General features: G+C 43.6%; 30 protein-coding genes. 18 read left to right on the top strand and 12 right to left on the bottom strand.

Going from position 1 to position 41,128, the window contains the following annotated elements; all coding sequences use genetic code 11:
* The first annotated feature begins 107 nt into the window (after positions 1-107).
* The 7 genes from F6K52_RS06075 to F6K52_RS06105 all read left to right on the top strand — a co-directional run bounded on the left by F6K52_RS06075 (position 108) and on the right by F6K52_RS06105 (position 9,898).
* Positions 108-875 (top strand): YebC/PmpR family DNA-binding transcriptional regulator, encoded by a 768-nt coding sequence (locus F6K52_RS06075; RefSeq protein WP_293075378.1) that lies wholly within the window; start codon positions 108-110, stop codon positions 873-875.
* Positions 876-966: 91 nt separating this feature from the next.
* A complete protein-coding gene (locus tag F6K52_RS06080; RefSeq protein WP_293075380.1) occupies positions 967-1,872 on the top strand; it encodes a hypothetical protein in 906 nt (301 codons plus the stop codon).
* A gap of 17 nt (positions 1,873-1,889) precedes the next feature.
* Positions 1,890-2,963 carry a DUF4231 domain-containing protein gene (locus F6K52_RS06085; RefSeq protein WP_293075382.1) on the top strand — a complete coding sequence of 358 codons (1,074 nt, stop codon included), beginning with the start codon at positions 1,890-1,892 and terminating at the stop codon, positions 2,961-2,963.
* 160 nt (positions 2,964-3,123) lie between these two features.
* Entirely contained in the window at positions 3,124-7,284 is a 4,161-nt protein-coding gene (locus tag F6K52_RS06090) for a TIR domain-containing protein (protein WP_293075384.1), read from the top strand.
* A 97-nt stretch (positions 7,285-7,381) separates the two neighbouring features.
* Positions 7,382-7,822 (top strand): DUF29 domain-containing protein, encoded by a 441-nt coding sequence (locus F6K52_RS06095; protein WP_293075386.1) that lies wholly within the window; start codon positions 7,382-7,384, stop codon positions 7,820-7,822.
* A 163-nt stretch (positions 7,823-7,985) separates the two neighbouring features.
* Complete coding sequence (locus F6K52_RS06100) at positions 7,986-8,561, top strand: Uma2 family endonuclease (RefSeq protein ID WP_293075388.1); 576 nt, start codon at positions 7,986-7,988, stop codon at positions 8,559-8,561.
* Positions 8,562-8,653: 92 nt separating this feature from the next.
* Complete coding sequence (locus tag F6K52_RS06105) at positions 8,654-9,898, top strand: FAD-dependent hydroxylase (protein ID WP_293075390.1); 1,245 nt, start codon at positions 8,654-8,656, stop codon at positions 9,896-9,898.
* A gap of 17 nt (positions 9,899-9,915) precedes the next feature.
* Here F6K52_RS06105 and F6K52_RS06110 read toward each other — a convergent pair whose 3' ends face one another.
* Entirely contained in the window at positions 9,916-10,539 is a 624-nt protein-coding gene (locus F6K52_RS06110; protein ID WP_293075392.1) for a hypothetical protein, read from the bottom strand.
* A 454-nt stretch (positions 10,540-10,993) separates the two neighbouring features.
* On the opposite strand from F6K52_RS06110, the gene F6K52_RS06115 reads away from it, so the two are divergent.
* Positions 10,994-12,472: a leucyl aminopeptidase gene (locus tag F6K52_RS06115; protein ID WP_293075394.1), complete on the top strand. Its 1,479-nt coding sequence runs from the start codon at positions 10,994-10,996 to the stop codon at positions 12,470-12,472.
* 519 nt (positions 12,473-12,991) lie between these two features.
* On the opposite strand, the gene F6K52_RS06120 is transcribed toward F6K52_RS06115, so the two are convergent.
* The 3 genes from F6K52_RS06120 to F6K52_RS06130 form a co-directional block, all read right to left on the bottom strand.
* Positions 12,992-13,393 carry a transcriptional regulator gene (locus F6K52_RS06120; RefSeq protein WP_293075396.1) on the bottom strand — a complete coding sequence of 134 codons (402 nt, stop codon included), beginning with the start codon at positions 13,391-13,393 and terminating at the stop codon, positions 12,992-12,994.
* Positions 13,377-13,676 (bottom strand): type II toxin-antitoxin system HigB family toxin, encoded by a 300-nt coding sequence (locus F6K52_RS06125; protein ID WP_008189566.1) that lies wholly within the window; start codon positions 13,674-13,676, stop codon positions 13,377-13,379. The genes F6K52_RS06120 and F6K52_RS06125 overlap by 17 nt, the downstream gene beginning before the upstream one ends.
* Before the next feature lie 365 nt (positions 13,677-14,041).
* Positions 14,042-14,332: a hypothetical protein gene (locus F6K52_RS06130; RefSeq protein WP_293075398.1), complete on the bottom strand. Its 291-nt coding sequence runs from the start codon at positions 14,330-14,332 to the stop codon at positions 14,042-14,044.
* On the opposite strand from F6K52_RS06130, the gene F6K52_RS06135 reads away from it, so the two are divergent.
* Both F6K52_RS06135 and F6K52_RS06140 read left to right on the top strand, forming a co-directional pair.
* Positions 14,333-16,057: an ABC transporter ATP-binding protein gene (locus F6K52_RS06135; RefSeq protein WP_293075400.1), complete on the top strand. Its 1,725-nt coding sequence runs from the start codon at positions 14,333-14,335 to the stop codon at positions 16,055-16,057.
* 370 nt (positions 16,058-16,427) lie between these two features.
* Positions 16,428-16,565, top strand: a complete 138-nt coding sequence (locus F6K52_RS06140; RefSeq protein WP_293075402.1) for an ATP-binding cassette domain-containing protein — start codon at positions 16,428-16,430, stop codon at positions 16,563-16,565.
* A gap of 180 nt (positions 16,566-16,745) precedes the next feature.
* Here F6K52_RS06140 and F6K52_RS06145 read toward each other — a convergent pair whose 3' ends face one another.
* On the bottom strand, positions 16,746-17,120 hold the full coding sequence (locus F6K52_RS06145) for a cytochrome c (protein ID WP_293075404.1): 375 nt from the start codon (positions 17,118-17,120) through the stop codon (positions 16,746-16,748).
* 456 nt (positions 17,121-17,576) lie between these two features.
* Here F6K52_RS06145 and petG point away from each other — a divergent pair, with 456 nt between their 5' ends.
* The gene (petG, locus tag F6K52_RS06150; RefSeq protein ID WP_070395274.1) at positions 17,577-17,690 is read left to right on the top strand and encodes a cytochrome b6-f complex subunit V; all 114 of its coding nucleotides are present in this window, start codon (positions 17,577-17,579) and stop codon (positions 17,688-17,690) included.
* 51 nt (positions 17,691-17,741) lie between these two features.
* On the opposite strand, the gene rsmD is transcribed toward petG, so the two are convergent.
* Positions 17,742-18,281 carry a 16S rRNA (guanine(966)-N(2))-methyltransferase RsmD gene (gene rsmD / locus F6K52_RS06155; protein WP_293075405.1) on the bottom strand — a complete coding sequence of 180 codons (540 nt, stop codon included), beginning with the start codon at positions 18,279-18,281 and terminating at the stop codon, positions 17,742-17,744.
* A 73-nt stretch (positions 18,282-18,354) separates the two neighbouring features.
* Positions 18,355-19,011 (bottom strand): imidazole glycerol phosphate synthase subunit HisH, encoded by a 657-nt coding sequence (hisH, locus tag F6K52_RS06160; RefSeq protein WP_293075431.1) that lies wholly within the window; start codon positions 19,009-19,011, stop codon positions 18,355-18,357.
* Between the two features lie 113 nt (positions 19,012-19,124).
* Here hisH and F6K52_RS06165 point away from each other — a divergent pair, with 113 nt between their 5' ends.
* Entirely contained in the window at positions 19,125-19,634 is a 510-nt protein-coding gene (locus F6K52_RS06165) for a peptidase C15 (RefSeq protein WP_293075407.1), read from the top strand.
* A 112-nt stretch (positions 19,635-19,746) separates the two neighbouring features.
* Here the strand turns inward: F6K52_RS06165 and F6K52_RS06170 are convergent, their stop codons facing one another.
* The 3 genes from F6K52_RS06170 to F6K52_RS06180 all read right to left on the bottom strand — a co-directional run bounded on the left by F6K52_RS06170 (position 19,747) and on the right by F6K52_RS06180 (position 21,874).
* Positions 19,747-19,872 (bottom strand): hypothetical protein, encoded by a 126-nt coding sequence (locus F6K52_RS06170; RefSeq protein WP_293075409.1) that lies wholly within the window; start codon positions 19,870-19,872, stop codon positions 19,747-19,749.
* A gap of 576 nt (positions 19,873-20,448) precedes the next feature.
* Positions 20,449-21,330, bottom strand: coding sequence for a ribosome biogenesis GTPase YlqF (gene ylqF, locus F6K52_RS06175; RefSeq protein ID WP_293075411.1), 882 nt, complete (start codon positions 21,328-21,330; stop codon positions 20,449-20,451).
* A 127-nt stretch (positions 21,331-21,457) separates the two neighbouring features.
* Positions 21,458-21,874: a universal stress protein gene (locus F6K52_RS06180; RefSeq protein WP_293075413.1), complete on the bottom strand. Its 417-nt coding sequence runs from the start codon at positions 21,872-21,874 to the stop codon at positions 21,458-21,460.
* 190 nt (positions 21,875-22,064) lie between these two features.
* Here F6K52_RS06180 and F6K52_RS06185 point away from each other — a divergent pair, with 190 nt between their 5' ends.
* Positions 22,065-23,270: a phosphoglycerate kinase gene (locus F6K52_RS06185; protein ID WP_293075415.1), complete on the top strand. Its 1,206-nt coding sequence runs from the start codon at positions 22,065-22,067 to the stop codon at positions 23,268-23,270.
* Between the two features lie 342 nt (positions 23,271-23,612).
* Here the strand turns inward: F6K52_RS06185 and F6K52_RS06190 are convergent, their stop codons facing one another.
* Complete coding sequence (locus F6K52_RS06190) at positions 23,613-27,701, bottom strand: DUF2157 domain-containing protein (RefSeq protein ID WP_293075417.1); 4,089 nt, start codon at positions 27,699-27,701, stop codon at positions 23,613-23,615.
* Positions 27,702-27,982: 281 nt separating this feature from the next.
* Between F6K52_RS06190 and F6K52_RS06195 the strand changes: the two genes are divergently transcribed.
* Complete coding sequence (locus tag F6K52_RS06195) at positions 27,983-29,281, top strand: MFS transporter (RefSeq protein ID WP_293075419.1); 1,299 nt, start codon at positions 27,983-27,985, stop codon at positions 29,279-29,281.
* Between the two features lie 354 nt (positions 29,282-29,635).
* Positions 29,636-31,645 carry a two-component system sensor histidine kinase NblS gene (nblS, locus tag F6K52_RS06200; RefSeq protein ID WP_293075421.1) on the top strand — a complete coding sequence of 670 codons (2,010 nt, stop codon included), beginning with the start codon at positions 29,636-29,638 and terminating at the stop codon, positions 31,643-31,645.
* A gap of 69 nt (positions 31,646-31,714) precedes the next feature.
* On the opposite strand, the gene F6K52_RS06205 is transcribed toward nblS, so the two are convergent.
* The gene (locus F6K52_RS06205) at positions 31,715-32,086 is read right to left on the bottom strand and encodes a zinc ribbon domain-containing protein (protein WP_293075423.1); all 372 of its coding nucleotides are present in this window, start codon (positions 32,084-32,086) and stop codon (positions 31,715-31,717) included.
* Between the two features lie 93 nt (positions 32,087-32,179).
* Here F6K52_RS06205 and F6K52_RS06210 point away from each other — a divergent pair, with 93 nt between their 5' ends.
* From F6K52_RS06210 to F6K52_RS06220, 3 genes are all read left to right on the top strand, one after another.
* Positions 32,180-32,728: a hypothetical protein gene (locus F6K52_RS06210; protein WP_293075425.1), complete on the top strand. Its 549-nt coding sequence runs from the start codon at positions 32,180-32,182 to the stop codon at positions 32,726-32,728.
* 35 nt (positions 32,729-32,763) lie between these two features.
* Positions 32,764-33,384 (top strand): class I SAM-dependent methyltransferase, encoded by a 621-nt coding sequence (locus F6K52_RS06215; protein WP_293075427.1) that lies wholly within the window; start codon positions 32,764-32,766, stop codon positions 33,382-33,384.
* Positions 33,385-33,839: 455 nt separating this feature from the next.
* The gene (locus F6K52_RS06220; protein WP_293075429.1) at positions 33,840-41,057 is read left to right on the top strand and encodes a non-ribosomal peptide synthetase; all 7,218 of its coding nucleotides are present in this window, start codon (positions 33,840-33,842) and stop codon (positions 41,055-41,057) included.
* Positions 41,058-41,128 lie beyond the last annotated feature (71 nt).

Raw genomic sequence — 41,128 nt, forward strand, 5'->3', positions numbered from 1 at the left:
CTAGGAGAGAGAATAATATATTTATTTTTAGCAGATGACTTGTAGGTTATATTTAAACCAAGAAGTGGAGGTATTTTGTTAGTTGGGTTGTAATCAACTTAACCGTTATGGCAGGACATAGTAAATGGGCAAATATTAAGCGTCAGAAAGCGAGGGTTGACGCAGTTAAAGGTAAGACCTTTGCTAAAATCTCTCGGGAGATTATAGTAGCTGCTCGCAATGGCATCCCGGATCCAGAGGGTAATTTTCAGCTGCGGCAAGCGGTGGAAAAGGCTAAGGCAGCAGGGATTCCCAATGACAACATTGAAAGAGCGATCGCAAAAGGAGGCGGTACCCTAGGCAATGAGAGTGACAATCTTGAAGAGATTCGCTATGAGGGGTATGGTCCAGGAGGCGTTGCGATCTTGATAGAAGCTTTTACTGATAATCGGAATCGGACAGCAGCTGACCTGCGCTCAGGATTTACTAAGAATGGTGGTAATCTGGGTGAAACAGGCTGTGTTAGCTGGATGTTTGAGCAAAAGGGTGTCGTTACGCTTACCGGTGATATCACAGAAGACCATTTGTTAGAAGCATCCCTGGAAGGGGGAGCTCAAACTTATGAGTTGAACGAGGATTCCGAAGGTGTAACGGCTGAGGTATTTACAGAAGTTAGCAACCTGGAAAACCTGAGTCAAATTTTGAAAAATCAGGGCTTTGAGGTCAGTGAGGCGCAGTTGCGCTGGATTCCTAATAATACGGTGGAAGTGACTGACTCAGATCTGGCGCGGACGCTTTTAAAATTAATGGATGCTCTGGAAGACTTGGAGGATGTACAAAATGTCACCGCCAATTTCGAGATGTCTGATCAGCTGATGTCCCTGAGCATGATCTAGCAGATAGAATATTATAAACCACTATAGGTGATTTTAAATGTTTCGATCTGCCAAGACAAAGCAAAAGCGAACAAATGACCAAAAGGTATTAATGGCTAGATGCGCAGGCATCACTTCCCCCCGATTGCGCAAGAGGAGGGTTTTAGCTAAGTCCGGTGCTTTGTCCCAGGATGGAAACAAGCGAAAGCATCTCCTCTTCAAGCAGTTCTTAGATAACCAGCCTCTCACACTCACCTTCAAGAATGGGCAAGCGGCTTGTGCTATTCAAGTGGATCATTCTGTGGACTTGTCTGCTGCCCTGAACCAAATCGGTCTTCACGGCTCCCGTCCCGTTCTAGTGGTAGTCGGGGGGGCAAGCAAGATGAGTGATCAGAGTATGGCTCGTCTGCGCTTGTTGTTTGTCAATGTACTAGCTCCCATTGCTGAAACCCTTGGAGCCTGTGTGGTGGATGGTGGTACTGATACTGGGGTGATGCAGATGATGGGGCAAGCTCGTGCTGAGATTGCTGGCACCTTTCCCTTAGTAGGTATTGCCCCAGTGGGCAAGATTGCGCTTCCTGATGCACCCCCCTCATCTTCTGATCAAGCATCACTGGAGCCAAATCATACTCATTTTGTGCTGATTCCTGGGTCTACCTGGGGTGATGAATCCCCCTGGTTGGCTCGTATAGCTACTACCCTGGCAGACGAAAAGCCATCTGTGACAGTAATGGCTAACGGTGGGGCGATTACCTTAGTAGATTTATTTGAAAACAAGAAAGCTGGACGACCGTTGGTAGTTCTTGGGGGCAGTGGTCGGTTGGCAGATGAAATTACGATGGCAGTACGGTATCCAGAACAAGAAGCACGAGAATCTGTTACGGAACTATTACAAGAAAATCACTTCCAACAAAATCATTTGACCTGTTACGACCTCTCACAACCATTCAGTGAATTGACTAAAATCATCATGGAGGGACTGACGAGACAGTCAATGTACACAGTAAAAAGTACATAGACTACACATAGACTGTCATGACGTCAGAAGTTGAGCCTACATACTCCCCTGGGCCAAACCCAACCCTCAAACGTGCTTGGGAACGTCAGCGTACCTATAGCAAAAATGCCACAGCGGCTCAGAAACGTTTCTTTCTGCTGCGGATCGGAATTCTGGTATTGAGTGTGTTGGCTACTTTGCTAGCTGTGCTCCACTCAGAGTTGGTAGACTTCCTTGGTGATTCACACCAGACGGTCAAAGTAATTCACTACATTCTTCTACTAGTGCCCATTGCTCTAAGTGTACTACTAGCAGGTGCAGTGAAGTTCGACAAAGGTGGCAATTGGATTCTGTTAAGGGGTAGTGCCGAGGCAATTAAAAGGGAAATTTACTGTTACCGTGCCCAAGTTGGGGAATACAGTGATAACACCTCGCGGGATGCTAAGCTCGCACGTAAGGTCAAGGTGATTAGTCAAAGGCTAAAGGGAACCACAGTTCACCACACTAGTTTTAGCCCCTATGAGGGGGAAGTTTCCCGGAGAAAACGCTCATCACTAAGCAAAGATAAGACAAGCAAGGACAAGAAACGTCAGGAAGCTCAACAGCATCATCAAGATGATAAGTTTTCTGACCTCACCCCCGAACACTACCTAGTCTGGCGAGTGGAAGACCAGTTTAAGTGGTACCGAAAGCGAACTAGGAAACTTGATATACAATTGCATGGCTACCAGTGGGGGGTATATATCTTGGGCGGTGTGGGTTCATTTCTGGTAGCGCTGGGTCAAGACACCTCGGTGGCGGTCACTACAGCCTTAGCTGCGGCATTTTCTAGTTTCCTGGAATTGAAACGGGTTGAGACAACGCTGATTGCTTACAACCAGGCAGCTGATGATTTGTACGATATAAGCACTTGGTGGCATGGTCTCTCAGACCAGGAAAAATCGGAGAAATTTGAGTTATTGGTGATTAGTACAGAGAGAACCATCCAAAGCGAAAATGTAGGGTGGGTGCAAGAGATGAATGATGCACTAGCAGAACTCTATGGTGAAACCGAGCAGTCGGAGGATAAGGGAACAAACCCGTCTCCGTCTAAGAAAGTGGATACTAAATGAGATGATTTGTTCACCTGTTACCCATCCGTTACCCATCCGTTACCCATCCGTTGCCCCTATTTCCTTGCTCTCACAAATCTTCAAGCTTGCTCGATTTACGAAATCCAGGGTGTTACAAGTGTAGTGTGAAGTAGATCTCCTCACTTAGACCCCTGGACAAATGACTACATTTTTCGATGCCTTCATCTCCTACGGACGTGCTGACAGCAAAGCCTTTGCTACTAAACTTGAAGCTAGATTAACACAATTTGGCTTAACGGTCTGGTTTGACCAGAAGGACATTCCCCCTGCTGTCGATTGGCAGCATCAGATTGATAATGGCATTGAAAGAACTCATAACTTCATTTTTATCATTTCCCCCCATTCCGTTAATTCAAAATACTGCCTCAAAGAAATTGAACTGGCTATTAAATACAATAAACGCATTATTCCTTTAGTGCATGTTAAATCCCCTCGGGACAAAATTCCTACGATTATCCGTAAACTTAACTGGATTGATTTCCAAGATAAAATCAACGATTTTGAAGCATCCTTTAAACAATTAATTAATTCCATCCGTAAGCATGCTGATTATGTAGAACAGCATACTCGGTTTTTAGTTAAAGCTCTGGAGTGGGACAGAAATCAACAACAAACTAACCACCTGTTAATCCAGTCAGAACGTATTCAAGCTGAATCTTGGTTAAAGGTGCGGTTTGAAAAAGAGCAGCCCCCTTGTGTGCCAACGGATTTACATTGTGATTTTATTTGTGAAAGCACTAAGAATGCCAATAACTTAATGACCCAAGTGTTTATCTCTTATTCTGATAAAGATCAAGATATAAAGGATAAACTTGGCAAAACCCTGATGCGGGAAGGAATCACAATCTGGAAACTTGAAACGGATATTAAAACCGGTATAGACTTCCAAGCGGCAATCAACCAAGGAATCGAGGAAGCTGATAATCTCATTTACTTAATTTCACGCAATTCGATTCAATCAAAATACTGTCAGCAAGAGCTTGAACACGCTTTTGCTCACAATAAACGGATTATCTCCGTACTGGTTGAATACACGGATATAGACCAAATACCACCAAAAATTAGTTCATTACAATTCCTGGATTTTACTAAGTCTAACCATGAAGCAAACTACCGCTTCATGGCTGCTCAATTATTAAAAGAATTAAATCAAGATGCTCTCTATTACGAAGAGCATAAGCTTTTGTTAGTCAAAGCGCTCAAATGGCTGACCCAAAACCGCAATTCTAGCATTTTATTGCGGGGTCACAATTTAAACTATTACGAAAACTGGCTGAACGTAAATCGGCAACGCCTAGAACATCCACCCCTAGGATTACATGAAGAATTTATTGCGGCTAGCACGAATCAACCGACGGAATCTTATCTAGACGTTTTTATTTCTTATTCCCGTACTGATTCCGATTTGGCTAGAAAGTTAAATGAGGCATTACAGTTACAGGGAAAAACGACTTGGTTTGACCAAGAAAGTATTCCTCCAGGGAGTGATTTTGAGCAGGAAATAGAACGGGGAATTGAACAGTCTGATAATTTCTTATTTATTATTTCCCCTGCTTCGGTAAATTCACCCTACTGTGCTGGGGAGGTAGACTATGCTCAGAGATTAAATAAACGGTTTGTGACTGTGCTTTCTATACAGGTACCAGCAAAAATGCTACATCCTGGATTAGCTAGCATCCAGTGGATTGATTTCAACAGGCATGGAGGAGATTTTTATCCCAATTTAAGTGAATTGGTCAGAACCCTTGATACTGACCGAGAGCATGTGCGCAGTCACACCAAATGGTTGCAGCGAGCTAGGGAATGGCAGCAGTCTAACCAAGATACAGATTTGCTGTTGCGTGGCAGCGAATTTTCTATTGCCCAACAATGGTTGCTTGATGCCGAGACCAATGATAAACAGCCGACTGCGACACCTTTACACAAGGACTATATTGCTAAAAGTGGGGATGCCATATCGATTTTGAGAAAACGGGAAAAGCGTCGATTAGTGATCTTACGGTTGTCCCTTACTTTGATGAGTGCAGCATTTGCAGCAGCTGTTGGCTTTGGCTTGGTTGCTTTGATGCAATGGAAACGAGCAGAAATGGTAAGCGTTGGTCACATTAATGCTCTGAGTCGATATTCACTGGCTCTGAGAAAATCACATCAGGAATTTGATGCTCTGATCGAAGCAATCAGGGCTGCACAGCAACTGCAAAAACAGATACGCAGTGTAAAACCTGAAACTGAGGCTCTGGTTAGGACAGCATTGCATGGAGCAGTGTCTTGGGTTAGAGAATACAACCGTTTGGTAGGCCATAACAGTTGGGTTACTAGTGTTAGTTTTAGCCCTGACGGTAATCTCATTGCCTCTGCTAGTAAAGACCATACTGTGAAACTTTGGAGCCGCAACGGTAAGGCACTCCAAACCTTGAAGGGACATAACGGTACCGTTTGGAATGTGAGTTTCAGCCCAGATGGCAAGACGATTGCTACAGCTAGTGAGGATAAGACGGTCAAACTGTGGAACTTAGAGGGAAAAAATCTCCAAACCTTTAAAGGACATCAGCGTGGAGTGCGCAGCGTCAGTTTCAGTCCCGATGGCAGGATGTTGGCTACAGCTAGTCAAGATAAGACGATCAAGCTGTGGAGCCTCAATGGCAACCAACTCCAAACGTTTGAGGGGATTGCGGCTGGATATCGCAGCATCAGCTTTAGTCCGGATGGCAAAATTCTGGCTTCTGCAGCAAGTAACAATACTATCAAACTCTGGCACCTGGATGGGACAAGTATGGCAACGTTCAAGGGGCATAAGGCTGAGGTTAATAGCATCAGTTTCTCACCCCAAGGCAAGATGATTGCTTCTGCTAGTGAGGATCAGACGATCAAACTCTGGAGCCTTGATGGTCGGGAACTGAAGACTTTTCCAAAGAAATTAGCTGGAGTCAGAAGCGTCAGGTTCAGCCCGGATGGCAAAACCCTTGCCTCTGCTAGTCGGGATAAAACCGTCAAACTCTGGAGCCTTGATGGCTCGGAACTCCAAACCTTCCGAGGGCATCAGGCTGGGGCTTATGACCTTAGCTTTAGCCCAGATGGCAAGACCCTGGCTAGTGCTAGTGAAGATAAAACCATTAAACTCTGGCGCTTAGATGCCAAAACACCTCGCACCTTCAAGGGTCATAGGAGTAATGTCTGGAGTGTGAGTTTCAGCCCAGATGGCAAGACTATTGCTACAGCTAGTGAGGATAAAACTGCTAAGCTATGGCATTTAGATTATACCTGTGGCAAGGAAGGATTAGGGGAGATAAGGTCTAGTAAAACTATCAATGTGGTGGATTTTTGTTTGACTCCAAACGTTCTAGAAAACCACAGGGATGCAGTTTTTAGTGTTAGTTTTAGCCCGGATGGTAAAACTATTGCTACGGGTAGCCGGGATAGTACGGTTAGACTTTGGAGTAAGGATGGTAAAAAAATCCAAACACTTCAGGGGCATCAGGCTCGAGTCTTTAGCGTTAGTTTCAGCCCTGACAGTCAGACGATTGTATCTGGCAGTTCGGATAAAGCTGTCAAGCTTTGGAGTTTTAAAGGAAGAGAACGCCAAAGGTTGAAAAAGCTTAGGGCTGCGGTTAGAAGTGTTAATTTTAGTCCGGATGGTCTGATGATTGCTGCTGGTAGTGATGATAATACTATCAAGCTTTGGAGTCGGGGAAATTTATGTAATGGTGAATTAAAACCAGCAAACTTAAAAGTAGGAAACTTAAAAGTAGGAAACTTAAAACCAGCAGTTGGATTAGACCATAACACAAATTTTTTGCCTTTTTGCTTAACTCCTACCATCCTTAAAGGTCATGATGATGTGATCTCGAGTGTTAGTTTTAGTCCCGACAGTCAGATGCTTGTCTCTGGTAGTGAGGACGAAACGGTTAAACTTTGGAGTAGAGACGGTAAAGAAATCCGAACTCTCAAAGGGCATGAAGGTAAGGTGTTTAGCGTCAGTTTCAGCCCAGATGGTAAGATGATTGCTTCGGCTAGTGGTGACAAAACGGTTAAACTCTGGAATTTGAAGGGGCAAGAAATTGAAACTCTGATTGGACATAATGATGGGGTTTTTAGCCTCAGTTTCAGTCCCGATGGCAAAATCCTCGCTTCATCTGACTACAGTGGCAATGTGATTATATGGGATATGGATATAAGTTTAGATTTCAATGACCTTCTGGGTCGGGCTTGTGATTGGGTAGGGGATTATCTCAAGCACAATTCTGCAATCGATGAAAGCGATCGCACTCTTTGTCATGGCATTAAACCCAAATCAAAATAGACTGGATTAAGGAAAGGCAAGAAGCAAGAGGCAAGAGGCAAGAGGCAATAGTTAATCAACTAAGAGATAAATTGGGGATATAAAGGGAGAGACAGTTGTGGAAAAAGCATACACAAAAGACTTTAATTATTGGACACAACAAACAGCACAGTTGTTGCGAGAAGGTCGTTGGCAAGAGATTGATTTAGAAAATCTGATTGAGGAGGTTGAAGACTTGGGCAAGAGTGAAAGGCGGGGAATTACTAGCCAATTGATTCGCCTGCTGTTACATTTGCTCAAGTGGCAATACCAAATTCAGCGTCGCTCCGATAGCTGGCTAGATTCGATTACTGACGCTAGGACTCAGATTGAGCTAGCTATTGAAGATAGTCCCAGTCTCAGGAGCTATCCAGCCCAGCAGCTGGAACAAAGCTATCAGCGGGCTCGCCGTCAGGCAGCCCAGCAAACAGGAATGCCTGTTTCGGTTTTCCCAGAGGTTTGCCCCTATTCTCTTGAATTGACCTTAGATCAGGATTGGTTACCAGAAGCTGAAAATTAAAGTATATTTTATGATAAAATAGGGAATATTAAATTAATTGATATTGGGGTGAGTAAACCCATAAATTTGACTGAAAAAATAAAGGCACTAGAGGCACGGGTTGATAAATTGGAAACGAATAATTGCTCATAAAATTAAGCTGTGTTTTTAACGTTAAGTTATCATGACCCTGATCAAAACTAAGCGCTTTAGCCTAGCTGACTATCATCGCTTGATTGATAATGGTTTTCTAACAGAAGATGACCGGGTGGAGTTGATTCGGGGAGAGTTAATACAAATGCTGGCGAAGGGTAAGTCCCACTCGGTTTGCAACACTAAGTTATGGCGAGAGTTGGACAGGCTAGTAGGCGACCGTGGGGTGGTACGGGGACAGGAACCAATCATCCTATCCAACGACAGTGAACCGGAACCGGATGTTGCGCTCGCATGGGGTCAGGCGGATGACTACTTGCCAAATCACCCTTATCCAAAGGATATATTGCTGGTGATTGAGGTGTCAGATTCAACCCTGGAGTATGACCAGACCGTAAAGCTATCCTTATATTCAGAAAACCAAATTCAGGATTACTGGATTGTTAACCTGGTGGCTGGTCAACTAGAGTGCTACACTCAGCCCTATCAAGATACTCGAAGAAATTTCGGCTATCGCGTCAAACGGGTGGTGTTGCCCAATGAAACGGTTAATATTCCTGGTCTTGGAGATCTGTCCCTAGAGTTAACTCGTGTGTTTCCAGCTTGAGCAAAATTGGATCAGTTGATGGGTTGATCTAAAAGCGTCACAATGAAAAAGAGTATATATTCCTATTTACCTAGACACTTACTACTACAATTATGGCGCTGGAACTGCTGATTCAAACTACCTCAGCAACCCATCAAAGTTTTGATTACGACCTAGCCATTGTTGGGGGTGGCATTACTGGTTCTACCCTGGCCTGTGCGTTGAAACATTCTGGGTTGAGCGTATTACTCATAGAAGCCAAACCCAAGTCAGTGGCAGTTGCCAGGGTACAAGCCTATGCTTTGTCTATCCTCTCAGGGCGTATTTTCGCAGGTATTGGGGTTTGGGATAAAATCCTGCCACAGATTAGCACATTTCGGCAGATCAGGCTTTCCGATGCTAACCATTCCGGTGTGGTGCATTTTTCCCCTTCAGATTTAGGGACCAATGCCCTAGGGTATGTGGGAGAACACCGTCCGGTGCTAACCTCGTTGCAAGAATTTTTGACAGATTGCCCCAACGTTGACTGGCTTTGTCCAGCAGAAGTAGTGGATGTAGACTATCAGGAGTCTGGGGTGGAGATTACTGTCAAGGAGGGTGATACTAAGCATCGAATTAGGACAAGGCTAGTGGTGGCGGCGGATGGAGCGCGATCGCAAATTCGGACTAGGGCTAAGATTACGACTCGTGGCTGGAAATACTGGCAATCTTGTGTGACTGCCCGGATTAAAACCGAAAAGCCCCACAATAATACGGCTTTTGAACGCTTCTGGCCTAGTGGTCCGATGGGGGTGCTGCCCTTGTCAGAGAATCGCTGCCAGGTGGTGTGGACAGCACCCCATGCTGAAGCAAAAGCCTTACAAGCACTAGATGAAGAAGAGTTTCTCGCTAAGCTGGAATACTACACTGGTGGTCTGTTGGGTCGCTTGGAGTTGGAATGCGATCGCTATTTGTTTCCAGTGCAATTAATGCAGAGCGATCGCTATATTCAGTCACGATTGGCACTAATTGGTGATGCTGCCCATTGTTGCCATCCTGTCGGTGGTCAAGGATTAAACCTTGGGATTCGCGATGCTGCTGCCCTTGCCCAAGTCTTGAGTGAAGCACACCAAGCAGGGGAAGATATTGGAGCTATAGAGGTTCTTAAGCACTATGAAAACTGGCGCAAGCAAGAGAATCTGGTCATCTTAGGGTTTACCGATACTCTGGATCGGATGTTTTCCAACAACTGGTTACCAATAGTGGGGATACGCCGTGTCGGGTTATGGATGCTGCGCCGGATTCGTCCGATGAAGATTTATGCCTTGAAGTTGATGACTGGTTTAAGGGGAAATATTCCTCAAGTTGCTCAACAATAGAGCAGTGGCTCTCTTGCTCAATTACTGCTAGAGAGCGCTGCGATCAGAATTCTGGTTAAGGGTTCTAAATCGGTTGGTACCCGGTAAAGAGTCAATTGTTGGGTGATTAATTTATCTTGACGGTGCAGAATACCAAACTGCCAGATTGTCCCGGTTGAAACTGCTCCGAATAGCTGTGGCTGTTGCTCAAACGATGGGCATTTCTCCCACTGATCAAGCGCTATCAGTTCCACTGCCATCTGAGTGAAACCATTGGTAAGATCCTCTTGCTTTGCCTCAACCACTAACAGATTAGTCGTTGTCCTGAGCAAATAGTCCAACGCGCCTTGAAGCTGATTGCTGACCTTGATTGAATACTCAATTCGCAATTGCGCCCTTGTGTAGTGAATTAAATCTGCCATCAGAGGTGCAATTAACATCTCCCGCCGGGATTGTTCGTTGGTCAGATCCAGGTAAGGTAAAATTTCTTCGAGGCGTGATTGGCGCTCCTGCAATCGATCTAACTCACCCTGATATTGCCGCAAATCCAATAAGGTACGTTCTAGTGAATAGCCATATTCTGCCAAGATTTCATCCGTGGGAGTTTTGAGTTTGGCTATTTCACTGAAGCTATAAGAACGGTTGGGGTCGAGCAGAGGCATAGGATGGAAACCAGAAATCAGCGATTAAGGGAAAATATTCCTCAAGTGGCTCAACAATAGAGCATCGGTTAAGTGATTAGAAAACTTCTTTCTACTTTGGCTTGCCTCGTGAAGCCAGTCAGACCTCGACAAAAATATGTACTTTCCTATAGCTTTGTCGAGGATTTAGTTTTTGTGTGTTAACTCACTCCATATTTTAAGCCATAAACGTCTCGATCCGGAACGAGTTTATGACTAATTTATCATAATAAACTTTGGTTTTAACACGGATGCCAGACTTTTTTGATTAATGGTTAGAGAATATTTAAAACATCCTTGTAGACATTAATTACCCACTACACCCCATCATTTCATTCCCCCATCTCCCCATCACCCCATACCCCATCACCAGTCGATATCTGTTATGGTATTGGTTTCAAAACTATTCATTGTAACTACCTAGACAGAGAAAAATATGGAAATTCGAGGAACCGATACACCACGGTTAGACTGGACTGGTGATGCTCTAGCCATTGGGTTATTTGAGGATGCTGTAGACCTGAGTGGTGATTTAGCCGAGTTGGATCAGAAACTGGCTGGTACGATCACAGAATTGATCGAGGAAACAGAATTTAAGGGTAGTACTAATAGTTCTGCTGTCACCCGTGTGGGATCCGGTAGCCCAATCCGTAAAATTATCCTGGTAGGATTGGGTAAAGCTGATGACCTGACCTTAGATACACTGCGCCGTGGCAGTGCCACAATTGCCCGGACTGCGAAACAGCAGAAGATTAAAACTCTTGGAATTAGCCTACCGGTGGTTAATGATGACTCTACAGCAACCGCACAAGGGATCACTGAGGGGATAATCCTGGCACTACACCAAGACAATCGCTTTAAGTCGGAATCGGAGGATAAGGGCGCAAAGCTCGAACAGATTGATTTACTGGGATTGCCTGGGCAAGAAGCGGGGATTGATAAGGCTCAAAAAATCTGCGAAGGAGTAATTTTGGCACGAGAGTTGGTGGCAGCACCAGCTAATGAAGTGACACCAATTAGTTTGGCTCAGACAGCAGAGGATCTGGCCTCAGAGTATGGTTTTTCCCTGGAAATCTTGGACAGGGAAGCCTGTGAAGAACTGGGAATGGGTGCTTTCCTTGGGGTTGCCAAAGCTTCAGATCTGCCCCCCAAGTTTATTCATATCACCTACAAACCTGATGGCACGCCAAAACGGAAATTAGCGATTGTGGGTAAGGGATTAACCTTTGACTCCGGTGGCTTGAATATTAAAGGTTCTGGTAGTGGCATCGAGACTATGAAAATCGATATGGGAGGTGCGGCGGCTACCTTGGGTACTGCTAAGGCAATTGGCCAGTTGAAGCCGGATGTCGAGGTTCACTTTATCAGTGCGGCCACGGAAAATATGATTAGTGGTCATGCCATGCACCCAGGGGATATTCTTACTGCTTCTAATGGTAAGACGATTGAGGTCAATAATACGGATGCTGAAGGAAGACTGACCCTAGCAGATGCTTTAGTGTTTGCGGAAAAATTAGAGGTGGATGCGATCGCAGATTTAGCGACCTTGACTGGTGCCTGTGTTGTAGCATTGGGAAATGATATTGCTGGTTTATGGACCACTGATAATACAATAGCGCAACAGTTTAAAGATGCAGCAGAAGCGGCTGGTGAAAAACTCTGGCAGATGCCTATGGAAGAGAAGTACTTTGAAGGATTAAAATCTAAAATTGCTGATTTCAAAAATACTGGGCCCCGTGCAGGTGGTTCGATTACAGCAGCCTTGTTCTTGAAGGAATTCGTTAAGGAAACGCCTTGGGTACATATCGATATTGCTGGAACAGTTTGGAGTGAAAAAGAAAATGGTTGTAATAATTCTGGTGCAACTGGCTTTCCAGTTCGTACTTTGGTGAATTGGGTATTGAGTGAGACTTAGGGTAATCGGTAAAATATAGAATGTAGAATGCAGAATGTAGAATGCAGAATGCAGAAGAAATAATTCTAAATTCTAAATTCTAAAATTAGGTAATAGGTAATCAGTAATCGGTAACTGATCCAACTACACTTAAGATCATTCCTTTGTTCAGCAACCCCCTAGTAAGGCACGGCGGAAATAAAGATACCTTTCAAAGCGATGCAGAGGTGCGACCCGTGGCGAATTTAATTCGCCTACGGAAAGCGCACCATTACGGTCTTGGGGGTTTCCCTCATGAGCGACTGCATCAAGAGAATAGCGAAACCCTTATCTAATAAGTATGCAATAATTTTGAATTTTGAATTTTAAATTCCGCCCACCATTACTAGCTATGGGTTTTCAAAAGAAGCAATTGGCTAAAGTAAATAATTTATTTATTAATTTTAGGTAATAGGGAATAGAAAAAAACTGTGTACCTCATAAGTATGGAAAATGGTATACATCGAACGAACTGAAGTGTTAGCAATTGGTCAGGGCTTTTCACATAAACAAACTGGAATCAACTTGAAAAAAAACTCCCAAGGTTTTCGCTTGATATTTGCTAATTTCTCGCTTTCCATTAACGATGTCATCAACGGTTTTTTGAGAGCCAATAATTCCCACTAAATCCGCTGGTTTTATCTCTTTTTGCTCCATTAAAAAAAGTAACATAGACTGAGGATGAGATCTCATCCCTGGTGAATAATAGTCTTGCTCAAATTTTTCAATTAATGTAATCAACAATTCATACATTTGATCTTCTTCTGGTGTTCGTTGAGGTCGGTGCATCAACTCTTCTACAAAAGCTAAAGCTTTTTCATTATCTTCTTCTGTTTTAATCATTTTAGGTTGATATTTAATTAATAATTTATTGTATTGATTTAGATTAAAAGTAAGGGTCATTCTTCCAGTTATTATAGTCGTATTCTGCGTGATTCAGAATATACTTGATGTAAATTAAATGCTTTTCATAATCTATACTTACAATTAAGCGGTACTTATTCCCCTTAATATTAAAAACTGTAAAATTACCTACTGCTTCAGCTTTTCTAAAAACCGATTGTACCTCAACTAAATTCGACCAAGTAGCCTGATTGGCAATCTTATACCAGTTATCGAGAGCATCATGGCAATCAGCGTGTTTTTCACTAAATTCCCGCAAACGTCGATAACTGATCACATGCATTTGATATCCTCTTTGGTCCCCTGCATCTATACACAACTCTCACTCCCTCTATTTTCAAACCAAAGAGAATAGAGCCATGGGATTTGATGTTAACTAGCCCAATCAACTTTTGCTTAAGCATCGGATTGCCTTGAATGGGACTGGTCTTGAACTGGGGGAATAAAATGATTGATAACGCCCAGATTTACTAAACCTGGGAAATCCATAGTCTCTGGTGTTAAATGCTTTTATGGTGTTGTGCAGTGGTTTAATCACATCCTGAGTTACCTGAGACTGAAATGCTTTTTGGGCCTTCAAGCTCTAAGACAGATAAAATTATTCTTCTTAACGCCACAGTAGTTTTTACTTTGAATACCAACCAATGATTAGCATATCACAATCAGGGCGTTTGGATCTCGGTTGTTAACACCAGTATTGCAGGAAAAGGCATGCATACAAGAGGAAAAATGCAAGAAGTCTGTAGGGTGGGCATTGTCTGGAAAAATCCCAAACCACTTCCAACGAAGCCTGGTCACCAATGCCCACCAACCAAGGTTTTTCATTCCCAACTGTTTCAGCCATGGTTTGAACCATCTCAGGCAAATCCGTGACTTATCACCATCAGCTAGCGCTAAGTGATAGGTTAAAACAGAAGCCATCATTCTCCCGATTGACACTTGAAACCCCACTCTAGTTACTGGCAACTGCGACCTTACCTTCGTTCCCAACGCTTAACTCTGGCTCAGACATTGGTTTGTACATTAGTATTCACGGTCTGCTGGCCCCTACTCCTTTGGCTATCTGAGCCCTTTTTTGATGTGGTCGGACAGGGAAAACTGGTCAGGAGTGTTCAGCTAGCTGGGTTAGCTGCTGTTGTGTTTCTGACCCAGAAAATAGCGCAGTACTGTTTGTATACCCTATCAGCAAAAGCTTCACTACAGATTGCCCTTCATTTACGCGAAAACGTTTTTAACCATTTGCAGCGCCTCAGTATTGGTTACTTTGAAGCTGCTAGAACTGGTGACCTTACCTACCGACTCACGGAAGACCTCGATCGGATTGGGGAGGTGATTTACAAAATTGTTCGTGATTTTATTCCTTGTGTCTTGCAACTGATTGTAGTACTAACTGCTGTCATCTATATTAATCCAGAACTGACCCTAGCCATAGTAATTATTGCACCATTGATGGGGTTGTTGATTGGTTGGTTCGGGGAACAGATCCGGAAATTCTCCCATCGCAGCCAAAATCGGATATCGGATTTGTCCGCAATGCTGACGGAAGTGTTTAGCGGGATTCGATTAATCCAAGCTTTTGCCGCAGAAGACTATACCCTGGAAAAATTTAGTCAAGAAGCAGAAAACAACCGCAAAGCCAAGTATGCTGCTGAACGCCTCAGAGCAATTCAGTTTCCAATAGTCGGTTTCCTCGAAGCGTTGTGCTTCTTGTTACTACTATTGTTGGGAGCATGGCAAATTGCTGAGGGTAACCTCACGGCTTCCAAGTTTGTCAGTTACGGTATCGGTGTTGCAATGTTGATTGATCCGATCAACATCCTAACCCAAAACTATAATGAGTTCAAACAGGGAGAAGCATCGATAGACCGCATCTTTGAACTATTTGCCCTTGAGCCAACGGTAATCGAAAAACCAAGCGCTATAGTTTTACCCCCAGCGACGGGTAAGGTAGAATACTGTAATGTCAGCTTTGCTTATCAACCTGGTGAGCCTGTACTAAGAAATTTGAATTTAGAAATTGCTCCAGGAGATGCGATCGCATTAGTAGGGGCTTCGGGTGCTGGTAAAACTACTTTAGTTAATCTCCTGCCCCGCTTCTATGATCCGCAATCTGGAGAAATCCTAATTGATGGGATTAATATCCAAGATATTACCCTCAATAGTCTACGGCGTCAGATCGGGATTGTTCCCCAGGATACCACTCTCTTTTCAGGTACTATTGCTCAGAATATTGCCTTTGGTCACTTAAAACCTGACTTTAAAGCTGTTCAGGAAGCGGCTAAGATTGCTAATGCTCACCAATTCATTATTAAACTCTCCCAAGGATATCACACTTGGGTAGGGGAGAGGGGAATTAATTTATCGGGAGGGCAACGACAACGGATTGCGATCGCACGAGCGGTATTGCTCGATCCTAGGATCTTGATTCTAGATGAAGCCACCTCCGCTTTAGACTCAGAATCAGAAGCCTTAGTACAAGAAGCCTTAGAAAGGATTATGGAAGACCGCACTGTTTTTATTATTGCTCACCGATTAGCAACAGTGCGCCGTGCTGACCGGATTCTGGTAGTAGAACAAGGACGAATTGTTGAATCCGGAAACCATGAAGGATTGTTAGAAAAAGGTGGTCGTTATGCTCGGTTTTATGCTCAGCAATTTAATTGATCTAGTAAATATAATCGGTAATCGGTAATCGGTAATTTTAGACAACAACTATCACAATTTATTGAGTATTTATATCTAGTAATTACTCTTGAAATAATTAGACATCTCCAGAAACTCGGTTTTGACCCAGGCAGTGCAAGGTTTTGAGGTTAATTTTTGGAGATGTCTATTAATAATAAAGTATAGCAATTGGCAATAATAAATAAATTAGTTTGAATGCTAAATACTTTATTCCCTGTTACAGGTTACCTAAAAACTTAGAAATATTTACTTAATAAAGTCGCCAACCGCTATATGAACAATGAACCTATTTTCCCAGTGCGTGAAGTGACTAAAACCGATTGGCCTTTAGGCCACGCTACGCGATCAGATGGGGGAGGTGAATGTTCAGGCACTAAAATCAGTTACTATTGACCTCTATGCAGGAGAATTTGTAGTATTGCTTGATCCGTCTGGAAGTGGCAAGTCCACTCTGGTGAATATTCTCGGAAGACTTGTTTTTCCCTAAACCGAACCCCAAAGGCGAACAACCTTGGCCTTTTGGCCTTTAGGCCACGCGTGCGCGTTCGGCCACGCGTGCGCGTTCAACCTATCCTACATGACGCCCTTGGCGAACAACTTTAAACCTTAAACCTTCAATCTTAACCCTTCAACTTTTAACCTTCAATCTTAAACTTTTAACCTTTAGTTACAATTGTTCCAGGTAACTCAACAGGTCTGCCATATCTCTAGTCTGAGGTTGAAACTTAGGCATTGGTGGTGTTCTACCACTGATCACTTGCTGAATCAGGCTGACGTCAGACTTTCTCTTAGAGATACTCAGTAGACTTGGTCCTACATTGCCATCCCCGTTGTCTCCATGACACCCAGCACAGTTGATTTGAAAAATAGCATTACCTCGGAGTGGATCACCGTTCAGGGACAAAACCTTTTGTACATAAGGATCGGAATCCTGCATCATGGTAATTCCGATCAGGCTAAGACTTATAGCAAGCAAAGCCACTAGTACTATCAAGGTGACTCGCCGCACTAGAACTCTAGGTTGGACAAGCTGGTTTTCCAATGGATCTCCTGTCAAGTTGACTATCGATAAAGCGCTTGTAATTTCGATAAAACTGAACCATTGATTAAGTTGTGTTAAGCAATGATAAGTAAATACTTAGACTAAGTATTATTTTTCTTTATAAACATAGCTTAAAATTTATGGAGTCATTAATCAAGATCTTGTGGTGTATTTGTATTATATGCTACACTATCTATTCGCAACATACCTGATACTAGCGGAATAGATCAAATTTATACATTTTAGTATATTAAGCTGGGATATAGGTAAAAGTATTCAACCCAAGTTAGCGCTTAGTTCATGACCTCAGAGCCCCCTGAGTGTGACGCCCGCAATGTCAACCCATGGAACTCACAATGCTTGATAAATAACTGTTTGAGCACCAGCAGCACCCTAAGGTTGATCAGACCTAGTAATATGAGAAACAGGTAAAAAAACTTAATTAGGAGACTTAGTGTGGTAGAACCGTTGCTTGTTGGGATTGTCCTTGGCTTAATACCTGTTACTCTATTGGGGTTATTTTTTGCTGCCTATATGCAATACCAACGGGGTAATCAACTTGGGGGTTAGTTTTTCCATCAAGAGAGCTGATCAACCCCTGACCATTACCAAACCCCTGACCTAAACCAATGGGCAATAGAAGGTCAAGGCAGTATTGCCATAGACTTTCTGGCGACAAATTTCTAAATTGGGGATTGGTTGTGGTTGCCAGTAGTTAGAGCTATGCTCAACAGCTAACTCACCATCGCTGTCGAGGAGCTGGTATTGAGCGATCGCATCTAACACTGGCTGGTACAAATCACTAGCGTAGGGTGGGTCAAAATAAATGTGGTCAAACTGCTGAGGAGCCAAGGTTTTCAATCGCCTGACCACATCCCCCTGCAACACCCGAAATTCTTGCTGCGGCTGAGCCATCTGTTGCCAGTTTTGACGAATAATTGAGCAAGCTTTTGCCCATTTGTCAATGCCTATGACCAAAGCAGCTCCCCGACATAGAGCCTCAGCACCCATTGAACCACTACCAGCACATAAATCCAGCCATCGGCAATTCTCTACACTGCCTTGCCAAATATTAAATACTGCCTCCCGCACCCGTGCTGGCGTCGGGCGGGTAATTTGTCCTGGCAAAGTTTTCAGTTGGCGATTGCCGTAAATTCTCATCCAAACACAGGACAGTGGGGAGGGTGCTGATTAAATCAGTAGTAGTAGCAGAATTTTCAAAGAAGAATAATTTTCAGGCTTTGGTGACAAGTGTACGATCATGGCAGTAACTTTTGACCTGAGCCACGAAATTAGACAAAATTTGCAGTCCTGTAGTAGAAGACTTTTCCGGGTGAAACTGTACTGCTACGACATTATTGTAAGCGATCGCAGCCGTCACGGTTTGACTCCCATGAGTAGTAGTTGCGGCTATAATCATAGGGTCAACTGGGTCCACATAATAAGAATGGACAAAATAGACTCGGGGATTGCCCGATAAATGCTGCCAAACGGGACAATCTGGTTGAGTAAACTCTAGCTGGTTCCAACCCATATGGGGAATCGTAATACTGGGTTCTCGACGAAAGCGCCGCACTGTGCCAGGCACAATCCCTAATCCAGGTTCTGTACCTTCTTCACTTGCCTCAAACAGAATTTGTAAACCTAGACAAATACCTAAAAAAGGTTTACCGCTGGCAATGGCTTGTTTAATCGGCTGCTCCAGGTTACGCGATCGCAAATGTTGTATGGCTGGGTCAAACGCCCCCACTCCCGGTAGTACCACCGCATCCGCCTGTTCTATATCTGCTGCTAAATCTGTCACTAAGGTAGTTGCACCAGCTTTCTGTAACCCTTTACAGGCAGAGTGCAGGTTCCCCATGTCGTAGTCTACAACCGCAATTACTGGCATTAACCTGCTTTCCCTTACATTGAAATAGCGATGCAGCGCGGTCTTGGGGGTTTCCCCCATGAGCGACTGCATCAAGACATTAAAGCTATTTTTATTTTAATTGGTGATCTTGGATGAACAAAAAAATCCTCCTGACATCCTTTCAAACCTGGCTACCGGATCAGGTATCTAACTCTTCTGATGATTTATTAGGAAAAATTGCTCAAACCCATGATTTATCTGCTTCCCTGACTTTTCTAAGACAGTTGCCCGTTGATATTGCCGAAGCTAGTGCTCAGGTAATTGCCAAAATTGATCAAATACAACCCGATCGGATTATTTGTTGTGGCATGGCTACTAAGCGGGAAAAATTAACCGTGGAATCCTGTGCTACTCGTGAAGATGCCTGCCTTGAAACCCCAGTGAACTTAGAGAAACTAGTAGCTGCCTTGAGTGGATGTGAGATTAGCCATGATGCTGGTAAATTTGTCTGCGAAGGACTCTATTACGAAGTGTTGAAGTATCTTGGAGAGCATCACCTCAATACTTCTTGTATCTTTGTTCATGTGCCTGTGCTGAATCGAGACAATTTGCCCAGTATCTTGGCTGATTTTAGGATAATTTTGGAACAAATGGCACAATAGAGCTAGCTGCTGTTGTTGGCAACTTCGGATCGGGGAACTTCCGAAAGGCCGTAGGCCACGCTGCGCGATTAGCCCAAACAGCTACGCTACGCGATTAGTCCAAACGGCTACGCTACGCGATCAGCAGACAATAATTAATAAAAACAGTATCAGAAAAGCCATGGGGCACAGATGCAGCGCGGTCTTGGGGGAAACCCCCATGAGCGACTGCCGTGGCTCCCCCAATTCGGCACGGCATCAAGACAGTACTTTTGCAATAGGTCTAATCAAGACAACCGTTAACCGTCAACAAATAAAAACTTTAGTTAAGAAATATTGATGCTTATAGCAGTATATATTCATACAGGTAAACAGAGCTTACGCAATTCAGCCATCGACACACTACCTGTAGGGGTTAAAGGGTAACTGTTAACACTACCTGTAGAGTTCTTGCGTAAGCCCTGCATCAGCTGTTTCGGTGCTCAATACTGATTATAGGACTGATTGAAAAACTTTTCCCTCGGCAATATTACTGAAGTTGATTACGCTAATTAGCTCAAGTCATCTGTCTCAAGTTAGGTTTAGCTCCTCAATTCGCTTCCTCGCTTAAGTTCTGGTATTTCTTTTTCAATAGATATTGACAATATTGCTTCAATAAGACTTAAATTCTTTCCTTTTATAGACAAACATATCCATAGGGAACTTAGGCCCCCTAGAAAGACTATCTAGAAAGACTCCCTAGTAATACTCCCTAGTAGGACGCTCACTAGCTAGTACTCACTAGTAGAATCGGGCTTGTAATTTTACTTGTGTAGATGCTGTAGATGCTAAGGAATTACATTGGTGGTACTAGTGGTAGTACTTCTGGTGGTACTTCCAATGCAATTGTTCCGAGTAAACCCTTACGAAAATCACCCAATAGTTGCCGCGCTGCACGTTCGATGTTTCCCTGATAGCGATAGTCGGCTAGACCATGTAAGTAATCTTCAGCGGTTAATGGGTTTGGGTCTAGTTGGTACCGCTTTTCTAAAGAAGACTTTAATAAAAGAGTGTACTCCTTCATATTATCTAAATCTTTCAGGAATGCAACCAGTGCTGTTGCTACCCGTTGGTTGTCGTAAGATGCTTCACCAATGTCATCACAGATAGCTAACTTGAGTGCCTGCTGCTGATTGTTTAACTTGGCAGGAATAACACCAGGAGCATCAAGTAGTTCAAGTTGCTCAGAAATACGTATCCAACGCAATTGGCGTGTCACACCGGGACGACGAGCACTCTCTACCACACGACGTCCCAAAAGTCTATTAATTAAAGCAGATTTACCAACATTGGGAAATCCAATTACCACAGCTCGGACAGGACGAGGTCGCATTCCCCGTGAGCGCCTACGTCGATTGATTTCCTCCCCAGCTGTCTGGGCTGCTTTAGCCACAGCTCGGATACCCTTACCCTGTTGAGCATTAGTGAAATAAGGGATATCCCCTTGCTGTTGAAACCACGATTCCCAAAGTTGGCGCATCCTTGGCTCAATCATATCCACCCGATTGATTACTAACACCCGAGTTTTATTACCCACCCACTGGTCGGTTTGAGGATGATGGGTAGAGAGGGGAATCCGAGCATCCCGCACCTCTAATACCACATCCACTCGCTTCAACTGTTCCTTGAGTTCTCGCTCGGCTTTGGCAATGTGTCCGGGATACCACTGGATTGTCATGAGTTATTAGCCATTAGTCATTAGTCATTGCTGATTAGTCATTGGTCATTAGTTAATTGAAAATCGACCATTGGCAATTGACAATTAGTAACCAAGGAATTTTATGGAACCAATGACTAATCACAAATTAGGGAACAATCAAAACTGGGCAAGGGGACAAATTAATCACTCGATCGGCCACGCTATTAGCTATACCTTCATCTGTCAAGCCTAGCCCCCGAGAGCCCATCACAATTAAATTTGCCCCAATTTCGTCAGCCACATCGCAGATCACGAAGGGAGGATTTCCTTCCCGCTCCAGGGTTTTGGCTTCAATGCCTTGCTCAGCAAACATTGCTTTGGCACCGTTAAGCAGTTGTGTTACTGCTTCAGGGGATGTCATTGCCTCGGGAGCAGCTGCTGTAGCTTGATCAGGGTCAGGTTTTTCAACCACTGACAGCAGATATAGATTGCTGCCGTACTTTTGCACTATGTTCCCAACAACCTCAGCAGCTTCACGGCTTTCTCGACTTGAGTCAATCGGAAATACAACGGTATTGAACATATCACAGATTTCCTCCAGGATCCGGACTCCGGTAAAATGTGAACGGTCTTAACAAAAGAATACCTTTTGTCCTGGTCATTCAGCTGGTGACTTACCAGTTAATGTACAGCGACTCTCTGAAGTAAAATCATCCGGCAAGACGGCTGATAGTCAGGGATTAGCAGGCAATAGCAATTAGGAGATTAATACTGTGTCCAAGAAAAGTGTAGCCAATTTAAGTGAATCAGATTTAGCCGGAAAAACGGTATTGGTCAGAGCAGACCTGAATGTACCCCTGGATGACAATGGCACCATCACCGATGATACTCGCATTCGTGCTGCTTTACCCACTGTTCAAGATTTACTTAAGAAAGGGGCAAAGGTAATCCTGTGTAGCCACTTGGGACGACCCAAGGGACAAGTCAAGGAAAGCTTGCGTCTAACCCCCGTTGCTAACCGTCTTTCGGAACTGCTGGGTCAACCAGTGACCATGTGTAAAGACTGTGTTGGAGACGAGGTTGCTGCCCAAGTTGGTGCTTTGGCAAATGGTCAGGTGGCTTTACTGGAAAATCTCCGCTTCCACGCTGGAGAGGAAAAGAATGACCCAGAATTCACCAAACAGTTGGCATCCCTTGCTGATTTGTATGTCAATGATGCCTTTGGAACAGCCCACCGGGCTCATGCCTCTACTGAGGGAGTCACCCATTACCTGAGTCCTTCTGTAGCTGGGTACTTGATTGAGAAGGAACTGCAGTATTTACAAAATGCTGTAGAAAATCCTGAAAAGCCTCTAGCTGCAATTATTGGCGGCTCTAAGGTGTCCAGTAAGATTGGGGTGATTGATACTCTACTGGAGAAGGTGGATAAACTGCTAATTGGCGGTGGAATGATTTTTACCTTCTACAAGGCCCGTGGTATGAGTGTGGGTAAGTCCCTGGTGGAAGACGATAAGCTGGATTTGGCGAAATCTTTAGAAGCTAAGGCAAAAGAGCGTGGTGTACAATTGCTGTTGCCCACTGATGTGGTGATTGCAGATAATTTTGCCCCTGATGCTAATTCCCAGACTGTCAGTATTGAAGCTATTCCCGATGGCTGGATGGGTTTGGATATTGGTCCAGATTCTGTGAAGGTGTTTCAGGATGCTTTAGCAGATTGCAAAACTGTGATCTGGAATGGTCCGATGGGAGTGTTTGAGTTTGATAAGTTCGCTAAGGGCACAGAAGCGATCGCAAACTCTATGGCTGAGCTGACCAAAACAGGTGCATCTACCATCATTGGTGGTGGTGACTCAGTAGCTGCCGTCGAAAAAGTTGGTGTTGCTGAGCAAATGAGCCACATTTCCACCGGTGGTGGTGCCAGCCTTGAGTTACTCGAAGGCAAGGTTCTACCTGGAATTGCTGCTTTAAATGATGCCTAACTAGTGTTTTTTAAACCATTGTTTTAAACCATTGTTTGAAATAGGGAGATAGCAATGCTTTCTCCCTATTTACCATTGTCTTGATTGTTAAATTTTTCGGTTTCCGATCAATCAGCATTGGTTTTTATGATCTATTTGGAAATCCAAGATTGGGACTAAGGGCGAAAAAGTCATAAAAAACCGACCATAGCGTAAACGTCACCATCAGTGATTTTGTCTTTGGTAAACCTCATCCAACCTTCAACTTTCAACTTTTAACCTTCAACTTTGAACTTTAAACTTTGAACTTTGAACTTTGAACTTTTAACTTTAAACTTTCAACCTTCAACCTTCAACCAAAAGTTATTCCCAACCTTGCAATTGATTCATCCAAGCTGTAATCTGATCACGGCGAGTTTCAAAGGTAGCGGCAATCCAGATAAAGCCAATTCCCACAAACAGCGCTACTACCCATTTAGAAAATGGATAATCAACGCTAAAAATAAGTAGTTGGTAGATCGCATTAATTAAAAATGTTCCAGTCCCGACATAAAGAAATGCTCTTACTTTCATCGCCAATCCAGCAAAAATTAGCACTACACTAATTACCCCAGTTAATAACCCAAGCCATTGAGCAGTCCAAAAGGAAACCAAACAAATCATACTAGTCCCGATTAACCGGAGATTGTGACGTATTTGTTTTTGGGGGGGTTGGCTTAGATAGGGATCGACTTGGGCAATATAGAGTAAGGATAAACTCAAGGGGAGAACATACCAAAGAGCAGCAGTTAAGTGTAGTTGTCCAAACCAACGGAGCAACATCCAGTCAATTACTACTACACTGATAAAGGTAAACCGAATTTGCTGATTAACAATAGCAAGAATAATATAGAAAGCTGCGATAATCAGCAAACTAGCAAAATTACCGCTATAGGGATTTTCGCCAATGGCAATCAGGGGGATTAAAAAAGCAGCAATTTGCCAAGGACGTTTCGACCAACCCCAATTTTCCCAAGGTAGGAAATACAAAAAGTAAGCGACTAAGGATGCGATCGCACCTTTCCAAGGCACTAATGGTCCCGATAACAGATGCGCCACAGGGGTATTTATCCAATACAGCCGCATCCCCCATGCTTCAGCAAAACCTAAATAAACCCAGATTTCTCCAAGCAGGCGATTGGACTGATTCCGTCCTTGAGAAATAGCATAGATAACTAAAAATGCGCCAGTACTAAATCCCAGCATCATAGCGGATTCAATCGGCTCAGTTGTTGCTGCTATCAACAAACAACTACTCCATACCCAATGGAGATGGGAAATAACCTTTAGTTCTTTGGGGGTAAAATGTAGATATCTTTTCAGCCAAGGAGACAATACCCGATAGGCGTACATAATACTAGTGCCAAGCACTGCCATTATAATCAATCCATCCCCTTTTGCTCCTCCTCCTAATTGGGATAATTGATAGAACAACAGTTGATAGGCAGAAACCGATATCCCAAATAGAGCAAGGTAAATTAGAGGTTTAAATTCTGCACGGCGACGCCCTACCCCAATGGCAATTATTGCTAGGGCAAAAGACAATAAACCTGTCCAATTGGTAAAGGTTCCCCAACTTAAGAGCGGTCCTAAGCTACCGTATAGCAGGGGAATAATATGCCAGCTACTAGGTATTTTGTCGAGATTAGATCGGCGTCGCCACCAATCTCCTAACAATTGAGCAATTAGTCCTAATATTATATTGGCAATGGCTAAATTGATCAGTGAATGCTCAAATAAGCCCAGCGCTTCTGTTAAGCCCAGCGTTTCTGTAGTTAACAGTTCCACACTCCAACCAATCCCATAAATAGCCCAGTTGGATGGATAAGGAAAACTGCGATAGGCGATCGCTCCTAAGGTCACTGCATTTACAATGAGCATAAACCATGTTGGTGACCCAAACCCAATGTAGACTATCAGAGAATAACAAGTCAGCAGAATTAGCTGAAAAATAAACAGTGCGATCGCCCACCCATCCATTGCTTGTGCATACAGTTTTGGGAGGGTTAAAGGTTGTTCACCTTTGGCGTTACCTTCGGGTAGGTTGGCTTGTTGATTTGAAGTTTTTAATTGTGATTGGTTATCCTGTATCTTGCTAACACGAAGTAACCAGCTTCGCGATAACCATAATGTGAAAATAGCGATCGCTCCCACAACAAACCAATCTTGTCCAGACAGTTGGGGAAACCCAAAGATGCCATCCCAAAGCAGGAATCCGACTAAGCTGATGCCGCATCCTACGGTAATTGCTGCTGATGTTAATTGCTTTAAATAGCGGGTATTAACCAACATCAGTGCTGTAGCGGATGCTAAACTGATTAACCTAATTCCTGGTATTCCTAGGATCAGCAATTGGGATAGGATTACAGCAACTACACTCAACCGGATCACAAACTTGTCTTGAGGGGGTTGCCAACTGCGATAACCACGTGATATCCCAGTCAGAGATAATGGAGTGATTAGCCACAACAGACCCCATGCTCTCTGGTAACTATCTGGGTTAACGTCGTAGGCACTATAGTTGACACACAATAATACATAACTCAGACCAGCTAAACTTAAACCCAAGTGCCAAGCACTCTCTCGCCAGATCTTGACATAGTCAGAAGTAGCGGGAATCTTTAAACTTAAGCTCCATTCTGCTACCATCAGGGCTAATAAAATTGCTGAAAAGCCGCCGAAATGTAGGTTGGGAAAGAGATAGTTAATGGCACTGATAACGGTTGCGATCGCAGTACTGTGGGTTAGGTAGACCCTTAAGCGCAGATGATGCTTAATCCCTAACCTATCCCGTCGCTGAGTCACAATCCCTAAAGTGATAGCAGAATTAATACCATTAATCGTGAGTAACAGGGGATTGGAAAAACACAGAGTAGTCAGATTAACTCCTATTCCTAGAGCAATGACTTCTGCAAATTCTGCCAGATCATGTTTTTTGCGCTGATATAACCAATCTGCTAACCCAACAATTAAAACCAGATAAGGAAACAGTACTAAACTCAACAATACATAGGGAGTTTCTTGGGAATCGGTTAACCTAGTCGCTGTTTCCAGTAGCCAGCTTTGTATTGATGGCGGAATCAATCGCCATGAAAGCCAAACCATCTGTAAGCCAATGGCTAACATGGCGGCTAAATCGGAACGTCGCCAAAATTTTAGTAAACGATTTACAAATAACCACACCCCTAGCCCACTGACAATCATGGCTTGCCAAGGAAACTCAGCTGCTACAGAAACTAGCCAACCGACCACCAGCAAGCTACCCCCTAACCAAGTCATAGGGAGACGGGGAGACGGGGAGACCGGGAGAGATGGTGCCTGAGGCTTTTGGTATAGCCAGTAGAGAAACCAACCACACATCCCGATAGCTAACCCCAGTTGTTCAATATCGACACCTATGACAAAAATGGCTCTAAATAGCAGGATGCCGATGCCATAAACTAAGATGGGGAAGCCAGCAACATCAAAAATAAACGCTGAATTTTTCTTTCTGGATTCTATATATAAGGTAGCGATGATGCTACCGATACCCAAATAGACTGCTCCTATGGGAAATCCTGGGATACCCCAAGCCCAATTTAGGTAACTCAGACCTAAATAATTAATAATGGGTAAGGGGGATGATTGTCGTTGTCGTAATCGTAAAAATCCTTTACCATAGCCGCGACCTAAGAGTATCGAACTTAGTACTATGGCACTTAGTACCACTGTCGCCACCGCTACCACTAGCCAATTTAAAGGATGACGCCACAAGCCAAAGCCATCCATTGCCCAAAAATTGACTGGGATCAGCAACAGAGTGACAACTCGCAAGGTTTGGGCTGTTAACGGTAAATTCCCTTGTTTGGTTGTCCAAGCACTAATCCCCCAAAAGCTCAAGGTATAGGCCAGCAATACTCCATACTGTCCAGCAGCTGGGAAATTGTCCCATTGACTAGCAGCCAGTACCCCAGAGGATACCACCACCATAAACATACCCAGGAATAGCAACCAGCGGACACTGAATTCTGCTTGAAGGGATTGCCACATTTGTGCAATCCCGTTGGCTTTGTTCGGTTTGGGTGTCTCCGGTGCAAAGTCATTATTAGCTAAAGGTGACACTAGTTGAGGTGCTGGTTTCGCGACTGATAAAGCAGAAACCTTTGGAGTTACACTAGGTTCTGGTAAAGCACAGGTGAGATGTTCTCGACACAACCGTTTAACAAAGGTTTCCTGGAGCAAACCCAAACGTAACCAAGCATCTAATCCCTCTAAAAGGGCGGGATGGGAAGCTTTAGTTTTAAATATGATGTCGATGCTAGTCTCAGAGAGTAAACCTAGCTCTTGCCATAAGGCTAAAGCTTCCAACAGTTTAGACTGAGAAGTATTGGTTTTGAGGGCAATAGTGATAGGACCCTGCCGTGGCGATGACATAGGCAATATTCCTAGTTAATTAGGAATGCAAGGGGGGCTGATTTAGGATACAGATACTTACTATTGTCCACTAAAAAGCGGGAACCTTGCTAGATACCACATTCCACCCCGTCAACTGTCACAATAGAATCTTTTGGTTGGCAGCTATGACCCTATTCAGCCTTGATGATCAGCACTATTGCACTTCTTGATCAATAGTCATTAGCATAATGCTTCCTCATTGATTATTGCGATTACCCTATACTATTTACTTATATGTAAATAATTGTAAATGCTGCTCAATGGCTCAACCCCTCAACCTTGTAACCTTACGGAAATTGCTCAATAAATTATTATCTTTTATCCCAGCATTAAGACGGGAGATTTGGATTCTGGCAACCGGTCGATTGTTATTGCATATCGGTCAAGGGTTTACTTTAGTTTATGCCTCGATTTTTTTTGTTAATCAGATTGGTTTATCCGCCACCCAAGTTGGAATTGCTCTAGGAAGTGCTTCAATTTCTGGAGTATTAGGACGCTTGATATCAGGGACTTTGGCTGATTCCAAGTTTTGGGGACGCAAGAAAACTTTGCTACTCTCGGCAGCCGTTTCTGCTCTAGCAAGCCTTTGTTTAGCGTTTACCTATAATTTTCCAACTCTGGTTATTGCTAACTTACTGATGGGTTTAGGGATTGGTCTATATTGGCCGCCTACTGAGGCAGTGGTCACGGATCTAACCACTCCTGTTCAGCGTAATGAAGCCTTTTCAGTGACTCGTTTAGCTGATAGCTTAGGACTAGGATTGGGAGTTATTGGGGCAGGGCAGTTAATTGCCACTTCTGGGAATTACCGTACTTTATTTGTGCTAAAAAGTATTTTTTATGTGATTTTCTTCGTTGTCATTTATTTAGCGATCGCAGAAACAAATAATGCTCAAGAGGTGCCTCAATCCCCTACCCAATCCTGGAAACAAGCACTAAGCGATCGCTTTTTGATGATTTGGTTACTAGGGAATACTCTCTTCACCACCTATGATGCTCAACTCAATAGCATTATGCCCCTCTATTTTGCCAATTTTGTGCCAGGAGGAGGAACAGAAACCGGATTAGCTCCAGAAACGATTAGTCTTATTTTCTTCTGGCATGTCGCCTTTAGTGCCATTTTCCAATTACCTGTTGCCCGCTTTCTCAACCATTTTCAACGCACCAATGTTCTGATGGTTTCTTTACTTCTGTGGTCTGGAGGATTTGTGTTAGTGTGGCTCACAGGAGTTGTTTCTAAGCTAGCAGTTATTCCAGCACTTTGTGCTTTATTACTATTAGCCTTGGCTAAGGTAATTTATCTCCCTTCTGCCTCTTCTTTGGTGGGGGATTTAGCTCCACAATCGTTGCGAGGAGTTTACTTTTCCCTTGAATCTCAGTGTTGGGCAGTAGGTTACTTGATTGGACCGTCTTTAGGAGGTTGGGCATTAGACCAATCTCCAGAATTTACCAGTGGTTTTTGGTTAGTGATTGCTAGCAGTGTGGGCTTAGGCCTTGGGATTTTGTCCTATCTGGGTAAGAAGAGTCATGACGTGATAGGTGTTAGGCCTCAGGCTTGAGGCTAATGGTGTTAAGTTTTATGTAGCATAATTGAGTGTTAAAGCATCATAATTAGGTGTTAAAGCATCAAAAAAGTTAAATTATGCTTTATTAATAAAGTTTAAAACTTTAATAGTGAAGCATTAAGCATCATAATATAGCTTGTTGAGGATTAGGCTTTATGTCCTAAAACCCGACACCTAACACCTAACACCTAACACTTAACACCTATAATCTTTATTTTCCACTCAAGAGCTAAGGTTTTCTGGCTTTATAATTGGAGGATAGCCAAAAGTACATGCTTTGATTGTGGCAAAGCATCTACCTTTGGAAGGAGTGTTGTTGTCTTCCCTGTTGAGAGAGTTGAACCCACCTTGCTAGCTTTGCTAAAAACCCTTATCGACATTATCAGGCGTTGGTGGTCGGAGTTTACCCTCCAGACCAAGCTAATGGCAGCAGCAACTCTGGTTGTCTCATTGCTCATGAGTGGCTTGACCTTCTGGGCGGTGAATACGATTCAGCAGGATGCTAGGATGAACGATACTCGCTTTGGTCGTGATCTCGGTCTCTTGCTGGCTGCCAACGTTGAACCTCATGTTGCGGCAAATAATTTCGACGAACTAGCTCGCTTGTCCAGCCGCTTCTACAGTAGTACCTCCAGTGTGCGTTACATTCTCTATGCTGACGAGGATGGGGAAATAATCTTTGGTATTCCTTTCTCCGCAGCAGAAGTAAAGAATTCTTTAACCATTAAGCGTCGGATTGAGCTACCCGAAGGCTACGCCAAAAACTCTGATGAGCCCATGGCACGGCAGCACCTGACTCCTGATGGTCAAGTCACTGATGTGTTTGTTCCCCTAATTGACGAAAACAAATACTTGGGGGTTTTGGCTGTCGGGATTAACCCTAACCCTACGGTGGTGGTTTCCTCCAATTTAACCAGAGATGTGACTATTGCTGTGTTTATCTCGATCTGGGTGATGGTGATTTTAGGTGCAGTGGGCAACGCCTTGAATATCACTAAGCCCATTAAAGAACTACTAGTAGGGGTGAGAAATATTGCTGCTGGTAATTTCAAGCAGCGGATTGAGATGCCTTCGGGAGTAGAACTGAGGGAATTGGTGTCTAGCTTCAATGACATGGCAGAGCGTTTAGAACGCTATGAAGAGCAAAATATTGAAGAACTTACCGCAGAAAAAGCTAAGTTAGAGACTCTAGTTTCCACAATTGCCGATGGTGCTGTACTGATTGATACTAATTTTCAGGTAATGTTAGTCAACCCGACAGCACGGCGGATTTTTGGCTGGGAGGAGGAAGACATTATCGGTAAAAATGTCTTATACCATTTGCCTGATGTGGTTGCAATGGAACTAACACGACCGCTTTATCAAATGGCTACAGCGGAGAAAGCGACAGAAACAGAACGGGAATCCCGCGAAGGTGAAGAGTTTCGTATTACTCTTAGCAAACCGGTCTCTCGCACAGTTCGGATTCTGCTAAGTAAGGTACTCAACCAATACCGGGAAAATATTAACGGAATTGCTATCACTGTTCAGGATATCACCCGTGAGGTGGAGCTTAATCAAGCAAAAAGCAATTTCATCAGCAATGTTTCCCACGAACTCAGAACACCTCTATTTAACATTAAATCATTTATCGAAACCCTCCACGACTACGGGGAAGAACTTAGTGAAGCTGAGCGCAAGGAATTTCTTGACACGGCTAATCGGGAAACTGACCGACTAACCCGTCTAGTTAACGATGTCCTAGATTTATCACGGCTGGAATCTTGTCGAATTTATCAACTTGAACCCTTTGACATTGTTCGACCTATAGAGCAAACCCTGCGCACTTATCAGCTCAACGCTCGTGACCAAACTATTGAACTGGCTCAGGAGATTCAACCAGATTTACCACCAGTTATGGGTCACTACGATTTGTTGCTCCAAGTCTTGGCTAATTTAGTGGGCAACTCCTTGAAATTCACTCAGCCTGGTGGACGAGTGGTAATTCGTGCTTATCAATTAGAACCAGAACTTAATCACCAAGAAGGAAAAGGCAGGGTGCGAATTGAAATCTCTGATACGGGAATTGGCATTGCTCCAGAAGACCAAAAGGCGATTTTTGACCGATTTTTCCGGGTAGAAAACCGAGTTCATACCCTGGAAGGGACGGGATTGGGGCTTTCAATTGTCAGAAACATTATCGAAAGACATCATAGCCGAGTAAACTTAGTTAGTGAAGTGGGAGTTGGGACAACATTCTGGTTTGATTTAGAGGTGCTTGAAGAAACAAAAATTACAGTTAAACAACAGTTAGAAGTAGACACCTCACATACAATACCAACCGACTCAGCCGCTACTAGTAATCTGTCAATTTCGTAGCGCCTAATACTATAATGTTTAGTCGATTCAATTTTGACGGAGTACTAGTTAAATTAAACTTAGTTTCATTTAACTATTTGCCATCAGGGCTAGGAAAAAGCTAGCAGCGATTAATACCAATAGACCTAGTAAGGCTGGGTTTCTTTGACACCAGAGCCTGAGGGATTCGAGTAAGCCACGCTGGGGATTATAAATCTGGTCAGGCTCTGAGGTACTTTCGGAACTATCCTCGTAAAGGGTACACTCCTTAGCATAGGGACGTTGGGGAAAGGTACAGGTATCATCAGCATGATAGGTACAGGTTTCACACAAGGGGGTATGTCCTGTGGTTTGGTGTAAGGTAATCCCCGGATGACCATAGGCTTTCAGGATTGCTCCACAATGGGGACAGGTAATTACCTTGCTATTGATAGGTTGATGGCATTTGGGACAATTGGTCATGAGTCATTAGTCATTTCTCAATAGTCATTTCTTAATCTTAACTGTCTTGCACATCCAGCTGATTTCCCTTCTTTGCCTCTTTAGCGTTTAATCATGTCCCCGTACTTAATTATCTGCCCCGGTATCCATGAGCCCCAACTGACTCAGGATTTTTTAGCAAGCTTGGAGCTATCAAGTCCCTGGACTGAGAAAGTCTTAATTTTTCCAGCTCAAGACTACCCAGCTTACTCAGCTATTCATATTTTAGAGTTCTTGCAACGTCACATTGGTTTGGTGAAAACTCCCATAGTCTTGATCAGCTTCAGTGCTGGGGTCGTGGGTGCGATCGCAGCAGCTTGGGGTTGGCAGCTACTGGGTGGAAACATCCAAGCATTGATCGCTATTGATGGCTGGGGTGTGCCTCTGTATGGCAATTTTCCCATCCACCGGATTAGTCACGATTATTTTACCCACTGGAGTTCAGCCCTATTGGGGGCAGGGGAAGACAGTTTCTATGCTTCACCACCAATAGGCCATTTGGACTTGTGGCGATCCCCTGGTCAGTGCCAAGGCTGGTGGGTTCAGGTGCCTAGAGGTGAGCAACCCTCACAACGAACTTATATCACTGCGGCTGAGTTTATGATCCAGTTATTAGCTAGATAGTAGAATTTGGTTGAGTATCACCAGGTTGAACTATTGTGGAAGATCATGAAAAACTAACAATTGCTGAGTATCAAGCAACAGCAGAATCTTTTCGGGAAGGCACCTGGAATCACGATGTGTCTCAAAATCGCAACGCCTTAGTGGATGCTATGCCCCGCAATCCAGGCAAGATTTTGGATTTAGGTTGTGGTCCTGGTAGAGACTTGGTTGCCTTTAAAGACCAGGGTCATCAAGTGATTGGTCTCGATGCTACACCAGCATTTGTGAAGATGGCGCAACAGCTTTCAGGATGCGAGGTTTGGCAGCAATCGTTTCTGAACCTCAAGCTGCCACCAAAGAGCTTTGATGGGATCTTTGCCAATGCATCCCTGATTCATATTCCTCGTGCTGCGATGGTTAGGGTACTTAAGGATATAAAGCGATCGCTTGTTACCAATGGTGCCATAGTTATGTCAATGATTCGTGGTGATCATGAGGGTTATAGTGTTCGTCCAACCGGCTATCGCTATGTTGTAGGTTGGGAATATAAAAGCTTGGCTCGCTGTGTTGAACAAGCAGGATTTGAGATTTTTGCTCATTACTACCGCCCACCTGGTTTACCCTGTGAGCAGCAATCTTGGTTAGTAATTGTGGCCCTTAACCGCGTGTCAGATTAGTCTAGATTACAGATTAGTCCATATTCAAGGAAGTGCTTGCCCTGCTGGAGAAGTTTCGTAGTTTGGGACTAGAGCTTACTACCTGATTATCGCATTTTGCAAAAGCTTGGACTACAAGAATCTGGACTTTTGGAGAACCCGATGATCAGTGTTGACCTTAAAACTATCTATAAATTCCTAGTATACAAAAAAAGATATGTGTACAGTTAAATGGAGCGCGTAGGTTTGTTTTAGTATATAACACCTCCTAAGGTAGTTTAGTACTTGTGATAACCTACACCGACTTCAGTATATAACACCGCTCAGTCAGCCTCATACTCATTCTGTTCTGAGTTTAATGCTTAGATTTATACATAAAAAAAATAATTTAATTTGGATTAAAATAAGTAATTATAGTCAAAATGAATAAAAATAGTAATTTAATAGTTAATTCAATTATCAGTTCTATATATCCTATGTCAGAGGAGCAAAAATGGTTATGGTTGCTCCACCAAATCGCCCCTGATAAGACTGCTTACAACGAGTATAATGCGGTAAAAATTAATTCACCTTTAGACATAAAAGCCTGGAAAGCAACATGGCAAAAAATCGTAGAACGCCATGCAATTTTACGAACCACTTATGGAACGGATAAAGAGGGCGAACCTGTGCAAATTGTTCATCCTACGATGAATGTTCCGATGCATGTTATTGATGCTAAAAATTGGAGTGGAGAACGGTTAAAGCAAGAAATTTTAGCCTGTGCAGATATTCTCTATGATTTAGAGAAAGACCCCATTATCCGATTATATTTGTTTCAGAGTTCCGCAACGGAATGGGTTCAACTGTTTACGATTCACCAGATTGCTAGTGATAGTTTTACCAAAGATTTATTTTTACAAGAATTCCAACAATTATATGGGGGGATTCCACTTAAAGAACCTTTAGCTTATACCGATTTTGTCAATTGGGAATCAGAAATGCTGAAGTCACCTTGGGGAGAAACGCTTTGGCAATATTGGGAAAAGCAATTAGCGGGTGAGTTGCCAATTTTAGATTTACCAACGGATCTACCACGCCCCAGTGTAGTTACTTATCGCAGTGATTCCCATGAATTCAAACTCAATCAAGAATTAGTATCGCGTCTGAAACAACTACAATCCGATAGTATTAGTCTGTTTCAAATTGCGTTGAGTGCCTTTTATGTGCTGTTATATCGCTACACAAATCAGAAAGATATTATTGTCAATATTCCCACAGAAAATCGACAGGGTAAAAAAGAGTTTAAAGATGTAGCGGGCTATTTGGCAAGTTTAGTTGTTGTGCGTTCGCGTAGCGTGGCCCATTCGCGTAGCGTGGCCTTTTGGCCAAGGCCAGGGAATCTGGACGGGAATACGACTTTTAATGAATTGCTGATTCAAGTCGCTCATACGGTTGACCAAGCCCTAAAACATGAAGCTTATAATTATCCCTTGAGTCAATTGCTCAAGCAGTTGAAACTGAAAAGTAATTTCCGTCATCCTCTGGTTTCTTCTGTGATGTTTAATTGGCGAAAACTAGAGTGGTATGATACAGATTATCAAGAGGGATTACTTCAAATTGAGCCTTATCTGTTGGCAGAACAACGTGGGGCTCCCTATGACCTCTCTGTAGAAATGATTGAAGTGGGTGATGAGTTGAATGTTCGATGGAATTATAATAGTGATTTATTTAAATCTGAAACTATAGACCGGATGGCGAGGCATTACCTGACCTTGTTAGAGGGGATTGTCGCCAATCCAGAAACGCCCATTTTTAAATTGCCCTTGTTGACTGAATCCGAACGTCATCAGTTATTAATTGAGTGGAATAATACTCAGGTTGATTATCCCAAGGATAAGTGCATTCATCAGTTGTTTGAGGAACAAGTAGAAAGGACACCGGATGCAGTAGCGGTGGTGTTTGAAGACCGACACGTAACCTATCGGGAGTTAAATTGTCAAGCCAATCAACTGGCGCATTATTTGCAAACTCTGGGAGTCGGACCAGAAGTTTTGGTGGGCATATGTGTTGAACGTTCTCTTGAGATGGTGGTGGGATTGTTGGGCATTATCAAAGCCGGTGGGGCTTATGTTCCCCTAGACCCAGGTTATCCTCAAGAGCGGTTGGCTTACATGATTGAAGATACTCAAGCTTCAGTGCTATTAACTCAAAAAAACTTGGTAGCTGGATTACCGGAAAATAAAGCGAAAATAATTTGTTTAGATGCTGACTGGAATCTAGTTAGTCAACAAACTGAATTAAATCCCAACTGTACTGCTTCTGAGGAAAACTTGGCTTATGTAATCTACACTTCCGGTTCTACAGGTAAGCCTAAAGGTGTAGCAATGAAGCACCTGGCCTTGAGGAATCTGATTTTGTGGCAACGGTCAAACACAACAGTTTCAACCAGGGCAAAAACCCTGCAATTTGTACCAATTAGCTTTGATGTCTCTTTTCTAGAAATATTTTCAACCTGGTGTGGGGGTGGAACCTTGGTCTTAATCTCAGAAGAACTGCGACGAGACCTTGTTGCTTTACTACATTTGGTAAGAGCAAAACAAGTAGAAAGACTGTTTCTTCCTTTTGTTGCTTTACAGCAGTTAGCAGAGACCGCTCAAACTTTGGGATTGATGCCCACAAGTCTGCGGGAAGTAATCACAGGAGGGGAACAGTTGCAAATTACTCCAGCGATCGCCAGCTTTTTCTCCCAGCTAAAAGATTGTTCCCTTCATAATCAATATGGACCATCAGAAACTCATGTTGTAGTTACAGTATTTACCTTAACCGGTTCTACTGACACTTGGTCAGCGCTACCACCTATTGGTCGTCCCATTGCTAACATTCAGATTTACATATTAGATCGATTCGGACAACCTGTACCTGTGGGAATTCCTGGTGAGTTGTACATCGGTGGAGTTTCCCTAGCCTTAGGTTATCTCAACCGTCCTGAGTTGACCGCAGAACGATTTATTGCCAACCCCTTTAGTCAAGAAGAGGGGTCCCGCCTTTACAAAACTGGGGACTTAGCCCGTTATTTACCCGATGGAAATATAGAGTTTCTCGGACGTATTGATAATCAAGTAAAACTTCGAGGTTTCCGCATCGAACTCGAAGAAATTGAAGTAACACTCGCTCAACACCCCGACCTGCGGCAGACTGCGGTGATTGTCCGAGAAGACCAACCAGGGGATAAGCGCTTAGTGGCTTATGTTTGTCCAAATCAGGGGCAAATCCCGACTTCGGGTCAACTGCGCCGCTTTCTCTGGGAAAAGTTACCAGACTACATGATGCCCGGAACGTTTATCATTCTGGAAGCTTTTCCCTTAACACCTAACGGCAAAGTCGATCGCAGGGCTTTACCTGCCCCTGATGCTTCAAGTTTGGTTCGTGAAACCAGTTTTGTTGCCCCCCGGGATTCGGTAGAACTGCAACTAGCTCAAATTTGGTCAGAGATTCTAAATGTTTCTCCCATTGGAGTTCACGACAACTTTATTAAATTAGGCGGAGATTCCCTGTTAGCCACCAAAATTATAGGGCTAGTGCGCGATCGCTTCCAGGTAGAACTAGGGCTAAATTACTTATTCGAGTGTCCTACAGTAGCAAAGTTAGCCAAAATTGTTACCCAGCTAGGTCAAGAAGAGCGATCGAATCGTTTGCCATCCCTGGAACCCATTTCACCACAGCAAACCATTCCTTTATCCTTTGGTCAAGAACAATTGTGGTTTATCACCCAATTAGTTCCCTCTGAACCAATCTACAATGAAACCTTTACCATTCATTTGGGTGGGGATATTAATATCCAGGCATTATCAAACAGTTTGAAAGAACTCATCCGCCGTCACGAAATTCTGCGGACTACATTTAGAGTCGTCAACGGACAGCCAGTTCAGGAGATTCATCCCCCATCACGTTTGACTTTACCCGTGGTTGATTTGCGCTTCTTGCCGGAAACGGAACGAGAAACCGAAGGGTTGCGAATTGCCACCGAACAGCTTCGCACTGCTTTTGACCTAGCCCGAAGCCCCTTGCTGCGAGCCACTCTGATTCAGCTTGGAGAAACAGATTATCGGCTCTACTTGGCAGTGCATCATATTGTGGTGGATGGAGAATCCCTCACCAGTATATTTTTTCCGGAATTGGAAACCCTTTATGGGGCATTTTCTCAAGGCTTACCGTCACCTCTGCCGGAGTTAACCATCCAATATGCTGACTTTGCCGTTTGGCAGCGACAGTGGTTACTCGGAGAAATTATTTCCAATCAACTTGCCTTCTGGGAGAAACAACTGGAAAATTTCCCCCAGTTACAACTTCCCACTGACCGTCCCCACAACCCACAAACCACTTTTGCCGGTTCGCGACTTTGTTTTACACTCTCAAAAGATTTAACCGAAAAGCTCATTTCCATCAGTCGTAAAGAAGGTGTCACCTTATTTATGACCCTAGCAGCAGCTATCAAAGTTTTGCTTTATCGCTATTCATCCCAAGAAGATATTGTCATTGGCACTGTCAGCTCCCAACGCAACCGACCAGAGTTACTTGGGGTCATGGGAGACTTTCTTAATACTTTAGTTTTGCGTAGCGACCTCAGTGGTAATCCTAGTTTCCTAGAACTGTTAAAGCGAGTCCGAAATGTCATTTTATCCGCTTACGCCAATCAAGATGTGCCCTTTGAACAGGTGGTCAATGCTCTTGATCCCGATCGCCACGTCAGCCAAAATCCCCTGTTTCAGGTAATGTTTGTGCTTCAGCCCCCTTTAACTGATGATAAGCTGGGATGGAGGGTTAGCCAGTTAGAGGTAGATTCGGGCTGCTCGAAGTTTAACCTCACTTTTAATTTAGAGGAACGACCAGAGGGAATAATAGGGGCGATAGAGTACAATACCGATTTGTTTGATACTGCAACTATTGAACGGGCGATCGGACATTTGATGACTTTACTAGAGGGAATTGTTGCTCATCCGGAAACTTCCATTGCTCAATTGCCTTTGTTGACTGAAAGTGAGTCTCATCAGTTGTTAGTGGAATGGAATAATACTCAACTTGACTATCCCAGGGATAAGTTTATCCATCAGTTATTTGAGGAACAGGTAGAAAAGACACCAGATGCAGTGGCGGTAGTATTTGAAGAGCAAAAATTAACTTACCATCAGTTAAATTGTCAAGCTAATCAACTGGCACATTATTTGCAAACTCTGGGGGTAAGACCAGAGGTATTAGTGGGCATCTGTGTTGAACGTTCTCTGGAGATGGTAGTGGGATTGTTGGGGATTCTTAAAGCCGGTGGAGCTTATGTGCCGTTAGACCCGAATTATCCTCAAGAGCGAGTTGACTATATTTTATCTAATTCAGAAACCAAAGTCCTGATTACTTCTAGTCATTTGTTAAGTTCCTTAGCCAAAAATGAAACTCAAGCAATTTGTTTGGATACAGACTGGGAGATTATTTCGGAGTCAAATAAAGCCAATCCTGAAAGCACGGTTAAACCCAATAATTTATCTTATGTCATCTTTACCTCTGGCTCAACAGGAAAACCGAAGGGCGTACAAATTTGCCATCAATCTTTGATGAATTTTATCAATTCGATGAAGCATGAGCCGGGGTTGAGTAGTCGCGATCGCATCTTAGCAATCACCTCAATTTGTTTTGACATTCATACCCTGGAAATTTACCTGCCCTTAACAGTAGGTGCCACAATAACCTTAGCAATTCCAGAAGTAGCGATGAACGGGGGAAAATTGGCAGAAAAACTAGCCAAGGATAGAGTGAGTGTGATGCAAGCCACCCCCGCTACTTGGGGAATGTTACTGAATGCAAACTGGTCAGGTTGGCCTGAGTTAAAAGCCATTTGTGGTGGAGAAGTTATGCCACAATCTTTAGGGGATAATTTATTAGAAAAAGTCGGCGGTTTATGGAATATATACGGTCCTACTGAAACTACCGTTTGGTCAACAATTAGAGAGGTAAAACTTAACCGCGCCAGTTTTCACAAAGATGCCCCTGAATCCATAGGTCGTCCGATTGCCAATACCGTTATCTACATCCTAGACTCTCATCTCCAACCGGTACCTATTGGTGTACCCGGAGAACTGCATATTGGTGGCGCGGGTTTAGCCCGAGGTTATCTCAACCGTCGAGAACTGACAGAGCAAAAGTTTATCCCTAACCCGTTTAGCAATAAACCAGGTTATCGCCTCTATAAAACTGGGGATTTAGCTCGTTATTTACCCGATGGAAATATAGAGTTTATTGGACGTATTGATCATCAACTAAAAATTCGAGGTTTCCGCATCGAACTTGGAGAAATTGAAGCAGTACTTGTCCAACATTCCAAGGTACGAGAAGCTGTAGTCATTGCCCGCGAAGAAATTCCAGGAGACAAACGTCTAGTTGCTTATTTAGTTCCCAATCAGGAAAAAACCACAATCAATGATTTGCTTTCTTTCCTAAAGACTAAGCTACCCGAGTACATGATTCCTGCTGCTTTTGTCTTTCTCGAATTAATGCCCCTGACTCCTAATGGTAAAGTCAACCGTCGTGGCTTACCTGTCCCCGATGCTTCAAGTTTGGTTCCCGAAAGCAGTTTTATTGCCCCCCGGGACTCGGTGGAATTACAACTAGCCCAAATTTGGTCAGAAATTCTCGGTGTTTCTGCCATTGGAGTCCGAGATAACTTCTTTGACCTTGGTGGTCATTCTCTGTTAGCAGTGCGTCTGATGGTCCAAATTGAGAAAGAATTTGGCAAAAATCTATCTTTAGCCGCCCTTTTCCAAGCAGCAACCATAGAACAGTTAGGGATTCTACTGCGCCAAAACACTGATACTCACTCTTGGTCTCCCTTAGTTGCCATTCAACCCCAAGGTTCCCAGCCACCGTTCTTCTGTATGCCTGGTTCCGGTGGCAATGTGGTCTACTTCCACCAACTCGCCCGTCATCTGGGAAATGACCAACCTTTTTACGCTTTGCAACCTCCATCCTTAGATGGGGTGTCGGAACCCTTTGGTAGTGTTGAAGAGATAGCCGCCTACTACCTCCAAGCCATCCAAACCCTTCAACCCTCTGGTCCGTACTTCCTCGGGGGTCATTCCTTTGGGGTTCTGGTTGCCTTTGAAATGGCACAACAGCTACAAAAACAAGGAGAAACGGTTGCCCTCCTAGCCCTATTTGACCTTCCCGCCCGACTTCCTGGTAGCGCCCCAAAACAGCTAGATTGGGATGATACCCGATGGCTAACGAATATTGCCTATATCCTAGAAATGTTATCTGGGAAAAATCTAGAGATTTCTTATGAATCCCTAAAACCTCTTAATCCCGAAGCACAATTAAACTATCTCAAACAACAGATGGAAACCGTCAATCTGTTGCCACCTAATTCAGGAATTGAACGAGTGCGTGGGATTGTTCAAACTATTAAAGCTGACGAATTGGCTTTTATGAGTTATCTCCCACAAGGAGGCTATCAAGGTCGGATTACCCTGTTCCGCACCAAGGAAGTTTATCAGGATGAATTGGGAATGCTTGATGAAATTCCCACGGATCCAACTTGGGGTTGGAATCAGCTTTCTAGCCAAACCGTGGAGGTTCATGTGATTCCTGGAAATCATACCACCATGCTTGGTGAACCTCACGTTCAGGTATTAGCTGAAAAACTTTTAATTAGGCTAAACAAACAATAAGGCATGAAATTACACTACTACGGGAATATGTTAGGATTTCAGAAGAAAGAACCACAGAGCACACCAGGACA

Origin of the sequence: Moorena sp. SIO3H5, from assembly GCF_010692395.1 — a bacterium.
In the GTDB taxonomy this organism is placed as follows: domain Bacteria; phylum Cyanobacteriota; class Cyanobacteriia; order Cyanobacteriales; family Coleofasciculaceae; genus Moorena.

Coding starts and splice junctions, on each gene's coding strand:
- F6K52_RS06075 (WP_293075378.1), top strand. CDS start 108: ATGGCAGGACATAGTAAATGGGCAAATATTAAGCGTCAGAAAGCGAGG.
- F6K52_RS06080 (WP_293075380.1), top strand. CDS start 967: ATGGCTAGATGCGCAGGCATCACTTCCCCCCGATTGCGCAAGAGGAGG.
- F6K52_RS06085 (WP_293075382.1), top strand. CDS start 1,890: ATGACGTCAGAAGTTGAGCCTACATACTCCCCTGGGCCAAACCCAACC.
- F6K52_RS06090 (WP_293075384.1), top strand. CDS start 3,124: ATGACTACATTTTTCGATGCCTTCATCTCCTACGGACGTGCTGACAGC.
- F6K52_RS06100 (WP_293075388.1), top strand. CDS start 7,986: ATGACCCTGATCAAAACTAAGCGCTTTAGCCTAGCTGACTATCATCGC.
- F6K52_RS06105 (WP_293075390.1), top strand. CDS start 8,654: ATGGCGCTGGAACTGCTGATTCAAACTACCTCAGCAACCCATCAAAGT.
- F6K52_RS06110 (WP_293075392.1), bottom strand. CDS start 10,539: ATGCCTCTGCTCGACCCCAACCGTTCTTATAGCTTCAGTGAAATAGCC.
- F6K52_RS06115 (WP_293075394.1), top strand. CDS start 10,994: ATGGAAATTCGAGGAACCGATACACCACGGTTAGACTGGACTGGTGAT.
- F6K52_RS06120 (WP_293075396.1), bottom strand. CDS start 13,393: ATGACCCTTACTTTTAATCTAAATCAATACAATAAATTATTAATTAAA.
- F6K52_RS06125 (WP_008189566.1), bottom strand. CDS start 13,676: ATGCATGTGATCAGTTATCGACGTTTGCGGGAATTTAGTGAAAAACAC.
- F6K52_RS06140 (WP_293075402.1), top strand. CDS start 16,428: ATGGGGGAGGTGAATGTTCAGGCACTAAAATCAGTTACTATTGACCTC.
- rsmD (WP_293075405.1), bottom strand. CDS start 18,281: ATGAGAATTTACGGCAATCGCCAACTGAAAACTTTGCCAGGACAAATT.
- hisH (WP_293075431.1), bottom strand. CDS start 19,011: ATGCCAGTAATTGCGGTTGTAGACTACGACATGGGGAACCTGCACTCT.
- F6K52_RS06165 (WP_293075407.1), top strand. CDS start 19,125: ATGAACAAAAAAATCCTCCTGACATCCTTTCAAACCTGGCTACCGGAT.
- F6K52_RS06170 (WP_293075409.1), bottom strand. CDS start 19,872: ATGCCGTGCCGAATTGGGGGAGCCACGGCAGTCGCTCATGGGGGTTTC.
- ylqF (WP_293075411.1), bottom strand. CDS start 21,330: ATGACAATCCAGTGGTATCCCGGACACATTGCCAAAGCCGAGCGAGAA.
- F6K52_RS06180 (WP_293075413.1), bottom strand. CDS start 21,874: ATGTTCAATACCGTTGTATTTCCGATTGACTCAAGTCGAGAAAGCCGT.
- F6K52_RS06190 (WP_293075417.1), bottom strand. CDS start 27,701: ATGTCATCGCCACGGCAGGGTCCTATCACTATTGCCCTCAAAACCAAT.
- F6K52_RS06195 (WP_293075419.1), top strand. CDS start 27,983: ATGGCTCAACCCCTCAACCTTGTAACCTTACGGAAATTGCTCAATAAA.
- F6K52_RS06205 (WP_293075423.1), bottom strand. CDS start 32,086: ATGACCAATTGTCCCAAATGCCATCAACCTATCAATAGCAAGGTAATT.
- F6K52_RS06210 (WP_293075425.1), top strand. CDS start 32,180: ATGTCCCCGTACTTAATTATCTGCCCCGGTATCCATGAGCCCCAACTG.
- F6K52_RS06220 (WP_293075429.1), top strand. CDS start 33,840: ATGTCAGAGGAGCAAAAATGGTTATGGTTGCTCCACCAAATCGCCCCT.